Raw genomic sequence first — 57,671 nt, forward strand, 5'->3', positions numbered from 1 at the left:
ACTGATTTACTCACTAGTAAATAAATTTAAGTTCAAATTTGACAAAAAAAACAAGAAGTTGATTTTTCTTATTTTTGTAACATTGCTTCCTATTGCTTTGATGTTTTTAACTTCTTTAATTTCAGGGTCTAAAATTAGAACAATGTGGATGACACCTTTTTACTTATTTTTTGGAGTTCTATTTATTGAACTGTTTAAAAATAAAATAAACTTAAAAAAATTGAATAAATTTTTTACAATATTTTTTATATTATTTTTCCTATCTCCATCATTGTATGGATACATATCAATTACTAAAGATAATAAGCGAACAGATTATCCTGGTAAAGAAATAGCAAAAAAAGTTGAAAAAAAATGGAAAATGAATTTTTCTAATGAAATAAATTACGTGATTGGCGATGAATGGAATGCAGGCAATCTTTCATATCATTTAAAATCAAGACCAATTTGGTATGAAAGTATAAAAAATGAGAATGAATTAAGACAAAATGGTGGAATTATTTATGTCTCTGGAAACGCTGAGTTTAAAGGAAAATGTTCAGGTAAATTAGAAAAGATTAATACGCAAATTTTCTGTATGGTGGGTGCTCAATAAATGAAGATAAAGATTTTAATCCCCGTTTATAACGATTGGCAATCAGTGTTTAAATTGGTTGATGAGATAGATAGTTTATCAATTAGTTCAGAATATGAATTATCGATTGTAATTGTAAATGATGCCTCAAACCATGATCGTGATGAAACAGTTAAAGAATATAACAATTTAAAATCAGTTAAAATTTTAAATATGAAAATAAACCAAGGCCACGCAAGATGTATTGCAACCGGTTTAAAATACATCAATGAAAAAGAAGATTTTGATTACATTATTCCAATGGATGGTGACGGTGAAGATAGACCAGAAGAAATTTTGCAATTTATTGAAAATATAAATAATTCAAATAACAAGCCAATAGTTGGTGAGAGAGTAAAAAGATCTGAAAGTATTTTATTTCAAATTTGCTATAAAATTCATAAATTGATCACTTTAGTTTTTACAGGACACACTATCAAATATGGTAATTTTACCTGTCTTCCAAAAGATACCGTAGAAAAGATGACAAAAGAAAAAGCAACTTGGAATAGTTTTTCTGGAGCATTAAAGAAAATAGAAAAAGATTTAATCAAGGTACCTTCTGTTAGAGGTAGTAGATATTTTGGACCATCAAAAATGAGTTTTAAAAATTTGATAACTCATTCTTTATCAATAATTAGCGTATTTAGAAAAACTGTTTTATTTAGGTCAGCTTTATTTATTGTGTTTTATATTCTTTTAATAAAAAGTAATGCATCAATAATTACTCTGATTCCCTTTGTTTTGTTATTGATAATGATTTATTCAATTTCAAGTTTATCTCTTAGAGAGAATATTGATGAATATAATAATTCATTGAAAAATATTGAGGATATAATTAATCTTAAGTAAAATTGTTCAGTGAAAATAATATTTTTTGTTTTTCTTTTATTTTTATTTCTAAATCCCACTTATTCATTAAACAAAGTTGTTGCTAAAGAAATCACAAATATTCAATGGAAAAAAAGTGTAGCTAAAGGCAAAAAACTTTTTAATTTTAGAGAAACTGTCACTTCGCCAGCTTTGGGTAAAAAAGCATGGAAAATAACTTTGTTACCAAAAGACTGTGGAAGAGATAATGATGGAAACTATTCTGATTGTAAAAATAATGGTAAAGACGCAGTTGTAGGACATGGGGGAGGCGATAGGGCTAGAAGCGAATATTCTTCCTCATCTAAAATGTTTACTGGTGAGAAATGGATGTCAGTAAGTATTTTTATACCTCAAGATTTTAAATCAGTTGAGCCTGTTAGTACTTCACTTTTTCAGATTTATGAATGGGGGAAAACTAATCAACAAAGGCACCCAAGAATGATGCTTAGAGTCAAAAGAGGCAATTTAGAACCAAGATATTTTGCTGTTAACGGAATGGATTCTCCCGGGTGGGTAAAGAAAGACCTTAAAATCGATGATATGAGAGGGAAGTGGACCACAATTATATTTCACGCAAACATGACTAAAGATCCTTTAAAAGGTTTTGTTAAAATGTATGTAAATGGTGAGCTTTATAACGATTATGAGGGAAGAACTGGTTATGGAGGTAAATTTTATAATAAGTTTGGCATTTATCATAGTTGGATTAGCAGGTGGACAGAAGTTTATGGAGAGTATCCAACACAGGTTGTCTACTATGACAATTTATTCAGAACTAATAGTAAAAAAAAATTACTTAAATTAATTCAAAATTAGTTTTTTTAAGCTCTGATAGTGGGCAAACTATAAAAGTCAGCAGTATCTATTTTTGAAGAGTAATTCCTTCTCATATTCCATTTTTTATGAACTCCTGCACTAGCAAGACTTAGTGTAGATCGTCCATATCTATGATTAGTGCTATCAATAGATCTCATTAAACTATTTATTTTTTCATCTTTTTCAGATGAAAATAAATTTTTTCTTCCATCATCTTCCCTAAGCCCTGTCAGCATCACACCGGCTTTTTGATATCGATAGCCATTTCTGAATATGCTTTCGAGTATTGCTACTGCAGTTTTAACAGTTTCGATACTGTTGTTCGTTGCAATAGGAAAGTCAATTGTTTTTGAATTTGAGTAATAACCATAATCTCTTTGAAAAGGACTTGTTCTAACAAATACTGTGATTGCTTTTGCAACCAAAGACTCTGATCTTATTTTTTCAGATGCATTTAAACAATAATTAGATACAGCTTCTTTTAATTCTTGAAAAGTTTCTATTCTTTTGCCAAACGATCTTGATACAACACAACTTTTTCTTTTTGTTTGTGTTGTTTCTAAATCAATACAAGGAATACCCCTAAGTTCCATTGCAGTTCTTGAACTTAAAACATTAGAACATTTTTTGATCCAAGTATTAGATTTATTCTTAAGCTGTTTCGCATTATATATTCCATTTTTTTGATAAAATTTTGTAAGTTGTCTACCAACACCCCAAACATCATTAATCTCAACCTTTTCTAATATTGGGTCTAGATTTTCAATACCAATTAAACTTGTAACTCCAGATAGTTTTTTCTTAGCAATATGATTTGCAATTTTACTTAGAGTTTTAGTCTTAGCAATCCCAATACTGGTTGGAATGCCAGTCCATTGTAAAACAGTTTCTCTAATTTCTTTTCCTACTCTTTCTACGTCTTCATCAGAAAAATTTGATAAATCCATAAAAGCTTCATCAATTGAATAAACTTCTATTTGTGAATTAAATCTTTTTAAAGTTCTCATTACTCTTCTAGATAGATCACCATATAAAGAATAGTTTGATGAAAAAACTTGAACATCATTCTTAATAATAATATTTTTAGCTTTAAAGTATGGCTCACCCATTTTGATACCCAAAGCTTTTGCTTCGTTTGATCTTGAAATGATACAACCATCATTGTTTGATAAAACAACAACCGGTTTTTTTCTTATCTTGGGATTGAATAGTCTTTCACAAGAAACATAAAAAGAATTACAATCAACTAAAGCTATCTTTTTAGTATGTTGAATGGATGACATAAGTTACAACTCCCCAAATAAAAATATCTTGCTCTTCATTAATTAAAATTCTGTCAGAAAATTCTTTGGATCCTGAAGTTAAAAATTTTTTATCTCTTTCTTGAACTAAAGTTTTAACAACTAGTTCGTCATGAACGTTTGCAATTACAGTTGAAAAATTTTTTGGTTTTAAACTTTTATCGACAACTAATAAATCGCCATCGTTAATACCAACATCAACCATTGATTTACCCTGAACTCTAATGATGAAAGTGGCAGGAACATTTCTTATTAAATGCATATTAAGATCAATATCTTCTTCGATATAATCTGTTGCAGGAGAGGGAAATCCAGCGCCTGCTTTATGTAAATAATAAGGAATAGTTAATTTCATGTTCTTGTTTTGTTCTCTTTTATAGACTATTTATTTAATACACTCAATAGGTTGTATTTTGAGTCCGTAATTGAATCAAAAGTGAATCAAAACGTGAACATCCAAAACAACATTTAGTAGACATGTGGATAACTTTTACAATAAGTAGTCATTAAATAATCAAAAGGAAAAGTATGATTTGTATAAAAGCAGACATTCCAAACGAATTGAATGAGATAGATGATGAATTAAAAGCAATTTATCATAGCAAAGATACAGTTTGTTTCTTTATATTAAAGACAAGAGAGTTAAGAAATAAATTTATCGAAGAAACTGAAGGAATGAATAAAAGCGAAAGAGAAAAAGTTTACGCAAAATATAATAACCAATAGGAAATAAATTATGAAAAAACTTACATGTCATTGCGGAGCAGTTGAAGCAGAAATTAATATAAGTGGAGATTTAGAAAAAGTAGTTAAGTGTAACTGTTCTATTTGTAAAAGAAAAGGTGCAGTTATGTCTATGGTTAAAAATGAAGATTTTAAAATCACTAAAGGTGAAGATAAATTAAAACTTTATCAATTTCACAGCAAAATCGCTAAACATTACTTTTGTTCTGTTTGTGGTATTTACACTCACCATAATCCAAGAAGCAATCCAGCAATGACAGGTTTTAATGTAGGTTGTGTAGATGAAATTGATACTTTTAAAATGAATGATATTGCAGTTCTAGATGGAAATAATCATCCGCTTGATCAAAAAAAATAATCTATGAAAATTACTGATGAGTGTTTTGGTAAAGTAAAACAGGATTGTTTTAAATTTATTAAATCACAAGAAACATCAACAGAGAAGTTTAAGGGTAAAGAAAAGATGCTAAAATCTTTTTTAATACCTTTGTGTGCATGGATCTCTAAAAAATCTGATAAAAAAAATCCATACTTTTTAGGATTAGCAGGTGGTCAAGGAACTGGCAAAACTACCATAAGCTCTCTAATTTCAATTATTTTAAAGAAATATTTTAAGAAGAATGTTTTCAGAGTTTCTATTGATGATTTTTATAAAACAAGAAAAGATAGATCTAAATTATCAAAATCAATCCATCCAATGTTGATGACTAGAGGTGTACCTGGAACTCATGATTTAAAAATGATGCAAAACTTTTTTAAAAGTGTGAAGCAGAAAAAATTTAAATCAATTAAAGTACCAAAATTTGATAAATCAATAGATGATCGGTCGCTGAAGAAAAATTGGTATAATATAAATAAAAAACCAGACATCATTATATTTGAAGGTTGGTGTGTTGGTGCAAAAGCTGAAGAAAATAAATCTTTAAAAAAATCAATCAATGCCATGGAAAGAAATAGAGATCAAAAATTAGTTTGGAGGAAGTTTGTAAACCAACAATTAAATACTAATTATAAAAAACTTTACGCTCAATTGAATTCTTTAGTTTATTTAAAAGCAAAAGATTTTTCGTTACTGCAAAAATGGCGACTAAAACAAGAAAATAAACTTAAGTTAAAAAATAAAAAAAAATCCAATAATAAAATAATGAATAAAAATGAAGTTTTAGAATTTATGCAAACTTACCAAAGAGTAACTGAGAACATGTTTAAAAAAGCTCCTAAATATGCCTCAATTATAATGAATTTAAATAGTAACCATATAATAAAATCTGCAGTATATAGAGATCGATGAAAATAATTTTTAAGACAATTTTGGTATCACTAATTTTAAGCACAGGTGTGATTGCAGAAACATTCACTGAAGCATTACAAAAAGCATTTAAAAATAATTCTGAGTTAAATGCAGAAAGAGAAAATTTAAATGTTTCAGAAGAAGATCTTAAAGTTTCAAGAAGTAATTATTTACCTTCTGTAACTCTTAGTGGAAGTAAAAGCCAGGTTGACACAAATAAGTTAACTAATCAATCAGGTAGTGATGCCGCTATCAGCGATACAGATCCAACTACAAAATCTCTAACAATCACTCAAACGTTAGTTGATTTTGGACGAGGTGCAGATTATGAGAAAAAAACTATTGGAATTGATGTTGCAAAAGCAAAGCTTTTAAAAAAAGAACAAGATATTTTATATAGCACTGTTGAAGCCTATACAGGATTGATCTTAGCAAACGAAAAACTCAATATTAATAGAGCAAATGTTAATTTGTTAGAAAGACAAGTTGAAACAGACCAGATTAAATTAGAGAGAGGTCAAAATACTTTATCTGATGTTGCTCAATCAGAATCTTCTCTAGCAGGAGCAAGAGCTAAATTAATCCAGGCTGAAAATGATTTTTTAACAAGTAAATTAAATTATGAAAATATAATTGGTCCATTGGCAGATCCAGAAACTTTAGAAAAGAAATCAATTTTTGATATAAATTTACCTACAGATTTAAATTCAGCTATTAATAAATCGAAATTAACTAATCCAGATTTAATTATTGCCCAATTAGAGTATGAGCAATCAACTAAAGATACATATGAGGCTAAATCAGATTTAGCTCCTTCTGCGACTTTATCCTTAGATCGAACTTATACGGATGATTTAAGTTCTACATATGATGAACGAGAAAGAGATACAATAAAAGCAACTGTTTCTTGGCCATTTTATTCAGGGGGAAAAAACTTTGCTACAATTAGAAAAAGCAAAAGTTTAGAAACTCAGAAAAAGTTATTGCTGGAAGATATGATTAAAAGGAACGAGACTTTAGTTGCTAGTGCTTGGTCTTCTTATCAATCAAATAAAAGTTTGCTTAATTCAGTTCAATCACAAGTAAGAGCAGCAGAAATTGCTAATGAGGGCATAGTTGCTGAATATAATAGTGGCTCTGGCAGAACTACTTTGGATGTTATTCAATCCAACGCTCTTTTATTAAATGCTCAAATTTCTCTAGCCGATTCTGAGAGAAATTATATTTTATCTCAATTTAACTTGCTTAAGAGCATAGGTTTATTGGATAGTAACTATCTAAATATCAATTAAATATTGGCTTTTTATCAAGGTAGAACATTCTCTATTGCCAATGAGAACAAAATGTGTACATTTAATTCATGATTCGACTGTTAAAAAACGTAAAAAAAGAGGCAAAAAATGACGAAAAGTAATTTAAAGGTAGTGAAATCTACTAAAGATCAAGAAATGGATTTGAAAGAAAAAAATAAGGCGCTAGACGCTGCTATCAGTCAAATAACTGATAATTTTGGTAAAGGTTCGGTAATGAAGCTTGGTGAGAAAAGAGCTATGGACGTTGAGTCTGTATCTACTGGTTCTCTAAGTTTAGACTTAGCTTTAGGAATAGGTGGTTTACCAAAAGGAAGAATTGTTGAAGTATACGGACCAGAATCTTCTGGAAAAACAACTTTAGCATTACAAGTTGTTGCTGAAGCTCAAAAATCAGGTGGAATTTGCGCATTTGTTGATGCAGAACATGCTTTAGATCCAGTTTATGCTAAAAAATTAGGTGTAAATACTGAAGAATTATTAATCTCACAGCCAGATACTGGTGAACAAGCGTTAGAAATTGCAGATACACTAGTAAAATCAGGCTCAATTTCAGTTATCGTTATCGACTCTGTTGCAGCATTAACTCCAAAAGCTGAAATTGAAGGTGAAATGGGAGATCATCATGTAGGTCTTCAATCAAGATTAATGAGTCAAGCTTTAAGAAAATTAACTGGTTCAATTTCAAATACAAACACAATGATGATTTTCATTAACCAAATCAGAATGAAAATTGGAGTTATGTTTGGAAGTCCAGAAACTACATCGGGTGGTAATGCTCTTAAGTTTTATTCATCTGTAAGAATGGATATTAGAAGAATTGGTGCTATCAAAGATAAAGACGAAATCATTGGTAATACAACAAGAGTGAAAGTAGTTAAAAACAAAGTAGCTCCACCGTTTAAAGTTGTTGAATTCGATCTTATGTATGGAAGAGGAATTAGCAAAATGGGTGAGCTTGTAGACTTAGGTGCAAAGGCAGATATTATTGAAAAATCAGGTGCTTGGTATGCATATAAAGGTGAAAAAATTGGACAAGGTAGAGAAAACGCTAAAACTTTCCTTGCTCAAAATCCAAAAATTGCAGCTGAAGTAGAGCTAGCTATTAGAGAAAAAGCTGGTGTGATTTCTAAAAAAATAGAAGGAAATCCATTAGATCCTGAGAAAGTAGAAAAAGAGAAAAAAGGAACTACTGCAAAAGAAGCAGCACCAGTAGAGCCAACACCTACTAAAAAGAATTAATTTATAGGTCATCTTTAAATTATAAAGGCGCTTAGAAATAAGCGCCTTTTTCCCATTTATAGCAATCTAGACATAAAATAAAAAAGCTGTATTTTAAAAATATGGCTAATAAAACACTAAATCAAATTAGGACAACATTCTTAGATTATTTTGAGAAGAATGATCATAGGATTGTTGAGTCTAGCAATTTAGTACCTAATAATGATCCAACCTTGATGTTTGCAAACTCAGGAATGGTTCAATTCAAGAATGTTTTTACTGGCTTAGAGAAAAGGGATTATAAAAGAGCAACAACCTCACAAAAATGTGTAAGAGCAGGTGGTAAACATAATGATTTAGAAAACGTTGGTTACACACCTAGACACCACACATTTTTTGAAATGTTAGGCAATTTTTCATTTGGAGATTATTTTAAAGAACAAGCTATTCATTATGCATGGAATTTAATCACAAAAGATTTCGGTATAGATAAAAATAGACTTTATGTAACTGTTTTTCATGAAGACAATGAAGCATTTAATTTTTGGAAAAAGATTGCAGGCTTTAGTGATGATAGAATTATAAGAATTGATACTTCTGATAATTTTTGGTCCATGGGAGACACAGGCCCTTGTGGTCCTTGTTCTGAAATATTTTATGATCACGGTGATCACTTAAAAGGTGGATTGCCTGGAACACCAGATGAAGATGGAGATAGATTTATAGAAATTTGGAACTTGGTCTTCATGCAATATGAACAAATTTCAAAAGATAAAAGAATTAATTTACCAAAACCTTCTGTTGATACTGGAATGGGACTTGAAAGGATAGCAGCTCTTCTTCAAGGAACTCATGATAATTATGAAACAGATCATTTTAAAAAATTGATAGCAGCAACAGAAAATGAAGTTAACAAAAAATCTAGTAAAGAAAATCTTTCAAGTTTTAGAGTTATAGCTGATCATCTTAGAGCAAGTTCATTTTTAGTAGCTGAAGGTGTTTTACCTTCAAATGAAGGTAGAGGTTATGTACTTAGAAGAATAATGAGAAGAGGAATGAGACATTCTCATATGCTTGGATCAAAACAACCAGTTTTTTCAAAGTTGTTTGAAACTCTACTGCAGGAGATGTCTGGCAATTATCCTGAATTAAAAAGAGCAGAGTCTTTGATTAAAGAAACATTAAAAATGGAAGAAGAAAAGTTCCTAGTGTTACTTGATAGAGGTATCAAGATACTTAATGAAGAGATTTCAAAAATAGACAAAGTTTTACCAGGTGATGTAGCATTTAAATTATATGAGACATATGGCTTTCCAATTGACTTAACAGAGGACATTTTAAAATCTAAATCACTTAAGTTTGATAAAGAAAGATTTGGTGAACTGATGCGAGAGAGTATTGCTCTTGCTAGAAAAAATTGGAAAGGGTCTGGAGATAGTGCTGTTGAACAAGTTTGGTATGGAATAAAGGAAAAGCATGGAGCTACTGAATTTATTGGTTATGAAAATGATCAAGCGCAAGGCGTTGTCAAAAGCTTATTGAAAAGCTCAAAAGAAGTTAATGTTTTAAGTGAAGGTGATGAAGGTATGATTGTTGTTAATCAAACACCTTTTTATGGAGAGTCAGGTGGACAAGTCGGCGACACTGGTATGATTTCTAACGAGAATTTTAGATTTGAAGTAACAGATGTACAAAAAAAACTAGGAGATTTATTTGTGCATTACGGCAAAGTCTTATCTGGTTCTGTAAAAGTAGATGAGAATGTAGAGATGAATATAGATATTGAGAGAAGAAATAATACTAGAGCTTACCATTCAGCTACACATTTATTACACGAGTCGTTAAGAAGAGTTTTAGGTGAACATGTAACGCAAAAAGGATCTTTGGTTGAGCCAGATAGATTAAGGTTTGATTTTAGTCATATGAAACCAATTAGCTCAGAAGAGATTACAAAAATAGAGACATTTGTTAATGAAATGGTTCAAAATAAATCAGATGTGAAAACAAGAATTATGTCACCAAAAGAGGCTGTAGAGGAAGGAGCATTAGCACTCTTTGGTGAAAAATATGGAGAAGAAGTAAGAGTTTTATCAATGGGAGATGAAAAAGATAAATACTTTTCTACAGAATTATGTGGTGGAACTCATGTTCGTAATACAGGTGATATTGGTAAGTTTAAAATTATAAGCCAATCATCAATAGCAGCAGGTGTTAGAAGAGTTGAAGCTTTAAGAGATAAGCAATTAGAGAATTATTTAAAGAACCAAGAAAAATTATCTAACGAGTCATTAGAAAAAAATGAAAAGATAATTAATGAACTATCAGAAAAAATTATCAAACTTGGCGGTAAACCAAATATTGATCAAGAAGATCAAAAAACTTTAATAAAGAATTTAAACAAACAATTAGAAACACTTTCAAACAAATCAATTTTGACTGACACAAGTAAGAATGTGATTAAAGATGAAACAATTAATGGAGTTAAAGTTAGGTTTCAAAAAGTTGAAGATTTACCTCCAAAAGAATTAAGAAAATTGGCTGATGATGGTAAAAAAGAACTTAAAGATGGAATTGTGTTAGTGTTTGCAGTTAAAGATGGAAAAGTAGGTGTAGCAGTTGGAGTAACAGAGTCTTTAACTTCAAAGTATGATGCAGTTGCTTTTGTAAAAGCATGTTCGGAAATTATCGGTGGAAAAGGTGGTGGCGGTAGAAAAGATTTTGCTCAAGCAGGTGGCCAAGATCCGAATAAAATTGACGAAGCTTTTGAGAAAATAAAAAATTTAATTTAATTTTTTCTTTAGTCCTACATCAATTGCATCTAAGAATTGATTAGTTGTTAAATATTTACTTGAAGGACCAATTAATATTGCAAGGTCTTTAGTCATCTCTCCATTTTCAACACATTCAACACAAACTTCTTCTAAACTATTTGCAAATTTAATTAGCTCATCATTATTGTCTAGTTTACCTCTGTGAGCCAAACCTCTTGTCCAAGCAAAAATTGATGCAATAGGATTTGTAGATGTTTCTTTTCCTTGTTGGTGCATTCTGTAGTGTCTTGTTACTGTACCGTGAGCTGCTTCAGCTTCCATAACTTTACCATCTGGTGTTAATAAAGTACTTGTCATCAATCCTAATGATCCATAACCCTGAGCCATAGTATCTGACTGTACGTCACCATCATAGTTTTTACATGCCCAAATATATTTACCACTCCACTTCATTGCACAAGCAACCATGTCATCAATTAGTCTATGTTCATAAGTTAACTTATGTTTTTCAAATTCTGATTTGAATTCATTATCAAATACTTCTTGGAATATGTCTTTAAATCTTCCATCGTATCTTTTTAAAATTGTATTTTTAGTAGACATGTAAACTGGCCACTTTTTAATAAGTCCATAGCTAAAACAAGATCTGGCGAAGTCCTCAATTGATTTATCTAAGTTGTACATTGAAAGTGCAACACCTGGACCAGTAAAATTAAATACTTCATATTTTAGTTCTTGAGATCCATCTTCTGATGTCCATTTTACTTCCATTTTTCCTTTACCAGGAACTTTAAAATCTGTTGCACGATATTGATCTCCAAAAGCATGCCTTCCAATAATCACAGGATCGGTCCATGATGGAACAAGTTTTGGTATATTTTTACAAATAATTGGTTCTCTAAATACAGTTCCACCAATAATGTTTCTTATTGTTCCATTTGGTGATCGCCACATTTTTTTTAGCGCAAACTCTTCAACTCTTGCTTCGTCAGGTGTAATTGTTGCACATTTAATTCCAACCCCAACTTTCTTAATAGCATTAGCAGCATCAACTGTAATTTGATCATCTGTATGATCTCTACTTTTCATTCCAAGGTCGTAGTATTCAATGCCTAAATCTAGATACGGAAGAATGAGCTTGTTTTTAATAAATTCCCAGATAATTCTGGTCATTTCATCACCATCTAATTCTACTACCGGGTTTTTTACTTTGATTTTACTCACTAATTTTTTATCTTATCAATTGAATTTCACGGTTTTATATACATATTAATGAAAAATTATCAATTAGAAGAAAATGTTTAGCAAGATATTTCCAAAAATTCACTCTGAGGGTTACAGATTTTTAATTATTGCTGGTGTTGTCACACTGGTATTTTACGCACTAAGTACATTTTTAGGATTACTAGGATTGTTAGTTACAATATGGGTTTACTACTTCTTTAGAGATCCAGATAGATATTCAATCAATGATGACAGATATTTAGTTAGCCCAGCTGATGGTGAAATCATAAAAGTAGAAGAAGTTGATGGACCAAAAGAACTTGGATTAGAGGGCAGAAAATTTAAGAAGATTAGTATCTTCATGAATGTTTTTGATTGCCACGTTAATAGAATACCTTGTAGCGGCAAGATAGATGAAATTTTATATAAACCAGGAAAATTTTTAAATGCATCTTTAGACAAAGCAAGTGAGGATAATGAGAGAAATTATTATAAAATTAGAAATAATGATGGGGAAGATATTATCGTTGTTCAAATTGCTGGTTTAGTTGCAAGAAGAATTGTTTGTGAGTCTGAAAAAGATCAAGAATTGAAACAAGGTGATCGAATTGGAATGATAAGATTTGGAAGTAGAGCTGATGTGTATTATGAAAATTATGAACCTTTAGTTCAAATAGGGCAGACCGCAGTTGCAGGTGAAACACTCCTTGCAAAAAAATAGTTTATGGAAAAACCAAAAAATAATCTAAAAATAGTTACCGACAGAAGGACAAGAATAATCTTGCCTAATATGCTAACTCTAATTGGTGTTTGTATAGGACTTACTTCTATTAGATTTGCTTTTGATGGAAAATTTGAATTTGCAATTATTGCAATAATGTTTGCTGCATTAATTGATGGTCTTGATGGAAGAATTGCAAGACTTATCAAAGGTACATCAAAGGTTGGAAAAGAATTAGACTCATTAACAGATATGATAAGTTTTGGAGTTGCTCCTGCTTTCATTATGTATTTTTGGGTTATGAATAATCTTGGAAGATTAGGATGGTTATTATGTTTGATTTATGTGGTATGTGTTGCACTAAGACTTGCAAGATTTAATGTAAACTCTAACCAAGAACCATCATGGAGAGATAATTTTTTTGAAGGCGTTCCATCACCAGCTGGTGGAATTTTAGTAATGACACCATTAATATTTAGCTTAAGTGGTTTAGATCAATTTTATATGTTTCCATTAAACTACAATATTTTGTCAGTAATATTTTTTGTTACAACTTCGTTCTTGTTAATTAGTAAGTTTCCAACATACTCATTTAAAAAAATTGTTATTAGAAGAAAAGAAACAATATTTTTACTTTTTGGAATAATCTTATTTTTTGGTTTACTTTTAATCTATACATTTGAGGTTATTACAATAAGTTCTATAATTTATTTAACATTACTACCAATAAGCTTCATTCATTATTACAGAATAAAGAAACAACAAAATGAAGTTGAAAAAGATGATAATGAGGATTTCGAAGACGTTTTGTAGATGAAAAAAAGTGTCATCGTTTCATTAGCTGACTCAAATTATTTTGAATTACTAGAAGAATTAGTTGACTCGATAAAGAGATTCAAAGAGAGCAGTGAAGTTGCAATTTGTATTTTAGATGCTGGGTTAACAGATAGTCAAAAAGACAAGTTATCAAAAAAAGTTGATGAAATAAAACCAGCAGAATGGGACATAGAAGTACCCGCATTTAAAGTTAAAGGAAAAGAATGGTTAAAAAGCCAAGTATCAAGAGCTTTTTTACCAAATTATTTTCCTAATTATGAAAAATATCTTTGGATTGATAGTGATGCATGGGTAAACGATTGGAATACTGTAGAATTATTAATTAAAGCCTGTGATAACGGGAAGCTTGGTATTACACAAACAGTAGGACCTGGCTACAAGATTACATCAAGAGTAGATTGGTTATTTGGAAAACTAGCAATAATTAAATCACAAAATTTTAAACATGCTGTTAAATCAAAAATAGGCATGGAAAAAGCTAGAAAATTAGCATTTGCTCCACACATCAATATTGGTGTTTTTTCTTTAGAAAAAAATTCCCCTGGTTGGAAAATTTGGCAGAAAAATTTAGAGACAACTCTTAAAGCTGGAAATATTTTTGGATCTGAGCAGTTAGCAATAAATATGTCTGTTTATATAGATGATTTAGAAACTGAATTTTTGCCACTCAAATGTAATTGGCTAACTAGTAATTTACTTCCAAAATTCGATGAAAAAAATCAAACATTTGTCGAACCTTATTTGCCTAACTATAAAATAGGAATTATGCATTTAGCAGCAGGAATTTGGCAAGATGGAAAAGATATGAGAGTAAATAAAGATGTTAAAATAGAAATTGATACTTTAGAAAATAAAAAAGTAATTAAAAGCCTCAGGTACACAAGTTAATTGAAAAAAAATAAAATTTCAAAAAATTGGGTAAACAAACAACGAAGAGATATTTACGTTAGACAATCAAAAATTGATGGTTATAGAGCACGATCTGCTTACAAGTTAATGGAGATTGATGAAAAGTTTTCCATATTTAAAGGTGGTCTTTCTGTTGTTGATATTGGAGCAGCACCAGGAAGTTGGTCTCAATATGCAGAAAAAAAGATTAAAAACGGAAAATTAATTTCCATAGATTTAAAAGAAATGGAACCTCTAGGAAAGAGTATACAGATTCAGGGAGATTTCACCGAAGATAAAATAAAGGATGAAATTTTAAAATCTGCAGAAGGTAAAGTTAATATTGTTATGTCTGATATGGCTGTGAATACAACTGGAATTAAAAATATAGACGCTATTCAAACTGGGGAATTATGTATGGAAGCAATGATTTTTTCAAAAGATATTTTGATACAAGAAGGGAGCTTTATTTCAAAAATATTTATGGGAGGCTCTTTTAATGAAATTGTTGCAAAAGGTAAGGAAATTTTTAAAGAAGTGAAGGTTTTTAAACCAAAATCTAGTAGAAAAGATTCTAAAGAAAGCTTTATTATTTGTAAAAAATTAAGATAGAGACTTTAAATATAAAAGGAATCATATATAAATCGTTATGGATCCTATTAAAGAAGCTCTTACCTTTGACGATGTCACTTTAGCACCAAATTATTCTGAAGTATTGCCTTCAGAAGTTGATACAAGCATTAAACTATCAAAAAATTTAAGCTTAAAGATTCCAATTCTTACTTCGGCAATGGATACTGTTACAGAAAGTAAAATGGCAATTGCTATAGCGAAAGCTGGTGGAATTGGAATAATTCATAGAAATTTAGACATAAAAAAACAAGTTAGTGAAATTCAAAAAGTAAAAAAACAAAAATTATTGGTAGGAGCTGCAGTTGGAGCAGGGCCAAATGAACATAAAAGAGCAGAGCAAATTTTAAAAGAAGGTGTTGATTTAATTGTTGTTGATACTGCTCATGGACATACAAAAAAAGTGGGTGAGATAATTAAATTTATTAAAAAGAAAAAAACAAAAGTAACTTTATGTGCTGGAAACATTGCTACACCAGAGGCCGCAAAGTATTTATTAAATTTAGGAGTTGATATTATTAAAGTTGGAATTGGTCCAGGATCTATTTGCACTACAAGATTAGTTGCTGGAATTGGTGTACCTCAATTAAGTGCAATATTAGCTGTAAGAAATGGATTAAAAAATAAGAAAGCAATTATAATTGCTGATGGTGGAATTAAATATTCAGGTGATTTAGCTAAAGCTTTTGCAGCAGGAGCAGATGCAGTAATGATAGGTTCTTTATTTGCTGGGACAGATGAAACGCCAGGAAAATTGATTATGAAGAATGGTAAAAAATATAAGAGTTTTAGAGGAATGGGCTCAGTGGGCGCAATGAACAAAGGATCAGCAGATAGATATTTTCAAAAAAAACAAAAGGATGCCTCAAAATATGTGCCAGAAGGTGTTGAAGGATTTGTTAAATATAAAGGTAAAGTTGCAGATGTATTGTATAAACTTGTGGGTGGACTTAAATCATCAATGGGTTATTTAGGAGCTAAACAAATAAAGAATTTAAGAGACAAGCCTAGATTTGTTAAGATTACAAAAGCTGGATTTTATGAAAGTATGGTTCATAACGTTGATCAAATTAAAGATGATAGGAAATATTAATGTCAAAAATTACTAAAACTTTATCAGCAGTATTTACATTATTAGTATTAGTTAATTTTTCTTATGCAAATGAAAATTTCTACGATCAGGCTATTAAAGAATTTGATAAGAAAAAATATGATGAAGCAAAGTTCTTGTTAGAAAGAAACATTGTTTTTAATCCAAAAGATGCAAAATCTTATTTATATTTAGCAAAAATATTTAAAGAAAAGGAAAACAAGAAAGAGGAAAAAAATAATCTTGATACTGCACTTCTATTAGATCCAAGTAACGAAGATGCTACACTTAGATTGATGGATATCGCTGTAGAAAATTCAAACTACTCAGAAGTAAAAGAACTTTCAGAAAAATTTGTAAAAATTTGTAAAAATTTATGCAAAGAAAATGAGAGAATTTTAGAGTCTCTAAAAGACTTAGAGCCAAAAAATGACTCTTAATCAAAACTTAGACAAAATTATTATTATAGATTTTGGCTCCCAATTTACTCAACTAATTGCAAGACGAATAAGAGAAGCCAATGTTTTTTGTGAAATCATAAGTCATAAAAAAATCTCAATAAATCAAGTAAACAAAAATGTAAGAGGACTAATATTATCTGGTGGTCCATTAAATGTTTATCAAAAAGACAAATTTTCATTTGATAAAAATTTATTAAAAAAAGATTTACCAGTACTTGGTATTTGTTTTGGACATCAAATTTTATCAAAAAGCTTAGGAGGTAGAGTTAAACAATCAAAACACAGAGAATTTGGGTTAGCAAATCTTATTAAAAGCTCAAACAATAAACTTTTAGATGGTTTTTTTGATAAGCAAAATAAATCTAGAGTTTGGATGAGTCATGCAGACCAAGTAACAAAAATTCCAAAATCATTTAAGATTATTGCAAAAAGTCAAAACTCAAAATTTGCTGCTGTTGAAGATAGCAATAATAATTATTATGGTGTTCAGTTTCATCCTGAGGTTACGCATACGCAAAACGGAAAAAAACTTATAAATAATTTTTTATTTAAAATTTGTAAAATTAAAAGAAACTGGAGTACAAAAGATCAAAGATTAAGATTAATAAAAGATATTAGAGACCAAGTTGGCAATGAAAAAGTTATTTGTGCGTTGTCAGGAGGTGTAGATAGCAGTGTAGTTGCACAGTTATTAAATAAAGCCATTGGAAAAAAGTTACATTGTATATTTGTGAATACAGGTCTTTTAAGAAAAAATGAAGAAATACAAGTTGTTAAAACATTTAAAAGCAAACTTAAAATGAATTTAACTTATGTTAATGCAGAAAATGAATTTTTAGGAAAATTAAAAAATGTGACAGATCCTGAGAAAAAAAGAAAAATTATAGGAAATTTATTTATAAAAATATTTGAGAGGTATTCAAAAAAAATAAAAAATGTAAAGTTTTTAGCTCAAGGAACTTTGTATCCAGACTTAATAGAAAGTAAATCAGTTACAGGCAGTCAAACTTCAAAAATTAAGTCACATCACAATGTTGGTGGACTTCCAAAAAAAATGAAACTCAAATTAGTAGAACCTTTAAAATTTTTGTTTAAAGATGAAGTGAGAAAATTAGGTTTAGAGCTAAAACTAAGTAAAGAAATAATATCTAGACATCCATTTCCAGGGCCAGGTCTAGCAATAAGAATGCCAGGAAATATTACACCAGAGAAAATAAAAATTCTAAAAGAAGCAGATGAAATTTTTATTGACGGTCTTAGAAGACATAACCTTTATGATAAAATTTGGCAAGCTTACGCAGCATTATTACCAGTTAAGACTGTTGGGGTCATGGGTGATAATAGAACTTATGAATATTTGTGTCTATTAAGAGCAATAACTTCACAGGATGGAATGACAGCTGATTATTATGATTTTAAAAAATCATTTATTCAAGAAATATCCAACAAAATAGTTAATAGTATTAGAGGAATAAATAGGGTTGTTTATGATGTAACATCTAAACCACCAAGCACAATTGAATTAGAATAATTTAAATGTGGTTAGAAAAGTTTAACAAAGATAAGAAAGAAAAGATAAAAAAACTAACATTTAATTTTGCTGATATAAAGAAAGGTCAGAAGATGTTAGTTTCTTCTCCTAAGTCAATTTCAAACTATATAAAAAAAATCCCCATAGGTAAAAAAAGAACATTAATTCAAATGCGAGATGCTCTAGCTAAAAGAGCAAAAGCCGATAAAACTTGTCCAGTTTCTACAGGTATTTTTCTTAGAATTGCTGTTGAGGCCTCTATTGAAGAACAAAAAAAACAAAAATTAAAAAAACCTAAACTTCCATTTTGGAGAATTATAGACGAAAATATGCCAATTTTTAAAAAGCTATCTATTTCAAAATCAATGTTAAATAAATATAAACGAAGTGAATTTAATGAAAAAAATTAAAAATTTACTATTAAAAAAAAACAAAACTAAGATTGTCTGTTTAACGGCTTATTCAAAAAATATTGCTCAAGAAATTGATAACTTTGTAGATATAATTTTAGTTGGAGATTCTCTTGGTTCAGTACTTTACGATTTTGATACGACAAGATCAGTAACTTTGGAAATGATGATAAATCATTCGAAAAGTGTAAGAAAAGGTATCACGAAAAGTTTAATGGTGGTTGATATGCCATATAATACTTACAGAAATAAATCTGAAGCATTAAAAAACTGCAAAAAAGTAATGAAAGAAACAAAATGTGATGCAGTTAAACTAGAAGGTGGTAATAAAAAGATTGTTGAAATAATTAAACATCTTATCAAAAACAAGATACCAGTTATGGGTCATCTTGGTCTTTTACCGCAAAATGAAAAAGGTAAATTCACGTTTAAAGGTAAATCTTCCAAAGAAAAACTAAGATTACTCAATGAAGCTAAAGTTTTAGAGAGAGCAGGTGTTTTTGCAATTGTTCTAGAGTGTGTTGAAAAAAAATTATCAAAAGAAATTACAGATCAAATTAAAATTATAACAATTGGCATAGGTGCTTCTCAACACTGTGATGGGCAAATTTTAGTGACAGATGATTTGATTGGGTTAACAAATTCAAAAATTAAATTTGTTAAGGAGTTTGGAAACGTAAGAAAAATAATAAGAGATGCTGTTAAAAAATATAAAACAGAAGTTCAATCACTTAAATATCCATCTAAGAAATACTTATATTAGAAAAATCTCTCAAAATTTTCATTAACTGAAAGAATTTCAAGATCAATCATACCGCCTATTAATAATTGTATAGCTACTAGCAAAATTACAAAAAGACCCAAGTAACCTATCCATTTATATTTTTTAATTTTTTCAGCAAAAAATCTTGCAAGTGTTCCAACAAAAACAACAGATAAAAATAATCCAAAAATTAATAGATTAATATTATCTTTAGCCACACCAACAATTCCAATTACATTATCGAAACTTAAAGTGATATCTGCAAATAGAACCTTGTATACACTTTGGACATAAGATGGTTCTTTAGAGGCTTTAGTAGGTGATTTTATTTTTTTTGTGCTAAATAAATCTGTTCTTAAATCATTTACAATCCAAATAAGTAACAAACCTCCAAAAATTTTTACAAACGCAAATCCAAATAGATAGGATGCAAAAAAAGCAAAAATAATCCTAAACAACAGAGCACCGAATAGTCCCCACATTATTATTTGGTAACGATGTTTAGGAGCAAAGCTTGCTGCAATTATACCTATTATAATTGCATTATCTGCGGCCATCACCAAATTGATGATAACCATTTGGCTTACGATGATAAGTTGTTCTAACAATATAAAATTATTTTATAATATTTTTATAAATATTCAAATTTTAGTATTTTGATTTTTTTGTGCCATCAATTATTTCTTTTAACTCTGAATATTCTTCACAGTTACATCCTTTTAAAATTTGAAGTCTTTCTTTAGCAAGATCCATTCTATTAGTTACAACATATAGTTCACCAAGATATTCATTAATACCTATGTGGTTGGGCTTAATAGCTAGACCTTGTAAATAATATTTTTCTCCATTTTCAAAGTCACCTAACTTTCTTGTTGTGAAACCAAGATAATTTAATGTGTCTGCATTGTTTGGTTTTTTATCATTTGACTTTAAAAGTAATTTTTGCGCTTGTTTATATTTTTTTTCAGCTTTGTCATTTTTGCCGTCACTCTCATACTTTTTGGCAGATTTAATTAATTTTACTGCTTTTTTATAATCAGAAACTTTAGGCTGTGAGTCACTTGATGAGCCTGCCGCAAATACAGTAGATGATGTTAATATTAGAATAGTTAAGATTGAAAGTAACTTTTTCATTAAATAAATTTCTCCATTTTGATTAAAGGTTTTAAATTGAGTTTATTTTCTAGCAAATTATCTCTTATTGATTTTGCAGTTGCTAATGAACTCTCATTATCTCCATGTATGCACACCGAGTCTATTTCACAAGGTATCTGCTTTCCGCTGTGACAATTAATTGCCTGATTTTGAACCATGCTTAACACGTGTTTTTTTGCTTGTTCTGGATCTCTTATTAAAGCATGAGGTTTTTTTCTAGAAACTAAATTGCCGTCATCTTCATAATTTCTGTCAGCAAATATTTCACAAGCAATTTTCATATTAAGGCTTTTTGCAGACTTCTCCATTTTTGATCCTGTTGGAACCAAATAAATCAAATCTTTATCTATTTCGTATATTACTTTAGCTAAAATTGTTGCAAGCTCTATATCTTCACATGCCATGTTGTTTAAAGCACCATGAGGTTTCATATGGGTTACATTTTCATTATTCTCTTGAGCAATTTTTTGCAGAATTTCATATTGATCTATAATCAATTTTCTAATTTCATTTTCTGATAAGTTCATACGTTCTCTACCAAAGTTATCTGGATCATTAAATGAAGGATGAGCACCAATACTGACACCTCTATTCTTAGATATTTTGATGACTTCTCTCATAGTTTCTTCATCACCAGCATGATATCCACAAGCAACATTTGCTGAGTTTACTATTTCTAATAAAGCTGGATCATTTTCATTTGAATGAAGCTTAGACTTTTCCCCTAAATCACAATTTATATTAATTTCCATAACTGGTATAATTTATAACATTAAATGATTAAAAATATATTAAATCTTGGAGACTCTGCTGTCTATTGTGATTTTGGTCCTGAAATAAATAAAGAGACCAACCGAAAAGTAATTAATTATTTTAAATTTTTAAAAGAAAAAAATATTGATGGAGTTTTGAACTTAACACCATCTTATAATAAATTAATAATTACTTTTGACTTAAATATAACTAGTTTCCAGAAACTAAAAGATTTTCTAATAACAATTAAAATTGATCAATCAAATAATTCTGACGGCAAAAAATTAGAAGTTCCAATATGTTGTGATGAAGAATTTTCGTTAGATATCCAAAGATTGGAAAAGAAATTAAACTTAGATAGTCAAAAAATTCTACAACGAATATTTGAAAAAGAATATTTCTGCTACATGACTGGATTCATAGCTGGCATGCCTTTTTTTGGAGATTTAGATAGTGACATGAGATGCAATAGATTGGAGACACCAAGATTAAAGGTTCCAAAAGGATCAATTGGTATTACCGAACAGTTTGCAAATATTTATACGGAAGAAAGCCCAGGTGGGTGGAATATTATAGGCAAAACACCGTTAGAAGTTTTCGATCGAAATAATCAAGAAAATCCAGCTTTAATCAATCCAGGTGATGTAATTCAATTTAAATTAATAACTAAAAAAGATTTTGATAACTATAGATGACTTTTAAAATTTTAAGACCAGGAACTCACACTACTATTCAAGATGATGGTAGAAATGGATTTTATCACTTAGGTATCACTGTTAGTGGCGCTATAGATAAAAAAAACTTTAAATTAGCTAATATAATTTTGAATAATAATATTAACGAACCATCTTTGGAGTTCGCTCTGCAAGGTCCATTGCTAGAATTTGATGGATCAAAATCATCCATTTGTATTACGGGAGAAGTAAATTTTGATATCATAAGACACAATGAAGAGATTGAAGAGGGCTATTGTTATAAGATTTATAATCTCAATAAAGGTGACAAAGTTGATGTCAAATCTACAATTAATTCACTTTATGGTTATCTAGCTATAAAAGACGGTTTTGATTTTAATAATATTTGGAAAAGTTGTTCAATTAATACTAAAGCCAAAATTGGACCTAATGAAGGAATGAAATTTGATACAAATCAAATAATTCCCACAAAAAATAGTTCTGCTGAAGTTAAGATAAAACAATTAAGATATAAAAATGAAAGATCAACAGAGATAAGAGTTATTAAAGGAACAAATTTTGATTATTTTTCAAAGGAAGCTCAAAGAAATTTTTTTGATAAAAGATTTAAAATAACAAATATGGTCGACCGTATGGGTATAAGGCTCGAGGGAAATAAGTTAGAAAATATTGTTAGCTCAAATATTAAATCTGAAGGTCTCATTAAAGGTGTAATTCAAGTTCCTGGTGATGGTAACCCAATAATAATGTTAGCTGACCACGGTACAATTGGTGGATATCCTAAGATTGCAACAGTTATATCTGCAGATTTAGATAATTTATCACAATTGAAGCCGAACACTGAAATTACATTTAAAGAAGTAAGTCTTGAAGAAGCTGAAAATTTATTTATGAGTTACACCAAAGAAATCAATAAATACTCAAAGATACTTAATGAATATAATTAAAAAACTTCCTGGGCCATTATTAGTTTTTATGGGAGCGTGTAGTTTAAGTTTTGGAGGCTTAATTGTTAAATCATTTGAGGGAGCTACTTTGTGGCAAATATTATTTTGGAGAACTGTATTTTTTTTACTTATTATAAGTGTTTATCTTTTTATTACTTACAGATCAAAATTTTTAAAATCTTTTTATAATTCTGGAATACCAGGTTTTTTTGGCGGTTTTATTCTATCTTTTGGTTTTTGTGGTTATGTATTCGCCATGTACAACACTACAGTTGCTAATGCTAATTTTATAATTCAAACACAAACAATTTTCCTTGCAATCTTTGGATATTTTTTTCTCAAAGAAAAAATTTCAGCAATAACATTAGCATCAATTATTTTAGCAATTTCAGGAATTTTATTAATGGTTGGAGGATCGTTATCACCTGGCCAAATGACTGGTAATATCGCAGCTTTTTTAATGCCGATTTCTTTTGCTGTTTTGATATTAGTTGTAAGAAAATATCCTAACGTAGACATGGTTCCTTCACAGTTTATAGCAGGTGTATTTGCTTTAATCATTGGATATCTAATGTCAGGAAAAATATTAATATCTGGTCATGATATATTTTTAGGTTTTTTAGCTGGTTCTCTTCAATTAGGTTTAGGATTTATTTTTATTACAATCGGTGCACAACGAACACCATCAGCGATGGTAGGAATCATTATGTTAACTGAGGCAGTTTTAGGACCATTATGGGCCTGGATATTTATTGATGAACAACCGCCAATGATTGTTTTATTTGGTGGATCAATTGTAATCTTTGCGGTTCTATTACAATTTTATTATTTATTTTCAGTTGAAAAAAAACAACTTAATACCAATTGACTTTTATTTCATAATAAGTGATTATTAATTAACGGGAGAGACTACTTTATTTGTAGCGCCGAAGGAGCAACTGCCCAGGAATCTCTCAGGCAAAAGGACCGTTACGTATTAACTCTGGAAAGAGATTAAATTCTCGCCGAAGGAGCAAAACTCTCAGGCAAATATACAGATGGGTAAAAGAGTTAATATGACAAAAAACAAAACTGCATTATTTGATCTTCACCAAGCAAACAAAGCAAAATTTGTTGAATTTGCAGGTTATGAAATGCCTATTCAATATGAAAAAGGAATAGTTGAAGAACATAAAATCACCAGGTCTGCTGCTGGAATATTTGATGTTTCACACATGGGTCAACTATTTATTTATGGTGATAATAAATTAACAGAAGATTTAGAAAAAATTTTTCCATTAAATTTGAAAGAGTTAAAAGTTTTTAAGTCAAAGTATAGTTTCCTTATGAATGATCAGGCAGGAATACACGATGATTTGATAATTACAAAATTAGAAGATGGTTATTTAATAATTTTAAATGCAGCATGTAAAGATGATGACTTCAAAATAATTAAAGAATTATTAGGGGAAAATTATAAATATGAATTAAAAGATGATAGGTCGCTAATTGCCATACAAGGGCCTAACGCCGTTCAAATTCTCAACGATATAATTCCAGAAGTAAACAAATTAAATTTTATGTCTGGGGGTTGGTTTAATTATTTAGAAAATAAAATATTTGTCACTAGATCTGGATATACTGGAGAGGATGGTTTTGAGATTTCCGTTCCAAATAGTTTGGCAGAAGAGTTTACAAAAAAATTAATGGGCAAAGGTGCTGAATTAATTGGTTTAGGAGCGAGAGATACTTTGAGACTAGAAGCTGGTTTGTGTTTGTATGGACATGAATTAAATACAAAACTTACACCTATAGAAGCTAATCTTAACTGGGCTATCTCAAAATCAAGATTAGATGATATGAATTTTATTGGTTCAGTAATGATAAAAGAACAGTTATCCCAGGGAACAAAACAACTGAGAGTTGGAATACAGCCTGAAGGGAGAATTATAGCTAGAGAAAAAACAAAGATTTTTAATGATAAAAATCAAATTATTGGTGAAATTACGAGTGGAACATTTGGACCCAGTGTTAATGGACCAATAGCTATGGGATATATAGATAGTGAATATTCGAATAAAAATTCTAAAATTTTTCTCAAGATTAGAGGAAAAAAACACCCAGCAAATATCAGTGGATTACCATTTTATAAAAAAAGCTATGTGAAAGGAGCAGCCTAATGAGTGAAGTAAAATTTTCAAAAGAACATGAATGGATTAAAGTAGAAGGGGATACAGCTACGATTGGAATTACAAAGCATGCTACTGAAATGTTAGGGGATATTGTATTTGCTGAGCTACCAGACAAAGGTTCAAATGTAGAAAAAGATGGAACTGCAGGTGTAGTCGAGTCAACCAAAGCTGCTAGCGATGTTTATACTCCAGTAAGTGGAGAAGTGGTTGATACTAATCAAACTATTGTAGATGATCCTGCAAAGATTAACGAGGACCCAGAAGGTGCAGCTTGGTTTTTTAAGTTGAAATTAAAAGACCCTTCAGAAATGGACTCTTTAATGAGCAAAGATGAGTATGAAAAATTTGCAAAGGAGAACTCATAATTATGTTACATAACTCTCAAAAAGATTTCTTAAAAAGACATATTGGACCTTCTAAAGAAGAACAAGTTAAGATGCTTGGAGAACTAAATTATAAATCTCTAGAGGATTTAATTAAAGATACGGTTCCAGCAAAAATACAATTGAAAGATGGTTTAAATATTGGAGAGTCAAATTCAGAGTATGAAGCTTTAAGAAAATTAAAGGCAATTTCTAAAAAAAATCAAATATACTCGAATTTTATTGGTATGGGTTATTACGGAACTTATACCCCATATGTTATTTTAAGAAATATTCTTGAGAATCCAGGATGGTATACTTCTTACACACCTTATCAGCCAGAAGTAGCCCAAGGAAGATTAGAAATGTTATTAAACTTTCAGCAAATGATTGTTGATTTCACTGGCATGGACATTGCAAATGCATCTTTACTTGATGAAGGAACAGCTGCTGCTGAAGCAATGGGATTAAGTCATAGATTAAATAAAAAAGATAGTAATTTAGTTTTTGTTTCAGAAAATTGTCATCCACAAACAATTGATGTAATTCAAACAAGGGCAGAACCAATGGGATTAAAAGTTCTTGTTGGTGATGAAGATAAAGTTTTGGGTCAATTAAAGGAGGATTTAGTTTGTGGAATTCTTCAATACCCTGGAACTTTAGGAGATATCAAAGATCCAAGTGAAGCTATTAGTAAAATTCATAAAAAAAATGGTAAAGCCGTACTAGTTTCAGACCTGTTAGCTTTAGCATTGCTTAAAAATCCAAGAGAATTAGGTGCTGATATTGCTGTTGGAAGTTCACAGAGATTCGGAATACCAATGGGTTATGGTGGACCACACGCAGCTTTCTTTGCAACTAAAGATGAATTTAAGAGATCTATGCCAGGAAGAATTATTGGTGTTTCAGTAGATAGACACGGTAACAAAGCTTATAGGTTATCTTTGCAAACTAGAGAGCAGCACATTAGAAGGGATAAAGCGACAAGTAACATTTGTACAGCTCAAGCTCTGTTAGCAATTGTTTCGGCAGCATATGCCATTTATCATGGTCCTGAAGGTATCAAAACGATAGCAGAAAGAGTTTCTCAATTAGCTAAAAATTTTGCTGATAAACTAAAACAATCTGGATATGAAATTTATTCAGATCATTTCTTTGATACAGTTACAATTATTACTAATGATAAAACTGAGCAGATTTATAAAAACGCATTAGATCAAAAGGTAAATATAAGAAAAGTAAATTCTGAAATGCTAGCAGTTTCTTTTGATGAAAAGAAAAATGTTTACAGAGTAAATCAGCTGTTAAAAATATTTAATGCAGCTGAATCTATCAAAAAGGAAGATCCAACAGTAAGTTTACCTAATTTACCAAAAAATTTATTGAGAACTTCAAAATATCTAGAACACCCTGTTTTCAATTCATATCATTCAGAAACTGAGATGCTTAGATATTTAAAAAAATTAGAGGACAAAGATATAGCGCTTAATAGAACTATGATTGCACTTGGCTCTTGTACTATGAAATTAAATGCTACTGCAGAAATGATTCCTATTTCATGGAGAGAATTAGCAGAACCTCATCCCTTTGTTCCGATCGAACAAATGGAAGGATACAGAGCATTATTCACTGATCTTAAAAATTGGCTAAGATCAATTACTGGTTTTTCTGGGGTATCACTTCAACCAAATGCAGGTGCCCAAGGAGAATATGCAGGACTAATGGTAATTAGAAAATATCATTTAGATAGAGATGAAGGAAACAGAAATATATGTCTAATACCAAGCTCAGCACATGGAACAAACCCAGCTAGTGCCCAGATGGTTGGAATGAAAGTTGTAGTTGTTGATTGTGACAAAGAAGGAAATGTTGATTTTGAAGATCTTAAGAAAAAAGCAGAAGCACATTCTGAAAACCTTGGAGCATTAATGGTTACATACCCTTCTACTCATGGTGTATTTGAGGAAAAAATTACAGATATATGTGAGTTAATCCACAAACACGGAGGTCAAGTATACATGGATGGTGCAAACTTAAATGCTCTTGTTGGAATAGCAAGACCAGGAAATTTTGGACCAGATGTTTGTCATATAAACTTACATAAAACATTTTGTATTCCACATGGTGGAGGAGGACCAGGTATGGGACCAATTGCTTGTAAAAGACATTTGCAAGTTTATTTACCTAATCATCCAGTTGTAAAAGATTGCGGACCAGCAACAGGTATAGGTGCTGTTTCTGCAGCCCCATGGGGAAGCTCAAGTATCTTATCAATATCTTGGATGTATATAAAGATGATGGGTTCTGAAGGTTTAAAATATGCTACAGAGGTAGCAATCCTTAACGCAAACTATATTGCAAACAGATTGAAAGATCATTATCCAATTTTATATAAAGGAGCTAATGGCAATGTAGCTCACGAATGTATTATTGATATTAGAAACATTAAATCAGATACCGGTATAACTGAGGAAGACATTGCAAAAAGATTAATTGATTACGGATTTCATGCTCCAACAATGTCATGGCCTGTTGCTGGAACAATGATGATTGAACCAACGGAAAGTGAAAGCCTCTCTGAGCTAGATAGATTTTGTGATACTCTAATCAGTATTAAAAAAGAAATAGACAAAATTAAATCAGGCGAATTTGATAAATTGGATAACCCAATTAAAAACTCACCACATACAGATATAGAACTAACAGCAGATAATTGGGAACATAAATATTCTAGAGAGGAAGCAGCTTACCCAGCTAAATTTTTGAAACAAAATAAATTTTGGCCACCAGTAGCTCGTGTAGATAATGTATATGGAGATAAAAATATTTTCTGTACATGCCCAAGTATGGATGAGTTCAAAGAAGACGCGGCATAATCATTAATGAAAATTGCTGTAATTGGATCAGGTGTTTCTGGTTTAAGTGCTGCTCATTATCTTTCAAAAAAACATAAAGTTGATTTATTTGAAAAAGAAGATCGATTTGGTGGTCACGCACATACTATAGATATTAATTTAAATGAAAAAAATAGAGTACCTATAGATGTAGGATTCATGGTCTTTAACAAGGTTACTTATCCAAATCTTATTTCTTTTTTTCAAGAGAATAATATTGCTATAGAAAATAGTGATATGTCTTTTTCAGTATCAGTGAGAGAAACAAAAATAGAATATTGTGGAAAAGGTATAAAAGGAATCTTTTCAAATTTAAGTAATTTATTTGATATTAAATTTTTTAAAATGTTTTTAGAGATAATTAGTTTTTATAAAAATTGTGAAAATCTTGATCCAAAAATATTAGATAAAAACATTACCCTTGGTGAATATTTGAAACAAATAAATATTTCTGAATATTTTATTAAATTTCATATCATACCTATGGTTTCAGCAATCTGGTCAATGCCACCTTATGAATCTTCGCAAATGCCAATGAGTTTCTTTTTAAGTTTTTTTAAAAATCATGGATTGTTTAAACTAAAAGATAGACCTCAATGGTATACCGTTTCAAATAGAAGCAAAACTTATGTAGATAAGATTTTAAACTCTTTAAGTGGTGAGCATTATAAGAATTATGAAATAAACAAAATAAAAAGAGACACCAATGATGTAAAAGTTTATTACGGATCTGATAATGAATTTTTTAATTATGATAAAGTAGTATTAGCTACACATGCTGATCAGGCATTGAAAATTTTAGATGAACCATCTTCAGATGAAAAAAATATATTGAGTAATTTTCAATATAAAAAAAATATCGCAATAATTCATTCCGATGAAAGAGCTATGCCTAAAAATAAAAAAGCTTGGTGTTCGTGGAATGCTTCAATGAACAAAGACAATTTTGATTTATCTTCAGTTACATATTGGATAAATCAATTACAAAATTTAAAAATAAGTGAAAATATTTTTTTAACTTTAAATCCAATATTTGAGATAGATAAAAATAAAATTTTTGAAACTATTGAGTTTACTCATCCTTACTATGATAAAAATGCTTTGAATTCACAATTAGATTTAGAAAAAATTCAAAATAAAAACAAAATCTTATTTTGTGGAAGTTATTTTGGTTACGGTTTTCATGAAGATGGAATAAAATCATCCATCGAAATGCTGAAAACCATTAATGACTAGTTCTTCAATTTATAATTGCACGGTAGTGCATAAAAGATTTATACCTAAAGAACATCATTTCAAATACGATGTATTCGCTCTATTTTTAGATCTTTCGGAGTTATCAAATATTGAAAAAAATATTCACTTATTTTCTTATAATAAATTTAATTTAATTAGTTTCCACGATAGGGACCATGGTCCAAGAGATGGCTCTTCAGTTATTGATTGGGTCAAAAAAAATTTAATAGAAAATAAAATTGATACAGAAAATATTAAGATAAAACTATTATGTTATCCAAGAATTTTTGGATATGTATTTAATCCTCTTAGCGTTTTTTATATTTATAATGCGGATGAAAAACTTATTTCAATTCTTTATGAAGTAAAAAATACGTTTGGTGAACAACATACTTACGTTTTTAAAATTGAAGGTGATGAAAATCTTCTTCAACATAATTGTGAAAAAAAATTCCATGTATCTCCTTTTATTGAGATGGAATGTAAATATTTTTTTAGAGTTTTAAAACCATCTGAGAAAATCTCAGTTATTATTGACCAATATAAAAAAAATGAAAAACTTTTATATGCATCTCAAGTTGGGAAAAAAACCGAACTAAATAATAAAGAATTATTCAAATCTTACATAAAAAATCCAATGATGACTTTTAAAATCATTATAGCGATACATTTTGAAGCCTTTAAATTATGGATGAAAGGAATTAAATTTATAAAGAAAAAATTAAGAATAAAAAATAATTTAACTTTTGAAAACTAATGATACTAAACCAAGCATCTGATAAAATTGTATTTAGTCTTTTAGATAAGATAAATTATGGCCACCTAGCTCTTGAAACACACGACAAAAAAAAATTTAATTTTGGTGATCCTGACAGTAAATTAAAAGCATCAATAAGAATTAAAGATCGATCATTTAATTTTAATTTGATTAAAAATGGAAGCATAGGATTTGCCGAAAGTTATATGAAAGATGAATTTGAAACAGATAATTTATCTGATTTAATCGAAATTACGGCTAGAAATATAAATGTTGTTCATAAATTTTCAGGAGTATTAGATTTTCCAATAATTAATTTTATAAAATCAAAAATTATAAAAAACACTAGAACAAGAAGTAAAGAAAACATTGCTAAACACTATGATCTAGGAAATGATTTTTTTTCACTATGGCTAGATGAAACTCTTACTTATTCTAGTGCAATTTTTGATGAAAAAAATTTAAACTTATCTGCAGCACAAAATAATAAATATCAAAAATTAATTGATCTAATCAAACCTAAAGAGGGTGATAAAGTTTTAGAAATAGGATGTGGCTGGGGTGGTTTTGCAGAGTATCTGGGCAAAAATTATGACGTCAAACTTGATTGTATAACCATTTCAAAAAAACAATATGAATATGCCAAAGAAAGAATTTATAAAAATGGGCTAAATGAAAAAGTCAATATCGAAATAAAAGATTATAGAGATTTAAATGATAAATATAATTCAATAACATCAATAGAAATGATTGAGGCTGTTGGTCAAAATTATTTACAAAGTTATTTTAATACCATAAAAAATAGTCTTAAAGATAACGGTACTGCAGCAATACAAGCAATTACAATAGATGATGAACTTTCTGATAGATATAAAAATAAGCAAGATTTTATTCAAAAATATATTTTTCCTGGAGGTTTTTTACCAGCAAAGAAAAATATCCATGAATATGCAAACGATAACAACTTATCATTTGAAAAAGTAAATTCTTATGCTGATCATTATTCAAAAACCTTAGCAATTTGGAGAGAAGATTTTAATGAAAAATGGGAAGAGATTAAAAAACAAGGTTTTGACTTAACCTTCAAAAGAATGTGGGAATTCTACTTATCTTATTGTGAAGCAGGCTTTAAATCAAAAAATATTGATTTAATTCAATTTTCTTTACAAAAAAAATAGTTATAACAATAATCCTATGCAAAAGTTAAATTCCATTCTACTATTAATTTGTGTATTCTTAGTAACAAATTGTTCATCTAAAAATGCTATGAAACCAGAAGATTTTAAAGATAAAACCCCACGATTAATAATCGAAAATTATTTATCAGGTAATGTTAAAGCTTGGGGAATTCTTCAAAATAGATCTGGAAAAGTTACAAGACAATTTTCTGCTGACTTAAATGGAAAATGGGATGGTAAACAATTAATTTTAGATGAAAAATTTAATTGGGATAATGGTGAAATTCAAAATAGACAATGGCAAATAACTAAGATTGATGAGCATAATTATGAGGGGACAGCAGGGGATGTTGTTGGAAAAGCAAAAGGCTATTCATATGGACCTGCATTTAAATTCGAATATGTATTGCTTGTACCAGTTAAAGGTAAAGATTTAAAAATCACGTTTGATGATTGGATTTTCATGCAAGATGAAAGAGTTGCAATTAATAGAGCGACAATGACTAAATTCGGTTTTAAAGTAGCCGAACTAACAGTGTTTTTTGTAAAAGATTAATTATTTTTTTTGATATTTTGTAAGTTTACCTATTAATCCAAGATAAATTCTATGTGGTAAAAAACTTAGAAACTTTAATATTAGAGTTAATTGTTTTGGAAAATGTATTTCAAAATCATTACCTTTTACTAAGCCATTAAATATTTTTTCCGCTGCAAATTCAGGCGTTCTTAAAAATGGCATCTTAAAATTATTTTTATCTGTCATTGGAGTTTTAATAAACCCTGGTGAAATTAAACAAACACGAACATTATCTCTTTTAAAATCGAAATATAAACTTTCAGCTAAATTATTTAAGGCAGATTTTGATGGACCATATCCAGTAGAATTTGGTAAACCTCTGTAACCAGCAATTGATGAAACAATGCCAATTGTTCCATTTTTTTTATTTCTAAAATGTTCCTCAACAGCTTTTATGCAATTTACTGTCCCAAAAAAATTTACTTTGAATACCTCTTCCATTTGTTCAACATCAATTTCCTTTTCTTTTTTTGGATTCCATGTACCAGTTGAAAAAAAACAAATTTCTATATTCTCATTTTCTTTTTGAATTCTTTCGAATACAGCTTTGCATTGATCTTTATCTGTTACGTCTAGTGCATAACCTTTTATATTTTCATTATTTGATGAAATTTCATTTAATAAGTTTTCTCTTCTAGCTGAAATAACAACATTCCACCCACTATCAGCAAATTTAATTGCCAAAGCTTTTCCTATACCAGTGCTACCACCTGTTATCCAAATTGTTTTTTTATTCATTGTATAAAGTTGTATAATATTAATATGTTAAAAAATAAATTATTAACTTTTATTTTATTTTTAATCGTTACTTTTTCAGCATCTTTTATTGGTGGAATCGTATCAATTTATTACAAAGATCCTTGGTATTCTCTTTTAACAAAACCATCATTTAATCCTCCAGATTGGATTTTTGCTCCAGTGTGGACAACACTCTATTTAATGATGACATTTTCAATTTGGATTTTTTGGCATAGTAAAAAAAAAGAAATCCAAACAGTTTACATTTATTTTATACATATAGTTGTAAATACAACTTGGACTATAGCTTTTTTTCTTCTGCATAATCTAGTTCTGGCAGCATTTATATTGGTTATATTAATAATCTTAATCGTTGTAATTATTTACAGATTTAAAAGTGTCAATTTGATCAGTGTATATTTAATGATTCCATATTTACTTTGGTGTTCATATGCCTTACTTTTAAATATTAGTTTAATCAGATTGAATTAAATATGGATGATGTTGTAATAGTTGGTGGTGGAATAATTGGAGCGGCTACTGCTTATTTTTTATCAAAAGAAGGTAGGAAAGTTAAAGTAATAGAAAGAGACCCAACTTATAAAACAGCATCTTTCCCTTTGTCTCTTGGAGGATTTAGAAGACAATTTTTTCAAAAAGAAAATATTTTATTAGGTAAGTTTGCTAGAGATTTTGTTTTCCAAATACCAGAACTATTAAAAACTGAGAAGAATCCCAATCCAACAGCAAGTATGGTTACAAATGGATATTTACTCATGTTTGGGAAAGATCATGCAGAAGAACAGTACAAAGCTTTAGAAAATCATAAAGCTTGTGATGCAGGCACTAAAAATATTAAAGGATCAGATTTATCTAATTATTTTCCTTATATGGTTAATGACGATATTGAAACTGCAACTTTTACAGATAATAAAAGCGAAGGTTGGATAGATCCTTTTTTGTTTCATAGCGCATTAAAAAGTAAAGCAATTGAATTAGGAGCTGAATTTATTAAGGGAGACGTTAAATCTCTTTCAGAGATAAAGGCTAAAACTATAGTTTCTGCTGCTGGCTGTTGGACTAAAGAATTACTTGAGGATATACCTGTTGAGCCACAAAAACACACTGTGTTTAGAGTAAAATGCCCTAAACACATTCCAGAAATGCCTTTGTGCGGGGATTTAACAACAGGAGTTTATTGGAGACCTGAGGGAAAAGAATATTTAGCAGGATCGCCAAAATCAGTTTTTGATGCAGATGATTTAGAGCCAGCATGGGATGATTTTGAAGAATATGTTTGGCCAGCTCTCGCAAAGAGAATGCCTGCTTTTGAAGAATTAAAATTGACTGGTGGATGGGCAGGTTATTATGATTGCAATCGACTGGATAATAATGCTGTCGTAGGGAAACACCCAAAGTTTGATAATGTTTATCTTGCTACAGGTTTTACTGGTAGAGGATTAATGCAAGCGCCTGGTATTGGAAGAGCACTAACAGAATTAATAACTACAGGCGCATATCAATCAATTGATATAAGCAACATGGCTGTTGAAAGAGTTTTAGGTAAAGAAGCTAGACATGAACCATATGTATTATAGATAATATGGAAAAGGAAAATTCTAGAATAAAAGAATATGAAGAAATAATTAAATTAATAGAAAAAAAAAATTATGCTAAAGCTGAGGAGATGTTAACTGATTTATTAATTGAAAAAAAAGACTTTTATATACATCAATTATTAGGAATAGTTTATTCCAATAAAAAAAATAATAAAAAAGCAATAGATCATTTTAATTTGTCTTTAAAGCTCAATTCAAAAAATCCTGGAGTATTATTTAACTTAGCTAAAGTCTATGAACAGGAATTAAAAATGCATGATGCAAATAAATATTATCTTGAAGCCTTATCTATCACTAAAGATACTCAACTGATTAAATCTTATTCTAAATTTTTATTTAAAATTGGAGAAGTGTCAAGAGGCATGTCTTTTCAGTATCAATATTTTGGAAATATAAGATTCGGTAAAACAAACTTAAAGATTAATTAATTGAAAAGAATAGATATCTCAAACGATATAAACTTTATAGGAAGTTGGAATATCAACGATGATGAACTTTGTAAAAATATTGTAAAAATTTTTGAGGAAAACACACTGCTTCATCAAAAAGGTCAAACTTCTTATGGTATTGATGAAAAAGTAAAAAAATCTACAGATATTGGTATTGACCCCATCGATTTAAACAAAAAAGAATTTAGTAATATTAGAATATATTTCAATAAATTATATGATTGTTACCAAGACTATAAAAAACAATGGCCATGTCTAAAAAAAAACTTAGAAACAGTTGATATTCCGACTTTTAATATTCAAAAATATGAAATTGGGGGACATTTTGCAAGAATGCATTGTGAGAGAGAGGGTGTTCCTTCCATGCATAGAGTGTTTGCCTGGATGACTTATTTAAATGATGTTGAAGATGGAGGTGAAACATTTTTTGAAAATTATAATCTTAAAATTAAACCTGAAATTGGAAAAACTTTAATTTGGCCAGCTGAATGGACTCATTCACATAGAGGTGAAGTTTTAAATAAGGGTTTAAAATACATTATAACAGGATGGATGCACTTCCCTTTTAATTTTAAAGTAAAAAGTGATTGAATAGATTTAACTAAAGATTGATTAAGTTAATAATGTATTGTGATGTAAACAGAAGATATAATAGATTTATCATAAAAAAAAATTATAATTAACAACACGAAAAAATGAATCTTAAACTATCTACGTTTAATATTGTTTTAAAATCTAAATTTTTTTTCGACTTTTGCTTAGCTCTTTTATTTTCACTTTTGATATTCTATTTATTTATTAAAAAGTTTGTTTACCCAACAATCATACCTATGGAAGCGAATGGTAAATTATTTTTTTTTGCTGATTGGTTGGCTATCGTGAGTGCAAATTATTGTGAAAGACAAGGTATAGACGTTTATTTGCAAAATCCATGTGATCCATGGGGCCGACCCCATGTTTATGGCCCAATATTACTCTCTTTACCTTTCATTGAAAATTTAAGTAAAATTTATTATTTCTATCTACCATTATTGTTTAATTTTTTTTTCATATTTGCATTAATCAGATTTTTTGACTTCAATAAAAAAATAAAAAATTTTTATTTATTATTTTTACTCTTTAGTATTCAAACTTTATTGGCTATTGAGAGAGCTAACATAGATGTTTTAATTTTTTTATTTGTTGTAATATTAGCTTTTTACAAAAATTTAATTTCTAATATTTTAATAATAATTATAGGTACGTTGTCAAAATTTTATCCTATATGCTTAACTATTATTTTTTTATTTGAAAATAAATTTTCAAAAATTGTTTCTAAGTTATTTATTACAAGTTTTATTATTTTTTTTATTTTGTTTTTTTATAAAGATAATCTAATTGAAATATATAACTATAGAGCTCTTTTTTCTTCTTACTCAGTTTACGGATTTGGTTTTGTTGCTGCTTTAAAAAACTTAACTCAAGTAGATAATTTGATTTATTTATTATTATTATGTTTACCAATTTTTTTCATTTTCAGAAAATATTATAATGAAATTATAGACAGCTCTATTTCTAAAGAATTTTTTAGCAGAGATGTATTTGAAAATAGACTTTATTTATTGTTTTCGGCTGTAATTTTATCATGTTATTTTATATTTTCAGGTTTTATTTATAGAGAAATTTTTTTTTTAGGATTGATACCTTTTATCGTAAAGAAATATGAGGCCACAAGTTCAAAAAATTTTTTTAGATTTTATTTTTACTTTTTGATTTTTAAATTTTTTATTTCATCAATTTTAGTTTATTTGAATCAAAATTATATTTTAGTAACTTTTCAAAAACAAATTACTTTTTCAAAGCACTTAATTGATTTTTATTTAATATTATTTGTGTTAATAGTTTTTTTTAATATTTTATTTTACAGATTACGTTTTTATTTTGTAAAATAAGAGACTAAGTCCCACAAAACGTTTTATAATTTCTATTTTCAGGTCCAGGATTAATGAATTCTAAACTTTGATCATTAGTATCGTATGGTCGTTCAATAACATTTAACAGTTTCTTTAGTAGTTCTAACTTACCTTTATTTGCCTCCTCTAAAGCTTTCTCAACATGATAATTTCTTGGAATAAATATAGGATTATTTTTTCTCATTAGTTCAAGCTGATTATTATTTGGAGATTCATTAGCTTTTAATCTTTGTAACCATTTATTTTTCCATTTTGTAAATTCATCCTGCATATAACTTTCATTTTCATCAATTTTAATTTTCATTAAATGACAAAAGGTATTTGTAAAATCTAATTTTTGTGTCTCCATGATTTTATATAATTCATTAATGAGATCTATGTCTGAACTCTCTTCACCAAACATACCTAGTTTATCTCTCATCATGTTTAACCACTTTCTTTGGTATCTATTTTCAAATTCTTCAATAACTTCTGTTGCTAACTCTATGGCTTTATTTTCATTTTCATCAATTAATGGAAGTAAACATTCAGCAAATCTTGTAATATTCCATTTTGTAATTTTTGGTTGATTTGAAAAAGAGTATCTTCCAAATTGATCTATTGAACTAAAGACAGTGTTAGAATTATATGTATCCATAAAAGCACAAGGTCCAAAATCAATACTTTCACCAGATACTGACATATTATCAGTATTCATTACCCCATGGATAAATCCTACTCTCATCCAATTGATTACTAAACTTATTTGTTTCTCCATTAGTACTTTTAAAAGTTCTAATGCTTTATTCTTTTCATTTTTAATATTTGGATAGTGTCTATCAATTACATAGTTTACAAGAATTTCTAACTCATCTTTTTTTTGTCTAGCAGCGATATATTGAAAAGTTCCAACTCTTATATGGCTTGATGCAATTCTAGTAAGAATGGCTCCTATTAATACCTCTTCTCGGAAAACTTCTTCACCAGTTTTTACTACTGCAAGACTTCTTGTAGTAGGAATATCTAAAAAGTGTAAAGCCTCACTTATAACATATTCTCTTAACATTGGTCCAAGAGCAGCTCTACCATCACCGCTTCTTGAGAAAGAAGTTTTGCCCGAACCTTTGAATTGAATATCAAATCTTTCATTAGATTTAGAAATATGTTCTCCAATCAATACAGCTCGTCCATCACCTAACATAGTAAAATGACCAAATTGATGACCAGCATAAGCTTGAGCTATTGAATTACTACCTTTGGGTAAATCGTTGCCTGAAAGAATATGAGAAATTTCATCTTTATTTAAATTTGAAAAATCTAATCCTAAGTTTTTAGCTAAATTTTCATTAAGCACTATTAACTCTGGTTTTTTTACAGGTACAGGATCTATTTCTTCTCTAAATGATTTAGGTAGCTTGTAGTAAGAATTATCAAAATGCCATCCAATGGTCATTTTAATCTAAATAACTTCAGCTTGGTTATCTTTCGGTTTTACTTCTGTTTTAAATTGGTTTGAAATTTTTTGCACTTCTACTGAAGAAACCTTATATTCGGCACACATAGTTTCTTCATCTTTACCATGACCTGTAACCATATTAACCATGTGCTCTGGGAAATGGAAAGTCGTGAAAACAATACCTTCTTTAACTTTATCTGTAACTTCAACTTTTAGAGCAACTTCTCCTCTTCCAGAATACAATCTTCCAATATCACCAGTATTTAAATCTCTTCTTTCAGCATCTTTCGGATGAATTAAAAGAACATCTTTATCAACGATATTAATATTACTTGTTCTTCTTGTCATTGTTGCAGCATTATAATGCTGTAAAACTCTACTTGTTGTTAGAATTAATGGATAATCTTTTTGATTAGCCTCAATTTCACTAGATTCTTTCCAATCAAAATTTTTCAATCTACCTTTACCTAATTTAAATGATTCTTGGTGCAAGATTTGCGTATCAGTTCCATCTTCTTGTACAGGCCATTGTAAGCCTAATTTTCCCAATCTTTCTCTTGTAACACCTTTGAAGAAAGGAACCACATCTGCTATTTCAGAAAGAACTTGATCAGCGTCATAAGTTGGTTGATCATAACCAAGTTTCTGCATCATTTCAGTTACTATTAAACCATCTGGTTTTGTACCTGGTAGAGGAGGTACAGCTCTGTTTACTCTTTGTATTCTTCTCTCAGTGTTTGTAAATGTACCGTCTTTTTCTAAAAATGTTGTACCTGGTAAAACTACTGTTGCAAGTTTTGCTGTTTCACTCATAAATATTTCTTGAACAACTAGTAGCTCTAAAGAATTCATTGCCTCTATTACATGAGCACTATTAGGATCAGTTTGAACTATATCTTCACCAATAATCCACAGACCTTTTAGCTCTTTGCTGATTGCAGCTTCAAACATTTGAGGGATTTTTAATCCTGGTTTAGTAGGGTGAGTTACGCCATACTTTTCAGTATAAAAATTTTGGTTTTTTTCATCTGCAACTTCAAAATAACCTGCACCTTGATGAGGTTGACACCCCATATCTGCAGCACCTTGAACATTGTTTTGACCTCTTAAAGGATTTACACCAACCCCTTTTCTTCCAATGTTACCAGTGATCATTGCAAGATCAGCAATTAACATTACAGTTTTAGAACCTTGTTCGTGCTCAGTAACACCTAAGCCATGGAACTCCATAGAGTTTCTCGCAGTAGCATATGCTATCGCAGCTTCTTTAACTAATTGTTTATCAACTCCAGCTACTTTTGCTAGTTGATCAACATCTTGTCTTTCAATTTCTTTTAAGAAGTTGTCAAAACCTTCTGTTCTATCTCTTACAAAATCTGCATTATAAAGTTTTGATTTAACGATAAAATGCAACATCATATTTAAAACAGCAACATTTGTTCCTGGCCTTAATTTGATATGGTAGTCGGCTAGTTTTGCTAAATCTGTAGTAACAGGATCCAAAACAATAAGTTTTTTACCTTTCATTACTTGTTGTTTAATTTTTGCTCCAGTAACTGGATGAGCATTAGTTGGGTTTGCCCCAATCACTAAAAATAAATCAGCATGATAAATATCCTCTGTAGAGTTAGTTGCCGCACCTGTTCCAAACGTTTGCTGCATACCCCAAGCAGTTGGTGAATGACAAATTCTTGCACAACAATCTACACTGTTAGTTCCTACAGCAGCTCTAATCATTTTTTGGAAAACATAGTTTTCTTCATTTGTACATCTTGCAGAAGAAATACCAGCAAAAGCATCTGGTCCATTTTCTTTTGTAATTCTATTCATTTCTTTTTTAATAAAGTCATACGCCTCATCCCAAGAAGCTTCTTCAAATTTTCCATTTCTTTTAATAAGTGGAGATTTCAATCTATCTGGATGATCATAAAACCCAAACGCATATCTACCTTTTATACATGTATGACCTGCATTTACTTCAGTTTGTTTAGGTGTATCTATTGCAACAACTTTATCATCCTTAATTGACGCCTCTAGGTTACAACCAACACCACAGTATGAGCAAGTAGTTCTAACTTTTTTATCTACAGCAGCTGATTTAGATTGAAAGACATCTGAAATTGCATCAGTTGGACATGTGTGAGCACAAGCACCACATGATACACAAGAAGAGTCTCCAAATAACATATCATTATCAGTAGTAATTCTTGATTCAAAACCTCTACCACTCATTGTTAAAACAAAAGATCCTTGAATTTCATCACAGGCTCTTACGCATCTGCCACAATTAATACAGTTGTCTAAATTCATTCTCATATAGTCATGAGAAGTGTCTCTAGGAGTGCCTTTGTGTTGTTTAGGATTATTGTATCTATGATCACTTATACCAAGGTCATTAGCTACAGTTTGTAATTCACAATTATTATTTACTTCACAAGTATCACACTCCATTGAGTGATCTGTTAGTACTAATTCTACAATGTTTTTTCTTAAACTAGTTAACGCTTCATTACTTGTAAAAATATATTGATTTTCAGCTACGGGTGTATGACATGAAGCAACTATTCTAGTTGGACCATCTTTTTCTAATGCCACTTCAACTGAACAAACTCTACACGCACCGTACGGAGCTAAATTAGGATCATCACATAATGTTGGAACTTTTTTTTCTCCAACATAACTTTTTACAAACTTTAATATAGAGGTATGGTTTGGACCAATTTCATGTGGTTTCCCATCTATGTATGCAATTTTTCTTTTCTCTGAACTCATTAGTTATCCTTAACTATATCATCTTTTAGCTCATCGCCAAAATATTTTAAAATATTCATTATCGGAGTAGGGATTGCTCCACATAAAGCACATAAACATCCCTTCTGCATAGTAACCAATAATTCATTCAATAATTTTAGAGGTATCTTTGCAGTTTTTTTCTTTGCTTGGTCAAACATTTCTTTACCTCTATAAGAACCAAGTCTACCCGGGAAACATTTTCCACAAGATTCCTCAGCAGAAAATTCAAATAGATGATGAATATATTCTGCCATAGAAAAATCTTTAGGAATACTTACTACACTTGCATGCCCAAGCATAAAACCCGCTGAAGTAAATTCTTGGAAATCTAAATTTAATTCATCAATTTTTGATAAAGGCACTACACCCCCCAAAGGACCACCAATTTGAAAAGCCTTAATTTCTTCTTTGTAACCGCCACCAATTTCTTCAAACACTTTTTTCATTGGCGTACCCATGTCTATTTCATAAACACCAGGGTTATTAAAAAAACTATCTAGACATACAAGTTTTGTTCCAGCAGATTTCTTATTTCCAATTGAAGAAAATTTTTCTGAACCATTTAATAGAATTCCAGTTGCGGCAGCTAAAGTTTCAACATTGTTAACCACAGTTGGTTTTTTGTATAATCCCTCTGTAACTGGAAATGGTGGTCTTACATCAACTTCAGCTCTTCTACCTTCTATTGATGCAATCAATGCAGTTTCTTCACCACAAATATAAGCTCCCTGACCAATGCAAATATTTAAATCAAAGTTAAAATCAGTTCCAAGAATATTCTCACCTAAGAGATTGTTATTTTTTAATTCATTAATACAACCATTTATAGCTTCGATAGATTTTGGATACTCTCCTCTAATATACAAAACACCTTCGTCACTACCAATCACATATCCACAAATGATCATACCGAATAAAACTTTTAAAGGTTGATCTTCTAATAGATACCTATCTGAAAATGCACCAGAGTCTCCTTCATCAGCATTACAAACTACATATTTTTTTTCTGAATTTTCTTTGCTACAGAAATCCCACTTCATTCCAGTAGGAAAACCAGCACCACCTCTACCTGTAAGATTAGAATCTAGTAATGATTTAATAATATCTTTTTTATCAGTACTTAAAAATTTTGATAAATTTTCTTTTATTTGATCTATAGTTGATAATTTATCATCCATTAAAAAACTTGTCGTAGCGTAGCTTTTAGAATGAAATTTTTCTTGCTCGATATTTTCGCCTTTTAAAATTTGATCAATTTTTTCTATGTCTTTTCCCGCATAGTTTTCACCATCGTAATGAAAGGCGTTGTTTTCATAACAGTGACCAAGGCAAAACATTTCCCCAACTTTGTCTTCACCTAATTTTTCTTGAAGTTTCTTTTTTAATGGTTCTTGTGTGCCTGAGCACATACAAGCGCTTCCATTACAAACAAATGCTTTTTTTTCTCTGTGTGAAGGTCTTAAAAATTCATAAAAACTTTCGGCTCCATGAATTGTTGATACACCCATGTTATATTGTTTTGCAATTTCCTGACTGTTTTGTGAGTTATGACTTAAAGTATTTTCTGAGATTTTTTTGAATAGATTATCTTTAAGACCAATTCTTCCAGATAAATTGCTTATATTTTTTGACATAATTTTTGCTAATTTATTTTAACTCTTTGTGAATTACTATAAATATTAAAACTGTCTTGTTTTACAAAACCGACCAAGGTCATGTCAAACCTATTTGCCAAATCTATAGCAAGACTTGTTGGCGCACCAACACCGATCATTAAACCTATATTGTTAATCAATGCTTTTTGAACCAGCTCAAAATTAAGTCTACCAGAACATGTGATAAATTGGTCGTTTTCATTAAGTAACTTCTTTTGAAGAGTTTCACCAATTAATTTATCTAGAGCATTATGACGACCGACGTCTTCTTTAACAGCTATCAAATTTCCATCATTAGAAAATAATCCGCTTGCATGTATTCCACCCGTGATTGAGAACTGAGTTTGATTCTCTCTTAAAATTTCAGGAGATTTAATAATTATATTTTTGTTAATTTTTTTGTTTGGATATTTAGGTTTATTTTGTTTTAAAGTTTCAAGAGCATCAAGCGAAGTCTTTCCACACACGCCACAAGATGAGTTCATCAGAAAGTTTCTTTTAACCTGTGCAATATTAACATTATCTGAATTATTTAATGTTATTAAAATTTTATTTTTAAAATCATATTGACCATTGTTTTCTCCATAGCTCTCAATTTTTTCTATCCAATTTATGTCAGTTATAATTTGCTCATTATATAAAAATCCAATAGATAAAGTTTCATCATCACCTGGAGTTCTCATTGTGATAGACAGATTTTCTTTTTTCCAATTTTTTCCTTCTTTATATTTAAGATTTATTTCAAGAGGTTCTTCAATTGATATATAGTCTTCAACATTATCAAGTTTATCATTTTTATATTTTGAAATTTTGTACTTAGAATTCATTTTTGTAGAGGGTAATTTTTCTTTAAAATATATTTGTTGAGAATTACTCCAAACAAAAGAATGATAATTGTTCCAGTAATTATTGGACTAAATAAATAATCAAAAGAAGCGCTACCAATTATAACCATTATTGGATTACCTCCAGCAGGAGGGTGAACAACTTCTAAAATAATCATTAAAAAAATTCCTAATCCTACAGCAACAGGAATTATTATGAATATTGGTAGTTGAATAAAGTTTACAAAAATTACCCCAACAAGTGCAGTAAGAAGATGGCCAAAAAAAATATTTTTAGGTTGTGCAAAAGGACTTTCAGGGAATCCATAAAGTAATACCATTGAAGATCCAAAAGAAGCGGTAAGAAATAATCCTAATTCAGTTTTATAAGTTATCAAAGTTAAAACTCCAATCGTAAAGGCTGAAAAAATTCCTGCTAAACTTGCTTTGATGAATCTATCTCTTTTAATATCAATCATTTAATATCTAGAGCTTTTAAAACAGTTCTTATAGGAAGAAGCAAACATTCTTTTCTTGCAATATTTTTCTTGTTTAAAATTTCTAAAAAATCTTTCCATTTTTTTTGAATTTCTAAAGAAGTGTTTTCAAATAATTTTTCACAATTAATTAAAAAATCTTTTATTTCATTTATTTTTTTATTTTTAATTTTTCTGGATAAAAGACTTACTGAAGCCTGACAGTAGACACACGATTTACATTGATAGCCCATATCTTCAATTTTATCATTTTTAACAATAAGACTAATTTCCATTTCATCGCCACATAGTGGATTTTTATTTCTAGATTTATGAGTAAATCCATCTAAAACTTTATTATTTTCAGTGTTAGCTGCAATTTCTAATATTCTTAAGTCCATTTAATTTTTGTATAAATTTTAAATATTTTATATTTTTAATTATGGAACATAACAAGATTTTAGGTGTTGTGCTAGCTGGCGGAAAGTCTTCAAGATTTGGGGCTGATAAATCAGAAGCAATTTTAGGAAATAAAAATTTGATAAATCACATACTGGATAAAATCACATTCAAATTTGATGAAATACTTATTGTTGCAAATCATAAGATTAGTTTTGATGAAAATGAAAAAATCAATTTAATATCTGATTATCATAAAGATTTAGGTCCGCTAGGCGGAATTTATTCTGCTATGAAATGGATTAAAGATAACAATAAATCTTACGAATGGATCATAAGCTTACCAACAGATACACCTTTTTTTGAAACAGAAATATTAGATGAGTTTTATGAGAAAACTAAACAGAAAGAAAAAAAACTTTTTTTTATGAAATCAAATAACAAAAGACACAATATTTTTGGTTTATGGTCTTTAGATCTATTTAAGAATTTAGAAAAAGATTTGCTTGAAAACAATGAAAGAAAGGTTGAAACTTGGGCCAATAAAATAGGTGTTGAAACAATCAATATTAATTTTGAAGGAAGAGACCCTTTTTTTAATATTAATACTATAGAAGATTTAGAAAAAGCTAAAAAATATATTAAAATATGAAAAGCTACAACCAAGCAAAAAAAATATTAAGTAATGCAAAATTAAAGATTAAAGATGAAATAATTGATATCAAATATGCATTAAATAGAATTGTTTCAGAAAATATTTTATCAAAAGTTAATTATCCCGCAGGAGATAACGCAGCCTTCGATGGATTTGTTGTAAAAGCTCAAGATACAAAAAAACTTAGTAAAAAAAACGTTAAAAACTTTAAGATATTAGGTTCATTAGCCGCTGGTGATAAACCCAAATTTACTAATAAAAAATTTAGTACCGTTGAAGTAATGACAGGAGCATTAATACCTAAAGGCTTCGACACAATTATTCCAATTGAACAAATTAAGTTTGATAAAGATAAAAAAAATATTCTTATTGATGAAAAATTAAATAAATATTCACATATAAGGTTTGCAGGATCAGATTTTAAAAAAAAAGATACAGTTATTAAAAAAGGTACACAGATTAATTCAAATCATATATTAGCTTTAAAAACTCTTGGTGTAAAAAAATTAAAAGTTAAAAAGATTCCTAATATTCTTTTTTTTTCTACAGGAAATGAAATATCTGAAAAAATAGATGTGCCTGACTGGAAAGTTAGAAATTCCAACAGCTATTACATAAAATCATTAGCAGAGAAATTCTCATTTAATTTTATTGATGGGGGCATTTTAAGAGATGGAGAAGAGAAAATATTTAAGAGTAAATTAAATAAAGTAATTAAATCAAATATAGATTTGGTTATTACTTCTGGAGCTGTATCAGCAGGCAAATATGACTTTATTCCCAATGTTGTTAAATCTTTATCATTACAAACTTATCTTAAAAGTGTAGCTATTAGACCTGGCAAACCCTTTATGTTTGCCAAAATTAAGAATAAACAAAAAGCTATATTTGGTTTACCTGGAAATCCAATGTCCTCTGCAGCTTGTTTTAGATTTTTTGTTTATCCATATTTGTGTAATTCTTTACATACAAATGAAGAAAAACCAATAAAGGCAGTTTTAAAAAATAGTTTTATAAAAAAGAAAGATTTTACAAGATTTATAAAATGTAAATTGGTTATAAATAATAAAGGTATACAAGAAGTTGAAGTTCTTAAAGGTCAAGAATCATTTAGAATTAAATCTTTTGTTAATGCTAATTCTTGGGGCAGCTTTCCATCAGGTAAATCTAAGTTTAAAAAAAGTGATATTATAGATTGCTTTCCAGCAAATTTTTCGAACAAAAATTTTTATTAACAAGCTAGATTTTTGTTGTAGTTCAATTCTTTTCCAATTAGAAATTTAGCCATGATAGAGCTTAAAAACGAAAAAGTAGCTATCCCTGTAGTTTTATTTGCAGGACTAATTTGGTCTTTTGGTCCTTTGGTCGTAAGATACATGAATGACCCTCATCTAGTTCCTTGGCAATATATTTTTGGCAGAGGTCTTACTATATTCATAGTTTTAAATTTATACTTATTTTTTGAAGAGGGGAAAAATTTTTACAAAAATTATTATAGGATTGGTTATTCAGGTGTAGTTGGTGGTACAGGTTTAGGAATTGCAATGATTTCTTTTATATATTCAATCACTAATACTAGTGCAGCTGTAACTTTATTGTGTTTAGCGGCAATGCCATTTTTTACAGCTTTATTAGGATTTTTATTTCTGAGAGAAAGAATTTCTCTCAATGTTTGGATAGCAATAGTTATTGCAACGGTTGGTATTGTGATTATAGCCTTAGGAAATACTGGTAAAGCATCATTAGTTGGACTAGTTTTTGGTATCACTTCATCTATAGGTTTTTCAGTGTTTTCAGTTTCATTAAGATGGAGAAAAGAAACACCTAAATTTACAACAGTTGCGTTCGCAGGTTTCTTTTGTTTTACAGTTGCAACATTATTTATTTTAACTGGGGATCAGCCATTCTTTTCATCAAGTTATAATGGAACCTTATTTTCTTTACATGGCGTATTAGTCTGTGTGGGTTTAATTTTATACTCTATTGGCTCAAAAGCTATTCCAGCAGCAGAATTAACACTATTATCATTAACTGAAGTGATAGGCGGAATTTTTTGGGTTTGGTTACCTTGGTTTGGTATCAATGAAATACCAACAACTAACACAGTGATAGGTGGTTTTTTCCTATTTATTTCTATCACATATTATAGTTTAATAATGAGAACTAATAGACGTTTCATAGGACTAAACTAAACACATTATATATATGGAAAGACCTGATTTTTTTGAGTTAAAAAATGGTGAAAAAGTAAAACTTCCTTTCTCAGATAAAGAATATCAAAATAGAGTTGCTAGCTTAAGAAAAGTAATGGATGAAAATAAAATGGACATGGCCATTTTAACTTCAATGCATAATGTAGCTTATTATACAGGGTTTATATATTGTTCATTTGGCAGACCTTATGGTTGTGTTGTTACACAGAATAAAATTGTAACTATCTCAGCAAATATTGATGCTAGTCAACCTTGGAGAAGATCACACTGTGATAATGTAATCTATACAGATTGGAAAAGAGATAATTTTTTAAGAGCGACCGTTTCTATTATTGGAAGAGATGACCCTCCAAAAACGATTGGTATCGAAAATGACCATGTTACTTTAGATATAAAAGATAAATTAAATTCTATTTTTACATTTTCAAATTTTAAAGATATTTCTACTAGTTTGATGAGATTAAGAATGATCAAGTCAGATGAAGAAATTGAAATAATCAAAAATGGTGCAAGAATTGCTGATCTTGGTGCAGAAGAAATTGTTCAGCACATAAAACCAGGACAATCCGAAATAGAAATAGCTATTCAAGGTCGTGATAGAATGGAAAGAGAAATTGTTAAAACTTATCCTGGAGCAGAATATATGGATACTTGGGTATGGTTCCAATCAGGAATAAATACTGATGGAGCTCATAATCCAAAAACAAATAGAAAATTACAATCAGGAGATATTTTGTCTCTTAATACATTTCCAATGATTTCTGGTTATTACACTGCTCTTGAACGAACTTTATTTGTAGAAAATGTTGATGATGCATCTCTTAAAGCATGGGACGCAAATGTTAAGGTGCATAAAAGAGGATTAGAATTAATTAAACCAGGTGTAAAATGTTCAGAAATTTGTGCAGAGCTAAACGAGTTATTTGCAGAACTTGGTTATCTTCAATATAGAACATTTGGCTACGGACATTCATTTGGAATGTTATCTCATTTTTATGGCAGAGAAGCAGGATTAGAATTAAGAGAAGATATAGACACAGTATTAGAAAAAAATATGGTCATCTCTATGGAACCTATGATTATGATACCAGACGGCAAACCAGGAGCGGGTGGATATAGAGAACATGATATTTTAGTTATTAAAGAAGATGGAACAGAAAACATAACTAAATTTCCTTTTGGGCCTGAACACAATGTAATTAAAAACTAATGGCAAAAAAAATTGTAAATAGCTGGAATGAATGGGATCCATTAAAGCACGTTATTGTTGGAAGAGCTGATGGTACATGTATACCAGCACCTGAACCTGCATTAGATGCAAAAGTTCCAGAAGACTCTGATATGAGAGGACAGTTTGGTCCAAGAACAAAAGATACAGTAGATAAGGCTAATCAATTATTAGACAATTTTTCTAATATGTTAGAAAAGAGAGGAATAAAAGTTGATAGACCAACACCAATAGATTTTAACCAAAAAACATCAACACCTGACTGGGAAGCTGAAACTATGTTCGGTTGTATGCCACCAAGAGATGTACTTCTTACAGTTGGAAATGAAATATTAGAAGCAACAATGAGTTATAGATGTAGATGGTTTGAGTATTTGTGTTACAGACCATTGTTAAAACAGTTTTATGATGCTGATCCTAATATGAGACACGAGTCAGCACCAAAACCCAGGTTAACAGATGATGATTATCGAAAAGATTATTTATCAGATAAAATAGGTGTTCAGAAAAGATTAGAATGGACTGAAAAAAAATATTTTGTAACTACTGAAGAAGAACCACTATTTGATGCCGCAGACATATTAAGATTTGGAAAAGATTTAGTCGTTCAGCATGGTTTTACTACAAATTTAAAAGGTATTGATTGGATAAAAAGACATTTTAAAGATCATAGAGTTCATGCTGTTAATTTTCCAGGTGATCCTTATCCAATTCATATTGATGCAACATTTACTCCTATTAAAGAGGGATTAATAATTAACAACCCACAAAGAAGACTGCCAAAAGAACAAAGAAAATTATTTGAAGATAATGGATGGGAAATTGTTGATGCAGCACAACCAGCTCACAATGAACCTCCAGCATTATGTTATTCATCTGTTTGGTTATCTATGAATGTGCTTGTATTAGATCCAAAAACAGTGTGTGTAGAAAAAAGTGAAGTATATCAAGCAGAACAACTAGATAAATTAGGTATGGAAGTTGTTCCAGTTGATCTAAGAGACGCTTATGCTTTTGGCGGAGGTTTGCATTGTTGTACAGCAGATGTTTATAGAGAAGGTGATCTAAAGGACTATTTTCCAAAACAGTAAGATGGCTAAAATTAAAACAAAGAGAGAAAGAGTTAAATTTGCCTCTGATAATGTTGCCGGAGCTTGCCCAGAAGTTTTAGAGGCAATTTTGAAAGCTAACGAAGGTGACAGTACTCCGTATGGAAATGATCAATTATCAATTAAATTACAAGATAAGTTCTCAGAAATTTTTGAAAAAGAGGTAATTGTTTTTCCAACTGCATCAGGAACAGCAGCTAATGCTTTAGCATTATCAACAATGACACCATCTTATGGAAATATTTATTGTCATAAAATGGCTCATATTAATACAGATGAATGTGGGGCTCCTGAATTTTATACAGGTGGTGGAAAATTAATTCCTTTAAATGGGGTAATGGGCAAAATAACTGCTGAAGAATTAGATCAATCAATAGGTGGAAAAGGTATAGTTCATCACACACAGCCTTCTTCGGTTAGTATTACTCAAGTGTGTGAAACGGGAGAAGTTTATCAATTAGATGAAATAAAAAAAATATCTGATGTTGCACATAAACATAATTTAAATATGCATATGGATGGAGCAAGATTTGCTAATGCGCTTGTTTCATTAGATGTAACTCCAGCGGAGATGACATGGAAATCAGGAATTGATGTTTTATCATTTGGTGCAACAAAAAATGGTTGCCTAGCTGCAGAGGCAATCATTTTTTTTAACAAAGAATTAGTTGGTGATATTGCCTTTTTAATAAAAAGAGCAGGTCACTTGTTATCAAAAATGCGGTTTGTTTCTGCACAACTTGATGCATATGTAACTAATGATGTTTGGTTAAGAAATGCAAAACATGCAAACAAGATGGGAAAAAAACTTAGTGATGGACTAAGCAAACATAATGATATTGAAATATCTTATCCGACAGAAGCTAATGAAGTTTTTGCTAAATTTCCAAGAGAGAAAATTGAGCATTTAAATGCCGAGGGTTATAAGATGAATGAGGAAGAATTAGATGGAAAATCAGTAAGATTAGTTGCTGCTTGGAATACAAAAGATAGTGATGTTGATGATTTACTCAACACTATTAAGCCTAACTAGGATTTTCTTTTAAAAACTCTATATATTTTAATACTTCATCATATTGTTCATCAGGAATATCTTTATAGCTTGCATTAAATTTACTTTTTATACAAATTGCTACGTGCGCATAAGGGTTTCTTCCTTTAGGATGATTTGGGTGGTCTGGTAACTGTCCCACTAAATAATCGCCAGCTTCCTGAATAATTTTCCAGAGTTTACTAGCGTTTTCTTTGTTCATTATAATTTTTAATATATATATTCTAATTTTATAATTATTTTATAAAAAATACGTATGGGATTACATTTTACAAAAGAAGAATTTATAAAAAGAAAAGAAAAGGTTTTAACTAAAATGAAAGAGCAAAATATCGATGCTCTTTTAATGTTTAGACAAGAGTCGATGTACTGGCTAACAGGTTATGACACTTTTGGTTATGTTTTTTTTCAATCACTAATACTTGATCAAAAAGGAAATGTTATTTTATTAACTAGAGTTCCTGATCTAAGACAGGCACAAAATACATCTAACATAGATGATATCAGGATTTGGGTAGATAAAGATGGCTCTAATCCTACAGATGATCTTAAAATAATCTTAGATGAATTAAATCTTAAAGGAAAAAACTTAGGTGTCGAATACGAAGCTTATGGGTTAACTGGAAGAAATGCTCTAAGATTAAATAAATCTTTAGAAAATTATTGTTCAATAGAAGATAAATCAGAATTAATTACAAAATTAAGAGTCGTTAAATCTACTGAAGAAATAGAATATGTTAGAAAAGCCGCTCACCTTGCTGACTTAGCGTTAGATGAGGCTTGGAAGCATGCAAAAGCAGGAGTAAGTGAATCTAAAATTCTTGCAGAAATGAATAGAGTTATTTTTGATGGCGGTGGAGATTATCCTGCTAATGAATTTATCATAGGTTCTGGTAAAAATGCTCTGCTTTGTAGATACCAAGCTGAAAAACAAATTTTAAATCAACAAGATCAATTAACCATAGAATGGGCTGGAACTTTTAGACATTACCATTCTGCAATGTTTAGAACTATACCTATTGGAAAATCTGATCCCAAACATCATAAGATGCATGAAGCATGTGTAGAAGCATTGAAAAATTGTGAAAGCAAACTTAAGCCAGGAAACAAAATTGGTGAAGTATTTGATATTCATGCAAAAACTTTTGATGGTCTTGGATTTAACAAAGCAAGAATGAATGCGTGTGGTTATTCACTTGGAGCAACTTTTTCACCAAATTGGATGGATTGGCCAATGTTATATACAGGTAATCCATATGTAATTGAGCCAGGAAATGTTTATTTTATGCATATGATACTAATGGATTCTGAAAACAACTTAGCAATGAATTTAGGTGAAACTTATTTAGTTACAGAAAAAGGAAATGAAAGACTAGGTAAACAAAAGTTAGACTTAGTTGTTTTGTAAAAACTTAATTTTCAGAAGATTTATCTACATCAAACTTTTCAAGTGCAGAAGACTTTGATGATTCTAAATTTTTATTTTCCTCAAGTTTTAATCGTTCTAATTCTTTCTCTTTTAATTTTTGTTCACGTCTAATTTCTTCTTGTTCTTTTAATTTTTGCTCTCTATCAAATTTTTCTTCCCACTCTTTAATCTTAATATACTCAAGTTTTTTCTTTTTTTCTTCTTCTTCCATCATTGATTTCAGAGCTTTTTCCTTTTTCCTTTTTTCTTTAAGTTCTTTTGAATGTTGTTCTTCTTCTCTTACTTTTAAATCAATATCTCTTCTATTTTGATTTTCTTCTCTCTCATTTTGTTGTTTTTCCTTTAATCTCAAATCTTTATCTATATCTCCTAGATCTTCATCTTTTTTAATAAGTCTCTTATTTTCTTTTTCTAGATTTTTTAATTCTGCTTTTAATTCTTCTTCTCTAAGTTTTAATTCTTTTTCTTTATTCTTTAATTCGTCTTCTCTTAGTCTTAGTTTGCTATTTTCTTTTTGAAGTTTTTCTTCCCAAATTCTTAGTTCTTTTTTTTCTTTTTGTATTTGATTATTATCTTCTAATTTTTTTAATTTTATTTCTTTAATCTTTTTAATTTCCTGATTTTTTTTATAGGACGAGTATGCTTTGCCTAAAGAAACGGTAGTTAAAGATGCAAATTTAGATAACCCTGATACTGATTGTTTCTTTATTCTAGTTCTCGCAGTTTTCTTCTTTTTTTTTGAAGGCATAATACAATATGAACAGACAATTCAATTTATTTCAAGAATTTCTTATAATTTCTAAAAAATACTACAACTTAAAGGTGTGTCTTTTGCAATTAAATTATTGGTTTTTAAAACTTTTTAATTCATCAATTAAAATTGTTAAAAATTTAAATTCTTTCTGAAAATCTTTATCTAGCTGAATAATTTTGTCGTCTCCTAATATTTTAACATCATATTCGTTATATTTTCTTTTTATGTAAGTGGAAAATTTTTTAATAAAAGATTCATTATTTTCTTCTGCATCGTCTTTGTTTCTGACATTCTTATTATGACAAAGATTATTCATCATATAAACTAAAGATTTTTCAAGACCATATATATTAAAAATGATTTGATTTTTATTTACCAAAACCATCACATTTCCTGGCTTCATCAGAGTGAAAAAAAAAGGTTTTTCCCACCAATTACAATTTCTTCTTTTAGACTCTGTAATGTAATTCTTCATATGTAATAAAAAATTCTGAAACTTTTGATTTAATATTTTTTTAGCACTGTCCAAATTATTTGATCTTACCCAAAAAAATTTATTAAACTCTTCGTTATCAATGTGGACTTTTGATATTTCTTTTTTAACTCTCCAAACATCAGGAGTTATTTTTTTCCATAAATTACTAACCACTTCCTTAAATTTTCCATCATAAAGTCCAATCATAATTTCATCTTCAATTTCAAATTTTAATGGAATAGACAAATGCAACATATGATTCAAATAATAACCACTACCACCCTGCTCATTAAGCTTAAAAAGTGTATTGCAAAGTGTGCATTTTAAATCAGAATACTCAAAATATAATTGATGTCTTAGTTTATAAAAGTACCCATATTTATCTAAATTAAGTTTTTCCTCTAATTCATCAAAAACAGTTTTGTTAAATTCAAAATATCCATCAGGGTTCTTTAGGTCTGTTCCAAAATTATCAAAAAATAGATTGTTTTTCATGATTTAACGAATTAATAATTAAATATCTTTCATGAGTAAAGTTTTTAAATTAGGAATTACTAAAGACAGCAACAAAGAAATCGAGGAGGTATCCTCTATTGATGTTTTGGCAAATAAGGGCGTGGTAGGAGATAGACATTTCGATGAATATAATGATCCCTATAATCAACTAACTTTAATCGAGGCTGAGAATATAGATTATTATAATACTAAGTATGGTCTAGATATTCCTTACAAAGATTTCAGGAGAAATGTTGTAACAAAAGGTATTCAACTAAATGATCTTATTGGTAAAAAAATAAAGATAGGAAATGTTGAAGTAGAGGGAATTGATTTATGTAGACCTTGTAGACATTTAACAGAAGTTTTAAATCAATCTAATATTTTAAAAGAGTTTTTAAGAAAAGGTGGTTTAAGATGCCAGATACTAAACTCATCTAAGATTAATATTGATGATGAAATAAAAGTAATTGGTTAGTTATTAATTATTTACTTTCACTAGTTGGGTTTTCAACAGTACCAGATTCTTTTTTAAGGTTCACGAATACATTCATCTCTCTCAGTCTACGCTCCAAACTTTTTCTAAATTCATCAAATTTTCTTGGAGGTTCAGGGATCGCTTCGGTTACTGGGTTAAGCTCCATACCAAGTGGCGTAATAGACTCTGGCAAAGGTGTAAACTGTGAGTCTGGGTTTTGTTTTGTTGATCTTACATTCATTCTATAAATTCCAAACACACCTATTAACACATGAAAGACAGACAGATAAATAAAGAAGCCATTCGGACCTACAAAGTCCATAAATAAAGAACAAGCAAAGGGTCCTGACATTGCGCCTAATCCAAATGTAAATTGCAAACCTGCTCCAGCAACAACGAATTTTTCTTTTGTTAAAAAATCATTTGTATGAGCAATGATAACAGCAAACATGGGAAGACTAGCAACAGAAAATAAAACAATAAAAATGTAAAACCAAATTTTAGTTGTAGCCAATCCCTCTGGCAAATACATTTGACCAGATGAGAACATTGCAAACAATGAAAATAAAGCTGCTGCAAAAGTTGAATAAATAATTACCAATCTTCTATCAAAAATATCTGATAGTTTTCCAATTGGCCATTGAGATAATGCACCTGAAATAGCTAATAAAAAAGTTACCAACGAAATTTCAAATATTGAAAAATTCATTGATGCTGCGTAAACAGCTAAAAGAGTAAATAAAGCTGCTTGAATTACTCCATAGAAAAAAGAACTCACAACACCCATTGGAGAGGTTCTGTACAATTCTTTCAATGACATTCCTGTAATTTTCTTAAAGGTTGGTGCCTTCCTTTTTGTTAATAAAATTGGAATTAGTGATAACGACATTAATAGTGAAACTAAAATAAAAGGCTCAAAGTTTTCTGGAGAACTAAAATTTAAGAAAAACATACCAAATGCCATAGATCCATAAATTACAATCATATAAATAGACAACACACTTCCTCTATTTTTATTTGATGATCGGTCATTCAACCAACTTTCTGCAATTGTATATAATGAGACCATGCTAATTCCAGTTACCACTCTCAAAATAAACCAAGTGAAGGGGTTAATTAAAATCGAGTGAACAAGCACAGATGCAGACGCAATAGAAGCGAATGCAGCAAAAGCTCTTATATGTCCAACTGTTCCTATAATATTGGGAATTGTTTTAGCACCAATGAAATATCCAACAAAATATCCTGACATCATAAAACCAGTAGATGTCAAACTAAACTGTTCTTGAACTGCTCTTACTCCTAATAAAGATCCTTGAAAAGCATAGGATAAAGCAATGAAGCTCATACCTAAAAACAATGCCCAAGAATTTTTTAATATTTTGTCCATACTTCAGCACTTAATTTAGAATTATGTTCTAATCAAGTCTTTTATATAAAGGACTAACTTTTTTTTAATTTTAAAAAAGAGTGAATAGCTATTGTTAATATGATGATAAAACCACCCTGAATTGTCTCAATACTTGGTTGTTCTTTAATTACTAACCAAACCCATAATGGACCAATAATAGTTTCTAGTAAAAAAAATAAATTCACTTCTTCAGCAGGGATGAATCTTGGCGCAATTGTAACTAATACAAAGGGTATTGCTACACACATCAAACACATTAAAGGAACAATAATCAAATCTTTTTGCTCTAAAACAAAACTTTCTACAAAAAATATTGCAAAAATTGCAACAAACATTTTTCCAACAACAGCAGCTGGAACTAAATTTTTCTTTTTTGCTGATCTAATCGTTACCGCGCCAACCGCTAAACCTAGCGCTGTAATTAAACCCAGAAAATCACCATAAATATTTCCTAGCTGAAGTGAGTCATAAAATATATAAACTGCAGCTAAAAAAGTTATTCCAATAGCGATCCAAGTTTTTTTATCAGGAGGCTCTTTTAAAAATATTGCACCAAGTATTGCTGATAACATTGGTGCCATTGCAATCATTACAAGAGTATTTGCAACATTAGTGTTTTGTATAGATACAACAAAAGTAATATTTGTTACTGAAAAAGTTAAAATGTAAATGATGCCATGGTAACCACTATTAAACAACATGGTAAAAAAATTTTGCTTATAGATTATTAACATTGCAAGGAACACAGTAACAAAGGGAATTGCGCCTCGATAAAATACTAAACTCCAAGTATCTATAGATGACAATCTAATAAATAATGAATCTGGAGTAATAAACATAACAGCAACAAAAGCTAATAAAGAACCTTTTTGCTGATCAGTTAAATTATTCATGCTTTCAATTCTTTCCAGAAAGTTTTAGCTAAATTAATATTTGATAAGTCAAATAAAGTTTTTAGACCAGTTGGTGATGTGACATTTATATCTCCATTAAGTTTTTGATCTATAAAGTCTATACCTGAAAAAAATATATTTTCTTTTTTTAAATCTTTGGCAATTATTTTAGAGATCACCATTTCTTTATTTGTAAGTTTAGTATTTACAGGCATTGCACCCTTGCTCATGTTGCTCAAGTATGAACCTTTTTTGGGAATTCTTGATATTGCCCCAACAACTTTTCCATTAATAATGAAAACTCTTTTATCTCCTTTTTCTATTTTTGGTAAAAAAGATTGTATCATTATATGATCATGAATTTTAATGAATTTCTTTATTTTTTTTTGATCAAATTTTTTAAGAAGCAAAATATCATTGCCACTGTAACTATGTATTGGTTTTATAATTATCTTATTGTTTTTTGAAAAAATTTTTTTTATCTCAATTAAATCTTGGGAAAAAAGTGTGTTAGGCATAAATTTTTTATATTTTGCTGAATAGAGTTTTTCTGAAATATTTCTAATTGAAGTAGGATCGTTGATTATTTTTACTTTTTTTTTTAAGTGATCAAGAATGTAAGTTGTTGATATATATTCAAGATTAAAAGGTGGATCTTGTCTTATAAGAATAAATTTACAATTTTCTAAGTTTAAGTTTTGTTTTTTAATTATTTTAAAAAATTTTTTAGAGTTATAATTAAATGAAATAAAATATCCTTTAGCTATTACTTTGCCATTTATAATTGATAAATTTTTTGGCTCATAATAAAAAATCTTATATTTATCTTGAATCTCATTTGCTAGAAATATACTTGTGTCGGTAATTGGATTAAGGGTTGAAGGATGATTTCCCTGAATTGCTACAATTTTATTTGTCAT

61 protein-coding genes and 1 riboswitch (2 of these 62 cut by a window edge) are annotated in these 57,671 nt (G+C 29.5%); of the genes, 41 read left to right on the forward strand and 20 right to left on the reverse strand.

The genetic code is table 11. The features are described from left to right. The 3 genes in view from ACTT9P_RS02705 to ACTT9P_RS02715 are tightly spaced (at most 9 nt apart) and all read left to right on the forward strand, a layout consistent with a single transcriptional unit that may run on beyond the window. Positions 1-595 carry the 3' portion of a glycosyltransferase family 39 protein gene (locus ACTT9P_RS02705; RefSeq protein ID WP_440909157.1) on the forward strand. It extends 791 nt beyond the left edge of the window, so the window shows 595 of its 1,386 coding nt (coding positions 792-1,386); the start codon falls outside the window, past its left edge; its stop codon occupies positions 593-595. Continuing rightward, a complete protein-coding gene (locus ACTT9P_RS02710; protein WP_440909158.1) occupies positions 596-1,465 on the forward strand; it encodes a glycosyltransferase in 870 nt (289 codons plus the stop codon). A 9-nt stretch (positions 1,466-1,474) separates the two neighbouring features. After that, the gene (locus ACTT9P_RS02715; protein WP_440909159.1) at positions 1,475-2,302 is read left to right on the forward strand and encodes a heparin lyase I family protein; all 828 of its coding nucleotides are present in this window, start codon (positions 1,475-1,477) and stop codon (positions 2,300-2,302) included. A 5-nt stretch (positions 2,303-2,307) separates the two neighbouring features. Here ACTT9P_RS02715 and ACTT9P_RS02720 read toward each other — a convergent pair whose 3' ends face one another. Both ACTT9P_RS02720 and ACTT9P_RS02725 read right to left on the reverse strand, forming a co-directional pair. Next, positions 2,308-3,585, reverse strand: coding sequence for a Y-family DNA polymerase (locus ACTT9P_RS02720; RefSeq protein WP_440909160.1), 1,278 nt, complete (start codon positions 3,583-3,585; stop codon positions 2,308-2,310). Continuing rightward, positions 3,563-3,958: a LexA family protein gene (locus ACTT9P_RS02725; RefSeq protein WP_034390305.1), complete on the reverse strand. Its 396-nt coding sequence runs from the start codon at positions 3,956-3,958 to the stop codon at positions 3,563-3,565. The genes ACTT9P_RS02720 and ACTT9P_RS02725 overlap by 23 nt, the downstream gene beginning before the upstream one ends. A gap of 173 nt (positions 3,959-4,131) precedes the next feature. Here ACTT9P_RS02725 and ACTT9P_RS02730 point away from each other — a divergent pair, with 173 nt between their 5' ends. The 6 genes from ACTT9P_RS02730 (at position 4,132) to alaS (ending at position 10,958) form a co-directional block, all read left to right on the forward strand. Further along, the gene (locus tag ACTT9P_RS02730) at positions 4,132-4,329 is read left to right on the forward strand and encodes a hypothetical protein (RefSeq protein WP_440909161.1); all 198 of its coding nucleotides are present in this window, start codon (positions 4,132-4,134) and stop codon (positions 4,327-4,329) included. 10 nt (positions 4,330-4,339) lie between these two features. Continuing rightward, positions 4,340-4,705 carry a GFA family protein gene (locus tag ACTT9P_RS02735; RefSeq protein WP_440909162.1) on the forward strand — a complete coding sequence of 122 codons (366 nt, stop codon included), beginning with the start codon at positions 4,340-4,342 and terminating at the stop codon, positions 4,703-4,705. 3 nt (positions 4,706-4,708) lie between these two features. Beyond that, complete coding sequence (locus tag ACTT9P_RS02740) at positions 4,709-5,638, forward strand: uridine kinase (RefSeq protein WP_440909163.1); 930 nt, start codon at positions 4,709-4,711, stop codon at positions 5,636-5,638. Next, positions 5,635-6,930 carry a TolC family outer membrane protein gene (locus ACTT9P_RS02745; protein WP_440909164.1) on the forward strand — a complete coding sequence of 432 codons (1,296 nt, stop codon included), beginning with the start codon at positions 5,635-5,637 and terminating at the stop codon, positions 6,928-6,930. Before ACTT9P_RS02740 ends, ACTT9P_RS02745 begins: the two co-directional genes overlap by 4 nt. A gap of 108 nt (positions 6,931-7,038) precedes the next feature. Beyond that, on the forward strand, positions 7,039-8,190 hold the full coding sequence (gene recA, locus ACTT9P_RS02750) for a recombinase RecA (protein WP_440909165.1): 1,152 nt from the start codon (positions 7,039-7,041) through the stop codon (positions 8,188-8,190). A 101-nt stretch (positions 8,191-8,291) separates the two neighbouring features. Further along, a complete protein-coding gene (gene alaS / locus ACTT9P_RS02755; RefSeq protein ID WP_440909166.1) occupies positions 8,292-10,958 on the forward strand; it encodes an alanine--tRNA ligase in 2,667 nt (888 codons plus the stop codon). Here the strand turns inward: alaS and ACTT9P_RS02760 are convergent. Then, complete coding sequence (locus ACTT9P_RS02760; protein WP_440909167.1) at positions 10,950-12,164, reverse strand: NADP-dependent isocitrate dehydrogenase; 1,215 nt, start codon at positions 12,162-12,164, stop codon at positions 10,950-10,952. The two genes, alaS and ACTT9P_RS02760, sit on opposite strands and share 9 nt — an antisense overlap. 73 nt (positions 12,165-12,237) lie before the next feature. Here ACTT9P_RS02760 and ACTT9P_RS02765 point away from each other — a divergent pair, with 73 nt between their 5' ends. From ACTT9P_RS02765 to panB, 9 genes are read left to right on the forward strand one after another with little or no spacing between them, the layout of a single operon-like run. After that, entirely contained in the window at positions 12,238-12,885 is a 648-nt protein-coding gene (locus ACTT9P_RS02765; RefSeq protein ID WP_440909168.1) for a phosphatidylserine decarboxylase, read from the forward strand. A gap of 3 nt (positions 12,886-12,888) precedes the next feature. Further along, positions 12,889-13,698 carry a CDP-diacylglycerol--serine O-phosphatidyltransferase gene (pssA, locus tag ACTT9P_RS02770; protein WP_440909169.1) on the forward strand — a complete coding sequence of 270 codons (810 nt, stop codon included), beginning with the start codon at positions 12,889-12,891 and terminating at the stop codon, positions 13,696-13,698. Then, complete coding sequence (locus ACTT9P_RS02775) at positions 13,699-14,610, forward strand: glycosyltransferase (RefSeq protein WP_440909170.1); 912 nt, start codon at positions 13,699-13,701, stop codon at positions 14,608-14,610. It abuts the gene before it with no gap. Further along, positions 14,611-15,222 carry an RlmE family RNA methyltransferase gene (locus ACTT9P_RS02780; RefSeq protein WP_440909171.1) on the forward strand — a complete coding sequence of 204 codons (612 nt, stop codon included), beginning with the start codon at positions 14,611-14,613 and terminating at the stop codon, positions 15,220-15,222. A gap of 37 nt (positions 15,223-15,259) precedes the next feature. Further along, complete coding sequence (gene guaB / locus ACTT9P_RS02785; RefSeq protein ID WP_440909172.1) at positions 15,260-16,333, forward strand: IMP dehydrogenase; 1,074 nt, start codon at positions 15,260-15,262, stop codon at positions 16,331-16,333. Further along, complete coding sequence (locus tag ACTT9P_RS02790) at positions 16,333-16,770, forward strand: tetratricopeptide repeat protein (RefSeq protein WP_440909173.1); 438 nt, start codon at positions 16,333-16,335, stop codon at positions 16,768-16,770. The genes guaB and ACTT9P_RS02790 overlap by 1 nt, the downstream gene beginning before the upstream one ends. Further along, the gene (guaA, locus tag ACTT9P_RS02795; protein ID WP_440909174.1) at positions 16,760-18,322 is read left to right on the forward strand and encodes a glutamine-hydrolyzing GMP synthase; all 1,563 of its coding nucleotides are present in this window, start codon (positions 16,760-16,762) and stop codon (positions 18,320-18,322) included. The genes ACTT9P_RS02790 and guaA overlap by 11 nt, the downstream gene beginning before the upstream one ends. A gap of 5 nt (positions 18,323-18,327) precedes the next feature. Further along, positions 18,328-18,732: a hypothetical protein gene (locus ACTT9P_RS02800; RefSeq protein ID WP_440909175.1), complete on the forward strand. Its 405-nt coding sequence runs from the start codon at positions 18,328-18,330 to the stop codon at positions 18,730-18,732. Then, a complete protein-coding gene (gene panB, locus ACTT9P_RS02805) occupies positions 18,719-19,495 on the forward strand; it encodes a 3-methyl-2-oxobutanoate hydroxymethyltransferase (protein WP_440909176.1) in 777 nt (258 codons plus the stop codon). Before ACTT9P_RS02800 ends, panB begins: the two co-directional genes overlap by 14 nt. Here the strand turns inward: panB and ACTT9P_RS02810 are convergent. The 3 genes from ACTT9P_RS02810 to ACTT9P_RS02820 all read right to left on the reverse strand — a co-directional run bounded on the left by ACTT9P_RS02810 (position 19,492) and on the right by ACTT9P_RS02820 (position 21,402). After that, on the reverse strand, positions 19,492-20,073 hold the full coding sequence (locus ACTT9P_RS02810; protein WP_440909963.1) for a YjbE family putative metal transport protein: 582 nt from the start codon (positions 20,071-20,073) through the stop codon (positions 19,492-19,494). The genes panB and ACTT9P_RS02810 overlap by 4 nt on opposite strands. A gap of 70 nt (positions 20,074-20,143) precedes the next feature. Then, the gene (locus tag ACTT9P_RS02815) at positions 20,144-20,629 is read right to left on the reverse strand and encodes a tetratricopeptide repeat protein (RefSeq protein WP_440909177.1); all 486 of its coding nucleotides are present in this window, start codon (positions 20,627-20,629) and stop codon (positions 20,144-20,146) included. Then, complete coding sequence (locus ACTT9P_RS02820; protein WP_440909178.1) at positions 20,629-21,402, reverse strand: 5-oxoprolinase subunit PxpA; 774 nt, start codon at positions 21,400-21,402, stop codon at positions 20,629-20,631. Before ACTT9P_RS02820 ends, ACTT9P_RS02815 begins: the two co-directional genes overlap by 1 nt. Before the next feature lie 24 nt (positions 21,403-21,426). On the opposite strand from ACTT9P_RS02820, the gene ACTT9P_RS02825 reads away from it, so the two are divergent. From ACTT9P_RS02825 to ACTT9P_RS02870, 10 genes are all read left to right on the forward strand, one after another. After that, entirely contained in the window at positions 21,427-22,098 is a 672-nt protein-coding gene (locus tag ACTT9P_RS02825) for a 5-oxoprolinase subunit B family protein (protein WP_440909179.1), read from the forward strand. After that, the gene (locus ACTT9P_RS02830) at positions 22,095-23,045 is read left to right on the forward strand and encodes a biotin-dependent carboxyltransferase family protein (protein ID WP_440909180.1); all 951 of its coding nucleotides are present in this window, start codon (positions 22,095-22,097) and stop codon (positions 23,043-23,045) included. The genes ACTT9P_RS02825 and ACTT9P_RS02830 overlap by 4 nt, the downstream gene beginning before the upstream one ends. Further along, on the forward strand, positions 23,032-23,913 hold the full coding sequence (locus ACTT9P_RS02835; RefSeq protein WP_440909181.1) for a DMT family transporter: 882 nt from the start codon (positions 23,032-23,034) through the stop codon (positions 23,911-23,913). The genes ACTT9P_RS02830 and ACTT9P_RS02835 overlap by 14 nt, the downstream gene beginning before the upstream one ends. Positions 23,914-23,935: 22 nt before the next feature. After that, positions 23,936-24,024: riboswitch (glycine riboswitch) on the forward strand. 76 nt (positions 24,025-24,100) lie between these two features. After that, positions 24,101-25,204, forward strand: coding sequence for a glycine cleavage system aminomethyltransferase GcvT (gcvT, locus tag ACTT9P_RS02840; protein ID WP_440909182.1), 1,104 nt, complete (start codon positions 24,101-24,103; stop codon positions 25,202-25,204). Beyond that, entirely contained in the window at positions 25,204-25,581 is a 378-nt protein-coding gene (gene gcvH / locus ACTT9P_RS02845) for a glycine cleavage system protein GcvH (RefSeq protein WP_440909183.1), read from the forward strand. The genes gcvT and gcvH overlap by 1 nt, the downstream gene beginning before the upstream one ends. A gap of 2 nt (positions 25,582-25,583) precedes the next feature. Further along, a complete protein-coding gene (gene gcvP / locus ACTT9P_RS02850) occupies positions 25,584-28,454 on the forward strand; it encodes an aminomethyl-transferring glycine dehydrogenase (RefSeq protein WP_440909184.1) in 2,871 nt (956 codons plus the stop codon). Between the two features lie 6 nt (positions 28,455-28,460). Then, on the forward strand, positions 28,461-29,708 hold the full coding sequence (locus ACTT9P_RS02855; RefSeq protein ID WP_440909185.1) for an NAD(P)/FAD-dependent oxidoreductase: 1,248 nt from the start codon (positions 28,461-28,463) through the stop codon (positions 29,706-29,708). Beyond that, positions 29,701-30,465: a DUF1365 domain-containing protein gene (locus ACTT9P_RS02860; protein ID WP_440909186.1), complete on the forward strand. Its 765-nt coding sequence runs from the start codon at positions 29,701-29,703 to the stop codon at positions 30,463-30,465. The genes ACTT9P_RS02855 and ACTT9P_RS02860 overlap by 8 nt, the downstream gene beginning before the upstream one ends. Next, a complete protein-coding gene (locus ACTT9P_RS02865) occupies positions 30,465-31,643 on the forward strand; it encodes a class I SAM-dependent methyltransferase (RefSeq protein ID WP_440909187.1) in 1,179 nt (392 codons plus the stop codon). The genes ACTT9P_RS02860 and ACTT9P_RS02865 overlap by 1 nt, the downstream gene beginning before the upstream one ends. Before the next feature lie 16 nt (positions 31,644-31,659). After that, entirely contained in the window at positions 31,660-32,199 is a 540-nt protein-coding gene (locus ACTT9P_RS02870; protein ID WP_440909188.1) for a DUF3833 domain-containing protein, read from the forward strand. On the opposite strand, the gene ACTT9P_RS02875 is transcribed toward ACTT9P_RS02870, so the two are convergent. Next, positions 32,200-32,958 (reverse strand): SDR family NAD(P)-dependent oxidoreductase, encoded by a 759-nt coding sequence (locus tag ACTT9P_RS02875; protein ID WP_440909189.1) that lies wholly within the window; start codon positions 32,956-32,958, stop codon positions 32,200-32,202. 24 nt (positions 32,959-32,982) lie between these two features. Here ACTT9P_RS02875 and ACTT9P_RS02880 point away from each other — a divergent pair, with 24 nt between their 5' ends. From ACTT9P_RS02880 to ACTT9P_RS02900, 5 genes are all read left to right on the forward strand, one after another. Continuing rightward, positions 32,983-33,450 carry a TspO/MBR family protein gene (locus ACTT9P_RS02880; protein ID WP_440909190.1) on the forward strand — a complete coding sequence of 156 codons (468 nt, stop codon included), beginning with the start codon at positions 32,983-32,985 and terminating at the stop codon, positions 33,448-33,450. A gap of 2 nt (positions 33,451-33,452) precedes the next feature. Beyond that, positions 33,453-34,556, forward strand: coding sequence for an NAD(P)/FAD-dependent oxidoreductase (locus tag ACTT9P_RS02885; protein ID WP_440909191.1), 1,104 nt, complete (start codon positions 33,453-33,455; stop codon positions 34,554-34,556). Positions 34,557-34,561: 5 nt separating this feature from the next. Further along, entirely contained in the window at positions 34,562-35,005 is a 444-nt protein-coding gene (locus tag ACTT9P_RS02890; protein WP_440909192.1) for a tetratricopeptide repeat protein, read from the forward strand. Continuing rightward, a complete protein-coding gene (locus ACTT9P_RS02895; protein ID WP_440909193.1) occupies positions 35,006-35,617 on the forward strand; it encodes a 2OG-Fe(II) oxygenase in 612 nt (203 codons plus the stop codon). It begins immediately after the preceding gene. Positions 35,618-35,721: 104 nt separating this feature from the next. Then, on the forward strand, positions 35,722-36,957 hold the full coding sequence (locus ACTT9P_RS02900; RefSeq protein WP_440909194.1) for a hypothetical protein: 1,236 nt from the start codon (positions 35,722-35,724) through the stop codon (positions 36,955-36,957). 4 nt (positions 36,958-36,961) lie between these two features. Here ACTT9P_RS02900 and ACTT9P_RS02905 read toward each other — a convergent pair whose 3' ends face one another. From ACTT9P_RS02905 to ACTT9P_RS02930, 6 genes are read right to left on the reverse strand one after another with little or no spacing between them, the layout of a single operon-like run. Next, on the reverse strand, positions 36,962-38,410 hold the full coding sequence (locus tag ACTT9P_RS02905; RefSeq protein ID WP_440909195.1) for a protein adenylyltransferase SelO: 1,449 nt from the start codon (positions 38,408-38,410) through the stop codon (positions 36,962-36,964). A 6-nt stretch (positions 38,411-38,416) separates the two neighbouring features. Further along, entirely contained in the window at positions 38,417-41,185 is a 2,769-nt protein-coding gene (gene fdhF, locus ACTT9P_RS02910; protein ID WP_440909196.1) for a formate dehydrogenase subunit alpha, read from the reverse strand. Then, on the reverse strand, positions 41,185-42,840 hold the full coding sequence (locus ACTT9P_RS02915; RefSeq protein ID WP_440909197.1) for an NADH-ubiquinone oxidoreductase-F iron-sulfur binding region domain-containing protein: 1,656 nt from the start codon (positions 42,838-42,840) through the stop codon (positions 41,185-41,187). Before ACTT9P_RS02915 ends, fdhF begins: the two co-directional genes overlap by 1 nt. A gap of 8 nt (positions 42,841-42,848) precedes the next feature. Continuing rightward, positions 42,849-43,688 carry a formate dehydrogenase accessory sulfurtransferase FdhD gene (locus tag ACTT9P_RS02920; RefSeq protein ID WP_440909198.1) on the reverse strand — a complete coding sequence of 280 codons (840 nt, stop codon included), beginning with the start codon at positions 43,686-43,688 and terminating at the stop codon, positions 42,849-42,851. Then, a complete protein-coding gene (locus ACTT9P_RS02925) occupies positions 43,685-44,164 on the reverse strand; it encodes an HPP family protein (RefSeq protein ID WP_440909199.1) in 480 nt (159 codons plus the stop codon). Before ACTT9P_RS02925 ends, ACTT9P_RS02920 begins: the two co-directional genes overlap by 4 nt. Continuing rightward, positions 44,161-44,562, reverse strand: coding sequence for an iron-sulfur cluster assembly scaffold protein (locus ACTT9P_RS02930; protein WP_440909200.1), 402 nt, complete (start codon positions 44,560-44,562; stop codon positions 44,161-44,163). Before ACTT9P_RS02930 ends, ACTT9P_RS02925 begins: the two co-directional genes overlap by 4 nt. A 41-nt stretch (positions 44,563-44,603) precedes the next feature. Between ACTT9P_RS02930 and ACTT9P_RS02935 the strand changes: the two genes are divergently transcribed. The 6 genes from ACTT9P_RS02935 to ACTT9P_RS02960 are packed head-to-tail and all read left to right on the forward strand — an operon-like array spanning position 44,604 to position 50,798. Further along, positions 44,604-45,212: a molybdenum cofactor guanylyltransferase gene (locus ACTT9P_RS02935; RefSeq protein ID WP_440909201.1), complete on the forward strand. Its 609-nt coding sequence runs from the start codon at positions 44,604-44,606 to the stop codon at positions 45,210-45,212. Further along, positions 45,209-46,450: a molybdopterin molybdotransferase MoeA gene (locus ACTT9P_RS02940; RefSeq protein WP_440909202.1), complete on the forward strand. Its 1,242-nt coding sequence runs from the start codon at positions 45,209-45,211 to the stop codon at positions 46,448-46,450. Before ACTT9P_RS02935 ends, ACTT9P_RS02940 begins: the two co-directional genes overlap by 4 nt. A 51-nt stretch (positions 46,451-46,501) precedes the next feature. Continuing rightward, the gene (locus ACTT9P_RS02945) at positions 46,502-47,407 is read left to right on the forward strand and encodes a DMT family transporter (protein ID WP_440909203.1); all 906 of its coding nucleotides are present in this window, start codon (positions 46,502-46,504) and stop codon (positions 47,405-47,407) included. 13 nt (positions 47,408-47,420) lie between these two features. Then, a complete protein-coding gene (locus tag ACTT9P_RS02950) occupies positions 47,421-48,638 on the forward strand; it encodes an aminopeptidase P family protein (RefSeq protein ID WP_440909204.1) in 1,218 nt (405 codons plus the stop codon). Beyond that, positions 48,638-49,747: a serine/threonine protein kinase gene (locus tag ACTT9P_RS02955; RefSeq protein WP_440909205.1), complete on the forward strand. Its 1,110-nt coding sequence runs from the start codon at positions 48,638-48,640 to the stop codon at positions 49,745-49,747. Before ACTT9P_RS02950 ends, ACTT9P_RS02955 begins: the two co-directional genes overlap by 1 nt. A gap of 1 nt (position 49,748) precedes the next feature. Further along, on the forward strand, positions 49,749-50,798 hold the full coding sequence (locus ACTT9P_RS02960) for a threonine aldolase family protein (protein ID WP_440909206.1): 1,050 nt from the start codon (positions 49,749-49,751) through the stop codon (positions 50,796-50,798). On the opposite strand, the gene ACTT9P_RS02965 is transcribed toward ACTT9P_RS02960, so the two are convergent. Beyond that, positions 50,791-51,018 carry a hypothetical protein gene (locus ACTT9P_RS02965; RefSeq protein ID WP_440909207.1) on the reverse strand — a complete coding sequence of 76 codons (228 nt, stop codon included), beginning with the start codon at positions 51,016-51,018 and terminating at the stop codon, positions 50,791-50,793. The two genes, ACTT9P_RS02960 and ACTT9P_RS02965, sit on opposite strands and share 8 nt — an antisense overlap. A gap of 54 nt (positions 51,019-51,072) precedes the next feature. Between ACTT9P_RS02965 and ACTT9P_RS02970 the strand changes: the two genes are divergently transcribed. Beyond that, on the forward strand, positions 51,073-52,224 hold the full coding sequence (locus ACTT9P_RS02970) for a M24 family metallopeptidase (protein ID WP_440909208.1): 1,152 nt from the start codon (positions 51,073-51,075) through the stop codon (positions 52,222-52,224). A gap of 4 nt (positions 52,225-52,228) precedes the next feature. Here the strand turns inward: ACTT9P_RS02970 and ACTT9P_RS02975 are convergent, their stop codons facing one another. After that, on the reverse strand, positions 52,229-52,993 hold the full coding sequence (locus ACTT9P_RS02975) for a hypothetical protein (RefSeq protein WP_440909209.1): 765 nt from the start codon (positions 52,991-52,993) through the stop codon (positions 52,229-52,231). A gap of 94 nt (positions 52,994-53,087) precedes the next feature. Next, positions 53,088-53,969, reverse strand: a complete 882-nt coding sequence (locus ACTT9P_RS02980; protein WP_440909210.1) for a hypothetical protein — start codon at positions 53,967-53,969, stop codon at positions 53,088-53,090. 31 nt (positions 53,970-54,000) lie between these two features. Here ACTT9P_RS02980 and ACTT9P_RS02985 point away from each other — a divergent pair, with 31 nt between their 5' ends. Further along, positions 54,001-54,447 (forward strand): MOSC domain-containing protein, encoded by a 447-nt coding sequence (locus tag ACTT9P_RS02985; RefSeq protein ID WP_440909211.1) that lies wholly within the window; start codon positions 54,001-54,003, stop codon positions 54,445-54,447. A 7-nt stretch (positions 54,448-54,454) separates the two neighbouring features. On the opposite strand, the gene ACTT9P_RS02990 is transcribed toward ACTT9P_RS02985, so the two are convergent. Then, a complete protein-coding gene (locus tag ACTT9P_RS02990) occupies positions 54,455-55,837 on the reverse strand; it encodes an MFS transporter (protein ID WP_440909212.1) in 1,383 nt (460 codons plus the stop codon). 53 nt (positions 55,838-55,890) lie between these two features. Next, on the reverse strand, positions 55,891-56,751 hold the full coding sequence (locus ACTT9P_RS02995; protein WP_440909213.1) for a DMT family transporter: 861 nt from the start codon (positions 56,749-56,751) through the stop codon (positions 55,891-55,893). After that, positions 56,748-57,671 carry a glutathione synthase gene (gshB, locus tag ACTT9P_RS03000; RefSeq protein WP_440909214.1) on the reverse strand — a complete coding sequence of 308 codons (924 nt, stop codon included), beginning with the start codon at positions 57,669-57,671 and terminating at the stop codon, positions 56,748-56,750. The genes ACTT9P_RS02995 and gshB overlap by 4 nt, the downstream gene beginning before the upstream one ends. Further along, a protein-coding gene (locus tag ACTT9P_RS03005) for a glutamate--cysteine ligase (protein WP_440909215.1) crosses the window boundary here: on the reverse strand, positions 57,661-57,671 show its 3' end. It continues 1,279 nt past the right edge of the window; 11 of the gene's 1,290 nt are visible here — the last part of the coding sequence; its start codon lies off the right edge, out of view; it ends in the stop codon at positions 57,661-57,663. The genes gshB and ACTT9P_RS03005 overlap by 11 nt, the downstream gene beginning before the upstream one ends.

Origin of the sequence: Candidatus Pelagibacter sp., assembly GCF_052048095.1 — a bacterium.
Taxonomy (GTDB): Bacteria; Pseudomonadota; Alphaproteobacteria; order Pelagibacterales; family Pelagibacteraceae; genus Pelagibacter.

Excerpts from the sequence above, each read along its gene's own strand:
- ACTT9P_RS02710 (WP_440909158.1), top strand. The coding sequence starts at position 596 with ATGAAGATAAAGATTTTAATCCCCGTTTATAACGATTGGCAATCAGTG.
- ACTT9P_RS02720 (WP_440909160.1), bottom strand. The coding sequence starts at position 3,585 with ATGTCATCCATTCAACATACTAAAAAGATAGCTTTAGTTGATTGTAAT.
- ACTT9P_RS02725 (WP_034390305.1), bottom strand. The coding sequence starts at position 3,958 with ATGAAATTAACTATTCCTTATTATTTACATAAAGCAGGCGCTGGATTT.
- ACTT9P_RS02730 (WP_440909161.1), top strand. The coding sequence starts at position 4,132 with ATGATTTGTATAAAAGCAGACATTCCAAACGAATTGAATGAGATAGAT.
- ACTT9P_RS02735 (WP_440909162.1), top strand. The coding sequence starts at position 4,340 with ATGAAAAAACTTACATGTCATTGCGGAGCAGTTGAAGCAGAAATTAAT.
- ACTT9P_RS02740 (WP_440909163.1), top strand. The coding sequence starts at position 4,709 with ATGAAAATTACTGATGAGTGTTTTGGTAAAGTAAAACAGGATTGTTTT.
- ACTT9P_RS02745 (WP_440909164.1), top strand. The coding sequence starts at position 5,635 with ATGAAAATAATTTTTAAGACAATTTTGGTATCACTAATTTTAAGCACA.
- recA (WP_440909165.1), top strand. The coding sequence starts at position 7,039 with ATGACGAAAAGTAATTTAAAGGTAGTGAAATCTACTAAAGATCAAGAA.
- alaS (WP_440909166.1), top strand. The coding sequence starts at position 8,292 with ATGGCTAATAAAACACTAAATCAAATTAGGACAACATTCTTAGATTAT.
- ACTT9P_RS02765 (WP_440909168.1), top strand. The coding sequence starts at position 12,238 with ATGTTTAGCAAGATATTTCCAAAAATTCACTCTGAGGGTTACAGATTT.
- pssA (WP_440909169.1), top strand. The coding sequence starts at position 12,889 with ATGGAAAAACCAAAAAATAATCTAAAAATAGTTACCGACAGAAGGACA.
- ACTT9P_RS02775 (WP_440909170.1), top strand. The coding sequence starts at position 13,699 with ATGAAAAAAAGTGTCATCGTTTCATTAGCTGACTCAAATTATTTTGAA.
- guaB (WP_440909172.1), top strand. The coding sequence starts at position 15,260 with ATGGATCCTATTAAAGAAGCTCTTACCTTTGACGATGTCACTTTAGCA.
- ACTT9P_RS02790 (WP_440909173.1), top strand. The coding sequence starts at position 16,333 with ATGTCAAAAATTACTAAAACTTTATCAGCAGTATTTACATTATTAGTA.
- guaA (WP_440909174.1), top strand. The coding sequence starts at position 16,760 with ATGACTCTTAATCAAAACTTAGACAAAATTATTATTATAGATTTTGGC.
- ACTT9P_RS02800 (WP_440909175.1), top strand. The coding sequence starts at position 18,328 with ATGTGGTTAGAAAAGTTTAACAAAGATAAGAAAGAAAAGATAAAAAAA.
- panB (WP_440909176.1), top strand. The coding sequence starts at position 18,719 with ATGAAAAAAATTAAAAATTTACTATTAAAAAAAAACAAAACTAAGATT.
- ACTT9P_RS02810 (WP_440909963.1), bottom strand. The coding sequence starts at position 20,073 with ATGGTTATCATCAATTTGGTGATGGCCGCAGATAATGCAATTATAATA.
- ACTT9P_RS02815 (WP_440909177.1), bottom strand. The coding sequence starts at position 20,629 with ATGAAAAAGTTACTTTCAATCTTAACTATTCTAATATTAACATCATCT.
- ACTT9P_RS02820 (WP_440909178.1), bottom strand. The coding sequence starts at position 21,402 with ATGGAAATTAATATAAATTGTGATTTAGGGGAAAAGTCTAAGCTTCAT.
- ACTT9P_RS02825 (WP_440909179.1), top strand. The coding sequence starts at position 21,427 with ATGATTAAAAATATATTAAATCTTGGAGACTCTGCTGTCTATTGTGAT.
- ACTT9P_RS02830 (WP_440909180.1), top strand. The coding sequence starts at position 22,095 with ATGACTTTTAAAATTTTAAGACCAGGAACTCACACTACTATTCAAGAT.
- ACTT9P_RS02835 (WP_440909181.1), top strand. The coding sequence starts at position 23,032 with ATGAATATAATTAAAAAACTTCCTGGGCCATTATTAGTTTTTATGGGA.
- gcvT (WP_440909182.1), top strand. The coding sequence starts at position 24,101 with ATGACAAAAAACAAAACTGCATTATTTGATCTTCACCAAGCAAACAAA.
- gcvH (WP_440909183.1), top strand. The coding sequence starts at position 25,204 with ATGAGTGAAGTAAAATTTTCAAAAGAACATGAATGGATTAAAGTAGAA.
- gcvP (WP_440909184.1), top strand. The coding sequence starts at position 25,584 with ATGTTACATAACTCTCAAAAAGATTTCTTAAAAAGACATATTGGACCT.
- ACTT9P_RS02855 (WP_440909185.1), top strand. The coding sequence starts at position 28,461 with ATGAAAATTGCTGTAATTGGATCAGGTGTTTCTGGTTTAAGTGCTGCT.
- ACTT9P_RS02860 (WP_440909186.1), top strand. The coding sequence starts at position 29,701 with ATGACTAGTTCTTCAATTTATAATTGCACGGTAGTGCATAAAAGATTT.
- ACTT9P_RS02865 (WP_440909187.1), top strand. The coding sequence starts at position 30,465 with ATGATACTAAACCAAGCATCTGATAAAATTGTATTTAGTCTTTTAGAT.
- ACTT9P_RS02870 (WP_440909188.1), top strand. The coding sequence starts at position 31,660 with ATGCAAAAGTTAAATTCCATTCTACTATTAATTTGTGTATTCTTAGTA.
- ACTT9P_RS02875 (WP_440909189.1), bottom strand. The coding sequence starts at position 32,958 with ATGAATAAAAAAACAATTTGGATAACAGGTGGTAGCACTGGTATAGGA.
- ACTT9P_RS02880 (WP_440909190.1), top strand. The coding sequence starts at position 32,983 with ATGTTAAAAAATAAATTATTAACTTTTATTTTATTTTTAATCGTTACT.
- ACTT9P_RS02885 (WP_440909191.1), top strand. The coding sequence starts at position 33,453 with ATGGATGATGTTGTAATAGTTGGTGGTGGAATAATTGGAGCGGCTACT.
- ACTT9P_RS02890 (WP_440909192.1), top strand. The coding sequence starts at position 34,562 with ATGGAAAAGGAAAATTCTAGAATAAAAGAATATGAAGAAATAATTAAA.
- ACTT9P_RS02900 (WP_440909194.1), top strand. The coding sequence starts at position 35,722 with ATGAATCTTAAACTATCTACGTTTAATATTGTTTTAAAATCTAAATTT.
- ACTT9P_RS02905 (WP_440909195.1), bottom strand. The coding sequence starts at position 38,410 with ATGACCATTGGATGGCATTTTGATAATTCTTACTACAAGCTACCTAAA.
- fdhF (WP_440909196.1), bottom strand. The coding sequence starts at position 41,185 with ATGAGTTCAGAGAAAAGAAAAATTGCATACATAGATGGGAAACCACAT.
- ACTT9P_RS02915 (WP_440909197.1), bottom strand. The coding sequence starts at position 42,840 with ATGTCAAAAAATATAAGCAATTTATCTGGAAGAATTGGTCTTAAAGAT.
- ACTT9P_RS02920 (WP_440909198.1), bottom strand. The coding sequence starts at position 43,688 with ATGAATTCTAAGTACAAAATTTCAAAATATAAAAATGATAAACTTGAT.
- ACTT9P_RS02925 (WP_440909199.1), bottom strand. The coding sequence starts at position 44,164 with ATGATTGATATTAAAAGAGATAGATTCATCAAAGCAAGTTTAGCAGGA.
- ACTT9P_RS02930 (WP_440909200.1), bottom strand. The coding sequence starts at position 44,562 with ATGGACTTAAGAATATTAGAAATTGCAGCTAACACTGAAAATAATAAA.
- ACTT9P_RS02935 (WP_440909201.1), top strand. The coding sequence starts at position 44,604 with ATGGAACATAACAAGATTTTAGGTGTTGTGCTAGCTGGCGGAAAGTCT.
- ACTT9P_RS02940 (WP_440909202.1), top strand. The coding sequence starts at position 45,209 with ATGAAAAGCTACAACCAAGCAAAAAAAATATTAAGTAATGCAAAATTA.
- ACTT9P_RS02945 (WP_440909203.1), top strand. The coding sequence starts at position 46,502 with ATGATAGAGCTTAAAAACGAAAAAGTAGCTATCCCTGTAGTTTTATTT.
- ACTT9P_RS02950 (WP_440909204.1), top strand. The coding sequence starts at position 47,421 with ATGGAAAGACCTGATTTTTTTGAGTTAAAAAATGGTGAAAAAGTAAAA.
- ACTT9P_RS02955 (WP_440909205.1), top strand. The coding sequence starts at position 48,638 with ATGGCAAAAAAAATTGTAAATAGCTGGAATGAATGGGATCCATTAAAG.
- ACTT9P_RS02960 (WP_440909206.1), top strand. The coding sequence starts at position 49,749 with ATGGCTAAAATTAAAACAAAGAGAGAAAGAGTTAAATTTGCCTCTGAT.
- ACTT9P_RS02965 (WP_440909207.1), bottom strand. The coding sequence starts at position 51,018 with ATGAACAAAGAAAACGCTAGTAAACTCTGGAAAATTATTCAGGAAGCT.
- ACTT9P_RS02970 (WP_440909208.1), top strand. The coding sequence starts at position 51,073 with ATGGGATTACATTTTACAAAAGAAGAATTTATAAAAAGAAAAGAAAAG.
- ACTT9P_RS02975 (WP_440909209.1), bottom strand. The coding sequence starts at position 52,993 with ATGCCTTCAAAAAAAAAGAAGAAAACTGCGAGAACTAGAATAAAGAAA.
- ACTT9P_RS02980 (WP_440909210.1), bottom strand. The coding sequence starts at position 53,969 with ATGAAAAACAATCTATTTTTTGATAATTTTGGAACAGACCTAAAGAAC.
- ACTT9P_RS02985 (WP_440909211.1), top strand. The coding sequence starts at position 54,001 with ATGAGTAAAGTTTTTAAATTAGGAATTACTAAAGACAGCAACAAAGAA.
- ACTT9P_RS02990 (WP_440909212.1), bottom strand. The coding sequence starts at position 55,837 with ATGGACAAAATATTAAAAAATTCTTGGGCATTGTTTTTAGGTATGAGC.
- ACTT9P_RS02995 (WP_440909213.1), bottom strand. The coding sequence starts at position 56,751 with ATGAATAATTTAACTGATCAGCAAAAAGGTTCTTTATTAGCTTTTGTT.
- gshB (WP_440909214.1), bottom strand. The coding sequence starts at position 57,671 with ATGACAAATAAAATTGTAGCAATTCAGGGAAATCATCCTTCAACCCTT.